Consider the following 57671-nt stretch of genomic DNA (forward strand, 5'->3'; position numbering starts at 1 on the left):
TTGATTGTGGCTCTGTTTTTATTGGCGTAAAAACTTTATACCACATCTAACAAGAGGGTTTTCCTGTTTAAATGCTATTTGGGACAAGAGTGAATCAATTTATAACTATGAAAATAGTTTTCATTTTTCAGATAATTCCGTCAACAAAATCAACGAGGTGATAATATAGGAAGAGAAACATATGAAGAATCACAAAAAAATCTCATATTACTAACAAGTAATTTAATTGACTTTATTAAACCCGAAACTCTCATTATTAGTATTTTTTTATTTTTAAAAAAGGATACCTTCTCAAAACTACTTCAATGAAATCGGAGTGTGCTATGACCGAAACTGATAATATGCAAATCACTATTCCAAGAGTTCCTTTCCCATGGGCAGTTACTCTCGTGGTAATCCTTTCGCTACCACTAACCTTTTATCTTGGTAGATTTAATTTTCCTGTTTGGGTTTGTTTTATTGTTTGGGCTGAATATTTTACATTAGGCGGAACACCGAAAACCGCTAGATTAATTTTACCTTCATTACCGTTTGGAGCAATTTTCGGAGTATTATGGGTTGCAACAGCAATTTTTTATACTAACATTACAGATCACCCGCAAAATTTATTTGTTGGATTGATTTTTGGTTCCTTATGGATAACGTTATTAGTTTATTTAATACCGAAGTCATCAATTTTTTCTGAGGGTATGTTGGCTGTTTTTAATGGGTTGACTATTTTTCTTGCTGTTTACTTCACAAAAAGCATACCTGATATAGGACCAATGGAAAACCCATATTGGTCTATTACTAATGCATTTATATGGTCTATGGCAATGTCTTATGTCGGTTGGTTTTTTGGTTTATTAAATATATTTTTCACCTTTCCCAGAAAAGCTGAACAGTAATCTATACCTGTAAATTTAAGTACTATTTATTAATCCGGCGGGCATTTATGATTAAACTTTTCGAGATTCTTAACTACGCATCGAAACGAATGGCAAAATAACAACAAGATAGTCAAAAAATGAGTCTGAAGGCCATATCCAGGTTAAATGTATTTGCCTGCCGGATTAATAATGCGTTCATGAAAAAACATGACGATAGAAGCCTCCCGAGAGATATTCAACAATACAACAGGGATCTTGCACTCCGCCTTTTACAGTCTTTATGGAAGGCAACTTAACTCAGGCACCCGATTCCTTCTGTCAAAAGATATTCACAGCCGCTTTTCATTTTTTTTTCACACCGGCCCGTTGAGTATAAGCGAAAAAGCGGACCCCTCGCCGTCAACACTCTCAACCTCTACCCTTGCATCATGTGCCTGCACGATATGCTTTACAATGGCCAGGCCAAGACCGGTACCACCCAGATTGCGGCTTCTGGCCTTATCACAACGATAAAACCTCTCGAACAGCCGCGGCAGGTGCTCTTTTGCAATTCCGCAGCCGGTATCTCGTACGGTTACCTTGACGCTGCTTTCTCCTTGCCCTTCAGCATCCTTCAGGACCTCTGCTTCCACATTGACAGTCCCACCTTTTTCACTGTGGGTTATGGCGTTGACAATAAGATTGACCAGAGCCTGTTCCATCAGGGGACCGTTCATTTTCACGTGGATGTTATCCGCACAACGATATTGCAAAAAAACCCCGGAATCCGCAGCATTCACCCGGCAGGTCTGAACGGCCGCTTCCACGACCGGAAGCAACCGCTGTCTGGTAAATTCAATTTCACTGTCGCTCGCTTCCTGTTCGATCTTGGATAGATGGAGCAGTTCGTCGATTATACTGGTGAGCCTCCGGGACTGTTTCAGGACTATACCCAGGAATTTCTCCGCATCTTCCCGGTTGTCAAGAGCACCGTCCAAGAGGGTCTCCACATACCCGCGAATCGAGGTGATAGGGGTGCGCAGTTCATGGGATACGTTTGCCACAAAATCGGTCCTTATCCCCTCAAGCTTACGGATTTGGGTCACATCGTTGAGCACCGCCAGAGCGCCTACATGTTTTCCCTGACCGCTGCTAAGCGCCACCACCCTGGTCTTGATAAACCGTTCCTGACCGGTATCCTGGAAAACGATTTCCTTTTCCACCCTTTCTCCTGTTTCCAGGGTCAGGCTTATCATCTCCTGCAGGGCGACATTTCTTCCCACCTGCTGGAGAAGCTTCCCCTCAGAACCGTTTCTGTCAACGTGGAACAACCTTGCCGCAGCGTCATTTATGCTGATTATCCGCTCCTTGAGATCAACGGCTATCATAGCCTCGACCATCGACGAAAAAACGGTTTCCAACTGATTCCTGTGGGTAACAATATCCTTGATTTTCTCATCGAGAAGCGCAGCCATGCGGTCCATGGAGGCTGCCAGCGTCACAACTTCTTTGGAAGCGGCTCTGGGAACCATGGGCAACATTTTTTCGCTGAAATCTCCTGTTGAAAACAGCCTGGCATTTCTGGTCATCCGCTCCAGGGGGTTGCTTATGCTTTTGCAGATAAAAAGAGTCGCCAGGCCGGCCAAGACGATTACGGCAATGGAACCGAAAAGAATACGCAGCCGTATATGGGCAAAGGTCCGGTCAAGGGAGGCGACCGAAACCGAAGTTCTCACGACATACCCGTTCCCGGCCTCCTTATTCTCTCCCGCGCCAATCCTTATCGTACTGTGAAGCGGAAGCGCCACATAAATGAGATTTTCCCCCAGGGTCCGACTATACCTTCTCGACTTGCCGACACTCCCGGCAAAAGCCTTTTCTATCTCCTGGCGGTGGCGGTGATTATCCATTTTTCCAGGGTCTTCATTGGAATCGGCAAGCACCTTCCCCGTGGAATCGATAACGGTGATGCGTGTGCCGGTGTCCCTTCCCAGAGCAATACAATAGTCCCGCAATCCGCCGGACCGTTCACTATTTACCAGTTCATATATTTGCTGGCTTATCAGCCGTCCCCTCGCCTCAAGATCAGATTCGGTCTGCTGGAGATAGAATTCATAGAGGATGGTCGACCCGTACCAGCCGACCGCGGCAATTCCCAGGAGAATGATCAGCACGCTTGTCGGAAATATCTGCCAGATGAGTTTTACCGGTTTCATGAAGACACCTGCTGCTTACCGGAAGTTGTGTCATAACGGTAGCCGATACCTCTTACCGTCTCGATCAGTTTGCCATACTTGCCCATCTTCTTGCGTAACCCGAAAATCTGTACATCAATTGCCCGGGGGGTAATGAGGAAATCGTATCCCCGGACGGCATCGATAATCTGCTGACGGGAAAAGACCCATCCAGGCTTTTCCGCGAGCAGGGTGAGAATCGAAAATTCGGTGGCGGTCAGCTGCAAATGGTTGTCGTTGAGTTTTACTTCATGGCGCCGTTTGTCTATCTGCAGCGCATCGATCTTGATCAGCGACCTCGAGCTTTTGTCCTCATCATCCCTGGCTGCGGCGTATCTTTTGAGCACCGCCTTTATCCGGGCAATGAGAATCTTTGGACTAAACGGCTTGGTAATATAGTCATCGGCACCGTATTCAAACCCGGCAACCACGTCCTGCTCTTCCCCTTTCGCCGTCAACATGATAACAGGAATAACCTTTTTCCTGACCGCTTCCGCTTCCCTGATTGCTCCACACACTTCAAGTCCGCTCATCTTAGGCAACATTAAATCGAGCAGAATACAGTCGACCTCTTCTTTATCCAGCAGCTTTAGCGCCTCTTCTCCATTGTCGGCACAACAGACATGAAAGCCGGCCCGGATGAGATTATAACTGACCAGCTGCTGAATATCCGCGTCATCTTCTACGACAAGCACATTAACTTTTGCCATATTCTTTAACCAAAAAACTGAGTTCAACAACCCTTACCTGCCAATCTGCCACGCCGCTGTCTTTCCCGGCTTGTTCCTGAAAGCCAACGGCATGGATCTGTTCTGCGCCATATCCTGTTCCATTTTTAATCCGGACGCAACCCCTCTAAAGTTGTTCTAACCATATCTTAATATTCATCTAATCAAGTAATAACAAACGACCTCTATTGTTGCCATGCTCCATTAACGGAAGATCTGAAACTTATAAAACAGATGCACGCCAGACGGGCAGAGGTTCAACACAGATGAAACATCATTTTACTTTTCATAACGAGCTGGAAAAACTGAACAAAAAAATACTCAGGCTCAGCACCATGGTCGAGGAACGGGTACGGTCCGCAGCCATGGTCATCGATACCCGGGACCAGGACATGGTGCACAAGATAATTGTCACCGACTATGAAATAGACGAGATGGAAATCGAGATCGAAGAGGACTGTCTGAAGATACTCGCCCTCCATCAACCGGTAGCAACCGACCTGCGCTTTCTGGTTGCAGTCATCAAAATAAACAACGAAATGGAGAGGATAGCCGACATGGCGGTGAGCATAGCCATGCGGGTCGACAACATCTCCAAATTCAATCACCAGCAGGCGGTTTCATACAACTTCGCGCCAATGATCGAAAAGGTTCTGAAGATGTTGAAAAATTCGATCGACGCCCTGGTCAATCACGACGCCACCCTGGCCAAATCGATCTTTATCGACGACGACTTCGTCGATCATGAGCGCAACAAGTGCTATGAGGAAACTAAAAAGCGAATCATGTCCGACTGTAATCATCCCGGCTTCCACATCAATACCTATCTGCTGGCAAGACACCTGGAACGCATTGCCGACCGGGCCGTCAACATAGCGGAAGAAGTCATCTATTTCGTTGAGGGAAACATCACCCGCTTCCATTAATCTCTGCCAGGTACAGTCAATCCATGTCCATTTATTCCTTTACACTTCCCGTCATAGTGTTCCTGGCTCTGGCGGCGTACTTTGCCGGCTACCGCAAGGCTCTGGCGGTTGCCGGTCAAAGCGGCGGGATAAGGTCCCTGCACTCACTGCCCATGCACTACGGGTTGGTTGCGGCGATGGCCAGCGCACTGCCGGCAATCACCCTGTTAGCCGGCTGGCACCTGGCCGAGGACAAAGTGATCACGGCGATCATTACCGGAGAGTTGCCGAAGCAACTGGCGCAGCTCCCTGCCAGCGAATTATCCCTGGTCCTGAACGAGATAAAGAATATAGCTTTTGGAGGATTCTCCGCAGCAACCTCGTCCCCGGCCATCCAGGATGCTGCCGTTCGATATGTGGAGCTGGAGCGGACCTTCAGGACCATCATCACGGTGGGGATAGTTGCGGCAGCGTCGGTGCCGCCTGTTTTTATCCTGAAAAAGATATCACCTACCCTGAGGGCAAGAAACCTGATGGAAAAAGCTTTAATGGTTTTTCTTGTGGGCTGCTCCACGGTGGCGATACTGACGACCCTTGGCATCGTTCTTTCAGTGCTTTTTGAGGCGTTGCGTTTTTTTCAGGCCATTCCTCTCGTCGATTTCATCTTCGGACTGCAATGGAGCCCCCAGACAGCGATCAGAGCTGACCAGGCAGGTTCTTCCGGGGCGTTTGGCGCGGTTCCGGTTTTTGCCGGGACAATCCTTATCGCAACTATTGCGATGTCAGTGGCGATCCCGGTCGGACTGCTCGCAGCGATCTACCTCTCGGAGTACGCGAGTCCAAGATTTCGCACCTGGACCAAACCCGTTCTCGAGATTCTTGCCGGAATCCCAACCGTTGTATACGGCTTTTTCGCCGCCCTCACCGTGGCACCGCTTATTCGCGATGCAGGCAGCGTCGTTGGATTGGCAGTCTCCTCTGAAAGTGCCCTGGCTGCAGGTCTGGTTATGGGAATCATGATAATTCCCTTTGTTTCATCGCTTTCCGACGACGTCATCCATGCGGTGCCTCAGACCATGAGAGACGGTTCGCTGGGGCTTGGGGCGACTCGGTTCGAGACCATCCGTTACGTGATCCTGCCGGCGGCCCTGCCCGGAATCGTCGGCTCCATCCTGCTCGCCGTCTCAAGAGCTATCGGTGAGACCATGATCGTGGTTATGGCGGCCGGCTTATCTGCAAATCTTTCGTTCAACCCCCTCACCGCGGTAACCACCGTGACGGTACAGATCGTAACGCTGCTGGTGGGAGATCAGGAGTTCGACAGTCCAAAAACGCTCGCCGCCTTCGCCCTCGGCCTGCTGCTGTTTGTATTTACCCTGGTTTTAAACTTCATAGCCCTGCGCGTTGTACGAAAGTACCGGGAACAATATGAATAGACAAAACAAGAAACTCCATTTTTACCTGTATATACACGAGATCTCATGAACAACACCGCGACTACCAACAATGACCTCCTGGCCCCTTCCAAAAGGCTTGTAAAAAGATACCGGGCCGAGAAACGGTTTCGAAGGTGCGGCATTGCGGCGATCACCCTCTCGCTCGCCTTTGTCTTTTTCCTTTTCTTTACCATTTTCTCAGACGGCATCTCCGCCTTCAAACAGACCTGGATCGAGCTCAAAGTAGAATTTTCAAACGATCTTTTCGCCAACGAAAACCTCGCCGCCGCAGATTACCCCGGCCTTGTGAAAAGATCGCTGCGGACCATGTTCGCCGAAGTCAAAAGCCGAAAAGATAAAAAACTGCTCTACGGTCTCGTCAGCCCCGCCGCGGCATACAAACTCCAGGATATGGTTGAAGCTGACCCGAAAATTATCGGCACCGTGCAAGAAGTGTGGGTACTGGCGGATGACGACGTCGATATGCTGATGAAAAAAAAGATCGACAGAACAGTTCCGGAATCGAACAGGCGCATCCGTGACATCCAGCTTGAATGGATCGACAAGCTGGTGGCCCAAGGCAGGCTCACAACAAATTTCAACCGGACCTTCTTTACTTCCGGGGATTCCAGGGAACCGGAACTGGCCGGTATCCGGGGAGCGATAAAAGGGTCTTTTTTCACCTTGCTGATCACCCTCGCCCTTTCGTTTCCTATCGGTGTTGCGGCAGCGGTTTATCTTGAGGAATTTGCCCCAAGCAATCACTGGACCGACCTGATTGAGATCAACATCAACAATCTGGCGGCGGTGCCGTCGATAATTTTCGGTCTTCTGGGCCTTGCGATTTTTATCAACTTCTGGGGGCTGCCCCGCTCGACTCCCATTGTCGGCGGTCTGGTGCTGACCCTTATGACCCTGCCGACCATTATCATTGCCGGCAGGGCCTCGCTGAAATCGGTGCCCCCGTCGATCAGGGAAGCGGCGCTCGGGGTAGGCGCCTCAAAGGTGCAGACGGTGCTCCACCATGTCCTGCCCCTTGCCATGCCGGGAATGCTCACAGGCACCATTATCGGCATGGCCCAGGCCCTGGGGGAGACCGCTCCGCTGCTGATGATAGGCATGGTCGCCTTTATCGTAGATATACCGGGAACCTTCAGCGACCCGGCAGCGGTGTTGCCGGTGCAGATCTACCTCTGGGCGGACAACCCTGAACGGGCGTTTACCGAAAAGACTTCCGCCGCCATCATGGTCCTTCTTGCGTTTCTCATTGTCATGAATGGTCTTGCGGTCCTGCTTCGTAAGAAATTTGAAATCAAATGGTAACCCAATCCTAATATTAACCTGTTCTAATTGACTCGTTTACATTTTCACAAAGTATAACCACACAACAACCAGGAGATCTAAATGAAAGTAAAAGCACTACTTGCAGCAAGCGCATTGAGCCTTGCAATGACCACCCAGGCGATGGCCGCCCGTGACTACATTTCCATTGTCGGCTCATCCACAGTCTACCCTTTTGCAACCGTAGTCGCCGAGCAGTACGGCAGGACCAGCGGCGCCAAAACCCCGAAAATCGAGTCGACCGGATCGGGCGGCGGGTTCAAGCTGTTCTGCGGCGGTGTTGGCGTCGATCATCCGGATATCACCAACGCCTCCCGAGCGATCAAGAGCAGTGAGATCGCAACATGTGCCGAAAACGGAGTAAAGGATATCGTCGAGGTTAAAATCGGCTATGACGGGATCGTTCTTGCCACCTCCAAAAAAACCGCGCCGCTCAAGCTGACTAGAAAAGACATCTTCCTGGCACTGGCCAAAGAGGTGCCGGACCCGGACCACAGCAACAAACTGATACCCAACCCCTACAAGACCTGGAAGGATGTCAACCCGGCACTCCCCGACAACAGGATTGAGGTGCTCGGACCTCCTCCCACTTCCGGTACCCGCGATGCATTTGTCGAGCTTGCCATGGAAGGAGGCGCCAAGACCTTCGACTTCATCAAGGACATGAAAAAGACCGACAAGAAGATGTACAAGAAGATCTGCCACACCATTCGTGAAGACGGTGCCTATGTTGAGGCGGGGGAAAATGACAACCTTATCGTCCAGAAGCTGCAGGCGAACCCGGTTGCCGCAGGTATCTTCGGCTATTCCTTTCTCGACCAGAACAGCGACGTCATCCAGGGCTCCTACATCGAAGGAAACGAGCCGACGTTCGAGGCCATCGCCGACGGCTCCTACCCTGTTTCGCGTCCGCTCTTTTTCTACGTCAAAAAAGCGCACGTTGACGTGATTCCAGGGATGAAGGGCTATCTTGCCGAATTTACCAGCAACAAGGCATGGGGGGATGACGGCTATCTCGCCGACAAGGGACTTATTCCCATGCCTGTTAAAGAACGAGACGAGTACGCAGCCAGGGTTGCCGAACTCCAGACAATCGACATGGAATAAGCACCATACGAGAAGAACCTAACCTGATCGGTGCGGACAGGGCTGGGGGGATTTTCCCCGCAGCCCTGTCCCGCCTTGCAACAAGCAGAATAAGTCAAAGGAAGAACATGGAAACCGCAACCAGTGCCCTCACGCCCTCCTTTCCCGTCATGATCGGCAATCAAGCCGAATCGGTTATGGAAGACAGTGACGCAAAGGAGACCGCCCGAAATACCGTCGGCACCCCTTTTGTCGACGCCCCGCGAATGACCTGCAGAAACGTCGATGTTTTCTACGACGAAAAACAGGCCATCCGCAATGTCAGCATCGACGTAGACCAGAATGAAGTTCTGGCAATGATCGGTCCGTCGGGATGCGGCAAGTCAACTTTTCTCAGATGCCTCAACAGGATGAACGACACCGTGTCCAGCTGTCGGGTTACCGGCAGTATTCTTCTTGACGGCACCGATATCTATCATCCGTCCGTCGACGTGGTGCCCCTGCGGGCAAAAGTCGGTATGGTCTTCCAGAAGCCCAATCCTTTTCCCAAATCGATCTATGACAACATCGCCTACGGTCCGCGAATTCACGGCTTGACGCAAAACAGGTCCGAACTTGATGAAATTGTCGAGACCTCACTGAAAAAAGCGGGGCTATGGAAAGAAGTAAGGGACAGGCTGAACGACCCGGGTACCAGTCTTTCCGGGGGACAGCAGCAGCGTCTTTGTATTGCAAGGGCCATTGCCATCAGTCCGGAGGTGATTCTCATGGACGAACCGTGTTCGGCGCTTGACCCGATCGCCACGGCAATCGTTGAAGAATTAATTGCCGAGCTTCGCACCCAGTTTTCCATCGTTGTGGTAACCCACGCCATGCAGCAGGCGGCGCGGATCAGTCAGCGCACCGCCTATTTTCACCTGGGCAATCTCATTGAGGTCGGTGCCACCGAGAAAATCTTCACCAACCCCCTGCACCAGCTGACCGAAGATTACATCACCGGCCGCTTCGGCTGAGTGTATGCAATTTACGGCCGGCACCGCAGAACGACAATACAAGGACGTTTCACCCGGCGGGTGAAACGTCCTCGCGATGTTCATTACGCCCACCCTGCGTCAGCTTCTGTCAGTCCAGCGCCTTTTTGCCGAATCAGAGCGGCTCATCGTGACAAAGGTCGCAGCTCTGGGAAATCGTCTTGCCGAACTCGGTCTGGTGTTCCTCGTCATGGCAGCGGAAACAGCCGTACCCTTCGTCTTCATATTGATGGCCGAGATGTTGCTTGTACGTTCCCCAGGTAACCTTCATTTGCGGCCACACATTTGCCAGGTAGGCGTCGAGCAGGTATTTGCCCGACGATATGAGCGACTCTTCATGCTCTGCCACAAAATCCGCATCGTGCCGTTTTGCCATGAGCGCAAGCAGTGTTTCGACAATCTGTTCTCTCGCCTCATCACGGCTGGTAAATTCTTTTTCAAGAACCGTTATGCTGTCCTCGCGAATGCCGGGTATGGTACCATCAATTTTTTTGCTGTAAAGACCGAAATCGACCTTTTGCTCCAGGGTGTCATAGACATGGGTCGGCCTATTGTGGCAGTCGATGCAGTCCATGGTCCGCCATTTTCCGCCCTGCCCGTCATCGGCACCATCTATTGTGTATTCTTCGGTGACCCCGGAAGGTTTGCTCACCTTTATGCGGCCGATCGAGGTTCGCTTGTCATCAAGCGATTGATACTGGACCTTGACGTTATTGGAGACGTGCCAGTGAATACCTTCAAAGGTATCGGTGACGGGGTTTCTGCCGCCAATGTGCAGGGCAATTTCCTGGATATAGGGTTGTTCCTGGTCGTCGTTGGAATAGCTGATGAATTTCTTGATTTTCTTGCCGTGAAATTTTTCCGGCCAGTGGCACTCCTCACAGGTGTCCTGAGCCGGTCTCAGGTGCTCGACAGGCGCGGGAATAGGGGTTGAATAACTGCCATCAAGAACAGCTTTTACTTGCCGCAGCCCGGAGAGTTTTGCTTTTACGTACCACTCTGCTCCGGAGCCGATATGACAACTGACACAGCCCACCTTTGCGTGGGGCGATCGCTGGTAGGCGGTATACTCGGGATCCATCACCGTGTGGCATATCGCCCCGCAAAAGAAATCGGATTCGGTGAAATGGTACGCCTCGTAGATGACGAGGCTGAATACCGACAGGTTTACCACCGTAAGCACCAGGACCAGCAGCACCGTCTTCCGGTGATTTTTTTTCCCGAAATCAATGACCACATTGCCCTTGTTGAGGTTGTCCCGGAACCATTTCTTGTGCCTGAGGTATCCGGACACGGGGATCAGGAAGAGACCGAAAACGGCCCCGGCGGGAAACACCAGAAAAGTTACGATTGCGGCATACGGATTACTGATCAGTCCGGTTATATGTCCCAGCAGACCAAGAACCGTAAGCGTTATACAGACGGTGGTCGAACCGATGCCAAAAAGGCCAATCGGCGTTTTCATCGACAGCCCTACCTTCTGCTGCCAGGTGAACTGTTCGTATTCATTGCCACTGCTGTTATCCGGCGGAACCTCCATTTTTTTTTCCTGCATCTCCCCTCCTAATTTAATTTCTGCCAGGTCTTGGCCATCTCAGACCCCGATGTTATTATTCTCTGCAGCATCTCCTTTCTGTCTTCAGAATCAGTGACTTCATCTACCGAGTCGTACAGTAACTGCGCGTAGTTAATTATCCCGTTAAGACCGTTGGTGGTCTCATTCACAGCCTCCTGCAACCTGAGGCTGACCTGTTGTTGTTCATGTTCATCGCTCTTCTCTTGTATTATTGTCGTCCGGTTCTTTGTTGCAAGTTGCTCTATCGCCTCGATGAGTTCTCTTACCTCGTCGACCACCAGCTGACGTGACCCCACCGACAGTTCGGTGAATTCATCTTTTTCAGCCAGCTCGTCGGCAAGCCTGATCAGGGGAGAAACGGTATTTTTGTAGAGCAGGATAAGAGATATGGACGCAAGACTTATAATCAGGCCCAGCGCGCCTATGACCACTGTCTGAAAACTGACGATGGTACCACGGGCCTGGCTCACGATAATCCGGTCATACTGGATCAGATAATCCGAGATCGTACGCAGCAGCTGCTGCAGCTGCTTTTTTTTTGCGACATCTTCGGGATCCGCCATCACCTGTTTCACCAGAATCGTCAACCCGGCAATATCTATCTTTTCCACCAGGGCAAGTTTGAGTTCGCTGGCAACCAGCCTGTTGTCCTTTAATCGCCGCAACTCAGCGTTGAGCTTTTCAAGATCGTCGACAATGGTCTCATTGGCAGACCAGCCTCCGTTTACCAGACGGTCGGTCAAGCTCTCCCTGATGGTCATATACTGGAAGAGAACCCGTTCATTCTGGTCGATGATGGCGCCATATCCTCTTGTCAGGTGATACTGGTATCCCCCCATCAGGACTATGAGCCCCAGGAGCACGGCTACAACGACAAAAGCCGCCCAGAGAAATCGTTTGAGTGAGTTCATGGCTGATGTCAATTCGCCTTGTATTCCAGGCAATGTCCACGCGCCGGGCAGACACTGCACTCCGATTCTTTTTCAATGGTACCCGCTTCTTCGGCCTTCTTGGTATTGGCACACTGGTAGATGATATCAAACTCTTCGGCGTCGATGGTCTCAACCTGGAGCAGGATATCTGAAAGCGATTTTAAAAAAAATCTCTCTTTGGAAAGAATATCGAGAGCATTTTTGTAACATCTTGAGAGAAGAATCTTTATCTCTCTGTCTATCAGCCTCGCAGTATCGGCCGACATCGGATACATGCGGGTCCCTTCATCGCCGAGGAAACTCTCGCTGCTTATGGCGTAAGCCTGGGTTCCGAGAGCGTCGCTCATCCCCCACCGGCACACCATGTTGGTGGCAATCTCGGTAGCCTGGAGAAAATCGTTTTCGGCCTGAGTGGTCCTGCTGTCGAATATGAGCTGTTCCGCCGCACGGCCGCCAAGAAGAGTGGTTATCCGATCAACAAGGTAAGGTCTGGAATAGGCGGTCCGGTCGCCGAGGGGAAGCTGCTGCGTCTGGCCAAGCGCCCTGCCTCGAGGGATAATGGTAATTTTATGAACAGGATCTGCATCGGGGAGCAGCTTCGCTATTATTGCATGGCCGGCTTCGTGGTAGGCGAGGATCAATTTATCTTTTTCCTTGAGAACGACCCCTTTTCGTTCCACCCCGAGCATAATGCGGTCCCTGGCCTGATCGAAATGTTCTTTGGCGATCGCGTCGCAGTGGTCCCTGCCGGCAAGAATCGCCGCCTCATTGACCAGATTTGCCAGTTCGGCTCCCGTGAACCCTGAAGTCATCTGGGCAATTTCCTCGAGGTTTACATCCGGGCCAAGCACGCTTTTTTTACTGTGAACCTTGAGGATTTTCCCCCGCCCCCGGACATCGGGGGGCAACAGGGTGATCCGCCGGTCGAACCGGCCGGGCCGACTCAGCGCCGGGTCGAGGATATCAGGCCTGTTGGTGGCGGCAAGGACAATGACATTGTCGGTTGAACCGAACCCGTCCATCTCCACCAGCAGGGCGTTGAGCGTCTGCCCCCTTTCGTCCTGTCCGTCGGAAGGCGCGGTGACCCTGCTGCTGCCGACGGCATCGATTTCATCAATAAAGACGATACAGGGGGTTTTTTTCTTGGCCTCCCTAAAGAGATCCCTGACCCTGGATGCACCGACTCCGACAAACATTTCGACAAAATCGGAACCGCTGAAACTGAAAAATGGTACTTTCGCTTCTCCGGCGATCGCTCTTGCCAGAAGCGTTTTACCGGTCCCGGGCGGCCCCTGCAGTAGAATGCCTTTTGGCATAAAAGCGCCGAGCCTGTTAAACTGCGACGGGTCCTTGAGGAAGGAGACAACCTCCTGCAATTCTTCTTTTGCCTCGGGGGCCCCTGCGACATCATCAAAGGTAACCCACTCCTTGGTGGCCTCGGGGGAGACAAGCTTGGTGGATGCAAATCTGTCCTTGGAGTCGCCATTCCTGCGGGGAGTGAGCGACACCCATACTACAAAAAGAAAAGAAAGCCCGACCACAAACAGAGCTGCCTGGAAATAAAACGGCGTATAATCGCTGGAAAATCCTATCTTGACCGGAGTCTGCTGCAACTGCTCAACCAGCCGGCCCGGTTCCGGCACCTGCGCACAGTAGCTGTATCCGGAGACAGTCACCACGTCGGCCCTGTTGCCGGTGAATTGTATTTCACTGACACCGTCAGCCGACAGATCAAGCAGAAATTCGCTATAAGATTTTTCCGGCAGCTTTTTCTCGATGAAGAAAAACATGCCGGCCAACAGGCAGGACCCGACAACCAGAAAATAGATAAAGAGATTGCGAACCAGAATTGCCATTAAAGCTCCATTTGCGAAATAAGAAACAGCGTTCGTTTCTGCAGCTGTGGTAAACTTAACAATACCAGAAGGGTGCCGTGGCTCGCAAATCTCTTATTCCATTACACTTCTTTTTTTCCCGGGCGAGATAACAAACAGAGGTACGCTGCAGCCAATTACGGCAGCTTACTGCGGCTGCTGCCGCACAACTACCGCCGGGGGGTAATACCGAAGACTCCCAGCGGCTTTTCCCCGCTACATCCCGGTGACGGCCCTAAACCAGTTTGCGACAAACTGCAGGGGACCTCCGCTTGCCGCCAGCCCGCCAACGATACATGCCAGACTCCACAATCCTACCGCAACCCCGAGAATAGCAACAAATGTAATGCTGACCTTTGAAACTTCAGTAGCAACGTTTCCTTTTTCGGATACCCCTGCGGCCGCTTTTCGTTCTAACTTTGTTCCGTTTGCCATTTGTCTTCTCCTTACGTTCAGAATGAGTCTTGCTCGATATTTTCTATCCCAGCACAGCTTTGAACCAATACTTGACAAACGCTATCGGTCCACCGCTTGCAATCATCCCGCTTACCAGACTTGCCACCGACCAGAGTCCTATCAGACATGACCCCAGAGCTATGGTTACCGCACTGACCTTCATTACCTGCTCGTCAGCCCTGGTTTCGGTCGCGCTACCGGTTACGTTTTTTACAATCGACGCTCTCGTCTTCATAGTTATCTCCTTATACCTGAATATACGAAGTTAAACTGTTTCGTACTGTTCCTTCGCTACACCTCCATTGATGCACCATCTATGCCACAATGTAATACAAAAATTATATTCCTTTTTATTTCAACGATATAACAAAAAATTGTTCTTCACTTTCAAGGGAGGAACTGTGGTCGTTGTTTTTTCAAATCTTGTTCAAACTTAAAAATAATATTGTTATTTCGTACAATTAAAAGAAGATAAACCAAGGAGAGCAGATAAAGGGGCCATGACTAAAAAGTGTTGCACCACTGTTGCAGGACGAGAAAGTTGCATCAAATGCAACAGATATGCAACATATTCGCAACAGTTTTACCACACTATGGCTATTGTGACTGGGTAAGACAGATGGTCAAGTGGACAGGTGTCAAAAGGGGAGCTGGTACCGCTTCATCTTCCGGTACAGGGTGGATCGATCCATACCGAGAAGTTTTGCCGCCTTTGACTTGTTGCCGCCTGTCGCCTGCAGAGCTTCACGGATCGTCGCTTCCTCGCTGACAAACGACCTGGCGGGCTGTACGGGTGGTTCTTTCATTTTTTTTGAATCGATCGCGCCGATTTCCGGGTAATCCCTTGAACCTTCGCCTGCGGTGACAATCTCCACCGGAAAGTGTTCCGTCAAAAGCGAGCTTGAGTCGGCAAAAACGCAGGCCCGCTCGATAACATGCCGCAGCTCTCTTACATTTCCGGGCCACCGGTAGTTCATCAAAAATTTCATCGCCTGGTCGGATACATTCACTATATTTTTGCCGATCTGTTCACGAAAGAGGGTGAGGAAGTGATGCACGAGCTGGGGAATATCGAGCCGCCTCTGCCTCAGCGGCGGCAATTCAATCTCAACCACCTTGAGCCGATAGTAGAGATCTTCCCGAAAATTACCCGCCTCGACCTTCTTCTTCAGGTCGACGTTGGTAGCTGCAATGATCCGTACATCTACCCGCCTCGGAGTATCCCGCCCCACCGGTGTGAAAGTCTTCTCCTGGAGAAACCTCAATAGCCGCAGCTGCATTCGCGGTGAGATATCACCTATCTCGTCAAGAAACAGGGTGGACCTGTCCGCCTGCATCAGCCGGCCGGCCCGGTCCCGGTCGGCACCGGTAAAAGAGCCTTTTGCGTGTCCGAAGAGTTCGCTCTCAAGAATATCCTCAGCCATAGCCGCACAGTCGACCTTTACCAGGGACCGCTCTCTCCTGTCGCTTTCAGCATGCAAGGCGGCAGCGGCAAGCTCCTTACCGGTTCCCGACTCTCCGGTGACCAGTACGGCGGTGTCCACCCGTCCGACATTTTCGATGAGATCGTAGACCTTCTGCATCAGGTCGCTGGAACCGGTAAACCCATGAAAACTGACTCTTTTTTTTCTTGATTCCGGGGGCCCGTAGGTAATGTCTCTGGCGACGATGACAGCACCGGCAAACTCTTCAATACTGTCCTGAAGCGGCGCCGCATGCAGGCTGATAATCCTTGGCGAGCCGTCTTCCTTATAACACTCGACAAGATGTTCCTTGACCATTTCAGACTTTTCCACCGCCCTGGCGGCATCCTGGAAGCATGCCTTACCAAGTTCCCCGGGAAGGTCATCAAGATGAAGCACCCTGTCGCCGCCCCCCTTGCCGATCCATTTCCGGGCGGTACTGTTGAGCTGAATAATCTCCATTTTACGGTTTACGGTGATAATGGCATCGCTCACCGAACCGAAAATCACCTCGAGATATCTCCTAAACTTTTCGTTTTCCCGCTGGAGCTTGGTTTTTTCCCTCTCAAGACACCAGTGCTTCATCGCCTGGCGGACAAAACGTAAAAGCGTCTCCTTATTCACCGGCTTGGAAATATAATCGAAAGCGCCGAGCCTTACAGCCTCTGCTGCGGAATCCAGATTGGGGAAACCGGTAACCATAACCACCGGACACTTCACTCCGGTCTGCTTTATATATTTCAACAGCTCCGTTCCGGTCGCCCCTTCAAGTACAATATCGGAAATGATAAGGTCGAACTGCGTTTCGTTGATCAGCGCCAGCGCCTCCTCCAGCGATGCGGCGGTATAGATGTTTCCGTACCCCTCCCTTTTCAGAAACATCTCGAAGGTAATGCGTATACTCTCCTCATCGTCAACGATCAGGATATGCATGTCCCCTTTCCGGATCTCCATTATTTCTCCGCAGCAGGAATTTCAATTATCATTTCGGTATAATTGTTGAGGATAGAGTCGACCCGCAGCACCCCTCCGTGGTTTTTAATAATGCCGTAACTGATGGAAAGCCCGAGTCCGGACCCCTGGCCGGGCGGTTTGGAAGTAAAAAAAGGATCAAACATTTTATCAAGAACTCCCTGGGGCACTCCGGTTCCATTGTCGCGAATCACCAGACGATACAGCTTTTGGCCTTCAGATTCATCGAGTTGCGAGCAAAAGGATATCTTCATTTCACTCTGATCTTCACGGTACCTCTCTTTTAGCGCGAAGCGGCTGTTGCTGATTATATTGAGGATAACCTGCATCAGCTGCAGATGGTTGCCGTAGATGAGGCTGCCGGCCTTATAGAGATTTTTTTCCACCGTTATATTATCGTTTTTCAGTTGATGCTCAACCAGGGACAGAGATTCCGTCACCACTTCATTGAGGTCGAAAAAGTTGTGCTCGTTCACGTTTTCCCTGGCAAAGGAGAGCAGGTTATAGGTAATGGTGGCAATCCTCTCTCCTTCCATCACGATTCTTTCCAGGATCCTCGACTGCTCTTCGTCCTCGCAGTCATCGAGCAGCAACTGAGCAAAATTGATAATTCCGTTTATCGGATTGTTGACTTCATGGGCCACTCCGGCGGCAAGTTCGCCCAGCGCCGCAAGCTGGGAGGTCCTGATCGAGTCAACCTTCCGCACCTCCTCCTGGGTGAGCTTCCTGGCCATCAGCAGGATGAGTTCCTCCTCCTCCCCCCGCCCGGAAACAGGTATCACCGACATATTGTATTCGCCGCCGAGTCCAGGCAGCCGGGTGTCTTCAACCCTGAAGGAGCGGGTCAGAAGAAACTCCTCAAGAGGGCACTTTATATGGGGCCACCGGCCGCCGTGGATGATTTTACAGATCCCGTTGCCGATGACCGCTTCCCTTGGCTTTTTGACAGCCTGCAACAGCGCATCGTTGACTGCCACAATTTTCCCTAGGGGAGTCACCACCAGGAGCGGGTCCTGGATACTGTGGAACAATTCCTCCCCCACTCCCACCGGCAGCCCGCCATCGTGACTGGCGGGCGGGGATAAGCTTTTGCCTGTCATAAAAACTCTCCGCAAAATTAGATGTCCACATGCCGTGCTGCCGATCAGCCTCCCATCGCTCGGGGGCTCGCTCCGATCCGGATGCCGACTCCCTATATCTTCACGTTTTTTACTGTAAAAATCAACAGCTGACAACAACAGCCCGGCCACCGCGAACCGGCCATCACCCTCCGCGACACCACCTCAACACAGCGTGGTACTTGCCGAACGTCTCGGTCTGGCATATAATAACACCTTCAGATCACACCAAATAATATTATTTTGAGGGAGAAGTAGTGTTATACCGGAACTGCCTGGATTCTGAAGATTTTGCCATAGGATACCTGACCGTTGACGAACAGTGGAGAGTGACGTCGTGCAACCGGAAAGGTTCCTATATTCTGGGGGTACACGCGTCTGCGATAATAGGCGAGGATTGCCGCAAAATTTTCGCCGAGGACACCCGGTTTCAGGAAATCTGCCCCAAATTCTTCGACCTCAACCAGCAAAAGAGTTCAAGCAACTTTATCGAGTTCGTCTCGGCTCCCCGTATCAACGACAAGGTCCACCCGATAAAAGTCCGTATCATTACAATTCCCGGAAAATCCGGCACCATTGTCGGGGCGTTAATCGGTTTTGTCGACCTCAGCGAACCGCTGGCGGCAAGCAGGATGATCCTGAACTCCATTGCCGAAGGGGTCTTTACCGTCGACCAGAACTGGCGGATAACCAGCTTCAACCGCGCGGCCGAAGACATAACCGGCTACCTGGAAGAGGAAGTCCTCGGCCGCAGCTGTAAAGAGATATTCAAGGCGAATATCTGTAAAACCAGCTGCGCAATTTCCGACTGCATCCACGAAAAAAGAACCATATCGGACAGGACCGCTTTTATCGAAGATAAAGAAGGCCAGATTCTGGCCGTTAAAATAAGCGCCTCCCCCCTTGTTGACATGCTCGGTAATGTCATCGGCGGGGTCGAGACGTTTACCGACATAACCCAGACCCTCCAGTACGAACTGATCCTTGACGCGGTTGCCGACGGGGTTCTGACGGTTTGTCCCAACGGGAGAATAACCTCTTTTAACAAAGCGGCTGAAGAAATTACCGGCTATTCGGAACGGGAAGTGATCGGCAAGATCTGCTCGGAAGTTCTGCTGGCAAGTCCAAAACCTGCGAGTTGTCCGCTGATAATATGCATGGAGGAAAAAAAATCCATCGTCGACAAGGAACTGTTCTTCATCGGCAAGGGCGGTTTCTCGATTCCCGTCAGTGTAAGCATTGCCCCCTTTATCGGCCCAGACGGAAGCGTTCTGGGCGGCGTACAGTCATTTAGAAACAACACCAACCAGCTCCAGAAAGCACTCATCCTCGACTCGGTGGCCGACGGGGTCTTCACCGTCGATCGCGACTGGCGGATCACCTCTTTCAACCTCTCGGCGGAGCTGATCACCGGGTGGAACCGGGAGGCGGCTATCGGCCAGTACTGCAGTGATGTTTTCTGTTCCTCGATATGCGGCAAAAACTGCGCCATAGCCGAAAGTCTTTATACCGGCACCCCTGTTTCCAATCGTTCGATTACGATCAAGGACCGCAAAGGCAAGGCAAAATCGATATCCATCAGCGCAGCGCCTTTGGTGGACCAGGACGGCAACGTGCTTGGCGGAGTGGAGACCTTCAGAGACCTCAGTGTTGAAATGTACCTGAGGCAGCAACTCAAACAGAAATACACTTTCGACCAGATCATCAGCAAGAGTCCGTCGATGCAGCGAATCTTCCAGATCTTGCCGGAGATAGCCAGAAGCGAGAGCAATGTCCTTATTCTCGGGGAGAGCGGAACCGGGAAGGAACTGGTTGCCAATGCAATTTACAATGCCTCGATGCGCAACGACCGCCCGTTTGTCGTTGTCAATTGCGGCGCCCTGCCCGACACTCTGCTTGAATCGGAACTTTTCGGCTACAAGGCCGGCGCTTTTACCGATGCAAGAAAAGACAGGCTCGGCCGATTCGCCGCGGCGGAGGGAGGCACTATCTTCCTTGACGAAATCGGCGACATTCCCCACTCGCTTCAGGTCAAACTGCTGCGGGTTATCCAGCAGAAAGTCTACGAACCGCTTGGATCCAACGTCTCCGTCCAGGCAGATGTCCGCATCATCGCCGCAACCAATAAGGATCTCAGGGAGCTGGTGAAAAAAGGGCTGTTCCGGGATGATCTCTACTACAGGCTCAACGTGGTGAACATAGCGTTGCCGCCGCTGCGTGAACGCGCCGAGGACATCCCGCTGCTGATAGACCATTTCGTCGATAAATTCAGGATTGAAAAGCAAAAAGACATCGCCGGAATTGACGAACAAGTCATAACTCTCCTCATGAAATACAGTTTCCCCGGCAATATCAGGGAACTGGAAAATATTATAGAGTACGGTTTCATTCTCTGCCCGGGGGGGTATATCAAGCCGGAACATCTGCCGGACACGTTTGATGACGACGAACAGAACGGCAACGGAGCCCTGCTCTCATCCCACCGGAACCTGTCGCTTGAAGAACTGGAGAAAAAAGCCATCGAACTCTGTCTACACCGAAACAAGTGGAAAAAAATGGCAACCTGCAGAGACCTGGGCATCTCTAAAGACACTCTTCGCCGAAAAATACAAAAATATCAAATAGTCAACCCGGTAGAATCATCGTGAGCGTTGCTTCCGCCCCGTTTTTGCCAACGACAACAATTGCGGTGACACCCGGGGAACCCGGGAGTTGACAACCACCAACTGCAACATACATTTGTCAATGTAGGACCAGCACTTCTTTTGCCTGTTTGTGAAAACAAAACGGCTGTCACCCTCAACCGAAAAGGAACCGAGAAATGAAAAAAAATATCGCAATGCTGACGACACTGTTACTGTCGGCCATCCTGTTTTCCGGTTTTGCCCAGGCTCATTGCCAGATTCCCTGTGGAATCTACGACGACGAGACCCGCATGACGTTAATCTATGAACATATCGCCACCATTGAAAAATCGATGAACATGATAACGCAACTGGAGAACGAAAAAAACGCCAACCAGCTGGTACGATGGGTCATGAACAAGGACAAACATGCCGAGTTCATCCAGGAAATCGTCACCGAATATTTCATGGCCCAGAGGATCAAGTTTGATGCGCAAAACTATGACCAGAAACTAAAAGCCCTTCATGAGATGCTGTTTTACAGCATGAAATGCAAGCAGACGACCGATCTAGGCAATGTCGAAAAACTGAAAAAGAGCGCGCAGCGTTTTCACGACCTCTATTTCACTTCCTGAGCCGTCTGTCACACAATGGCAGACGAGTAACTCCAGGTGTTTTTCTCCCTGGTAACGGTCTGTTACAGCGGGAAGCTATCTCATGATATTTATGGTAATAACCGGTCGTCGGTTCGGGTTATGGTTGTGCAAAATTCCAAACGTACACATGCAGCTGCAATTTTTTTGGCATGCCTGACCTGCTGCGGCGGGAGCAAGGCGGTCACTGCGGAAACGGCAGCAGGAACAGGTGCAGTCTCTGTACCCGCAAAAGAATACGTCGTCATCGGCGAAGATCGCTACGATGTTCCTGCGCCGTGGGCAGGAAACCGCCTTGCAGTTGAGGTTCTTGTTTATGAAGATTTCCGCCCGGTGCCGCTGCAGTATACCAAGGACAACACCAGCATATATGTGCTGAAGGCAATCTACGATCCGCTCATCGAATTACTCGACGCAGCAGCGCGGCAGGGCGTGCAGCTGGAAATATCATCCGGGTATCGCAGTGCTGGTTACCAAAAAAAAATATTCCTGCGGATGTTTGCCAAGGGCCGCAGCTTTGAAGATGCAATCCGCTTTGTCGCCCCTCCCGGATATTCCGAACACATGCTCGGCACAGCCGTCGATTTTTCCCCGAGCAACTGGCGTTTTGCCAAAACCAGAGACTACCAGTGGCTCAAAGACCATGCCGCCGCCTTTGGCTTCCTGGAAAGTTATCCGCAGTACGGTGTGCCCGGTTTTCCCTGGGAAGCATGGCACTGGAGATATGACGCAACCGAGCAGACCGTGGACGACCAACTCACTTCTCCCGATCCCTGATTGCGGCCCGGATATGTTTTTTTGCCGTCCGCGGATCAAGTCCGGTTATTGCAGCAACTTTTTCAAAGGTGCCGTGTCTTTTATAAAGTTCCATACAGTAGCGGCTGACAAGTTCGCCGACGCTCACAGATTCGTTTTGCATCGCCCCGGACAGACTGTCCATCTCTTTGCCGCCATCCCCGGTACCGTGGTAGTGACGGGTTATGAGGATACTCCGCACCGCCTGCTCGAGTTCGCGGACGTTACCCGGCCACCGGTATCCCGGTCCCACGTCTTTTGTTATCACCTCCAGCACGGTTTGCAGGAGGTCGGGAGCAGGTCCGCCTACAATTTTACCAACGGTGTGGGCCAAAAGAGCGCTCAGGGTTTTTTCATCGCTGCTGATCTGCTCGCGCAACGTGGGCACGGGTACCACGTTTGAACAGAGACGGTAATAGAAATCCTCCCTGAACCTCCCCTCCTCCCGCAACTGCTCAAGGGATCTGTTGGTGGCGGTGACCACCCTGCCGTGAAAATAGAGCTTTGCGTGGTCACCGACCGGGGAGAACCTCCTTTCTTCCAGCACTTTCAACAGCTTGATCTGCACCGGTATCGATACGTCGCCGATTTCGTCAAGAAAGATGGAACCGTGGGGCGAGCACAGGGCAAAAACTCCCTGATGATTATCCACCGCCCCGGTAAAGGCGCCTTTCTTATGGCCGAACAGTTCGGATTCAATAAGGGATTCGGGAAACTGCGACAGGTTGATTTCGATAAAATTATGAGTAAAGCTTTCAGCAAAACACCCTTTATTTTCATCAAAGGGAATAAACCCCGAGCGACCGATTGCCGCCGCGGCGGTCCCTTTTCCTGTGCCCGTCTCTCCTATGAGGAAGGTGGAAAAATCCTCCATCCGGCTCCAGAGAGTTTTTTCATACCAATCGGGATACGACGTAAAAACGCTGGCCCACAATCGTGAGCGTAATTTTTCCATAGGTTTGCTCTGCCCTATCAGGCCTTGGTTAATAAAATACCAGGCGCGGCGAAGCTGATAGTAAAACCCGAAGTAAAGAAGAGAGTCTTCCGCGCTAAAACCGCTTTGGCGCAGCAATCGCAGAATATCACCGGCAAAAGGGACATGACACGGTGTGTGGTCGGTCTGTACCTGCAGACGGATCAGGTCATCGAATTTTACACAACAGTGGTGGTATATCTGGCGAAGCGTGGCAATCCGGACCAGGTCCCGATCTTCGCCGGCAAACCGATACCACTTGATCCTGCCGTCTTGGCTCACCCTGTCAAGGTATTTCGTAACCCTGGCAAATACTTTCCCTGCCAGGATATCACCTGCGGGATAACGGTCCCCGGCCAGCTTATACATCAGCTGTAAAGACCGGGCATCGAAGGGATTGGCAAAAGCCGATTCTGCCAGAACCCTGAATATTTTTCTCTCTTTTTGATCTAATCTGTATTGGTTCCTCATGCATTAAATGTAGCTTGCAACAGCATAAAATGTCAATTTTGGTGAAACCAAACCCAGCTCCGGTTGCGCCATACCCGGGTTCTATCTCCCTGCTTCCAAGCCGTCAGGTCGATTAATTATAAACGGCATCAATCTTGCTGTAACCTTACCAGAGGGTCTGATAATATAACCTTATCCGGCAACAGCAACCGGTCGATACCGGTAACCGGCAACACCGTTGGATCTGCTGGCACAACCTGGTTAAGCGGCACAGGAGGATGACCGATGAAGACCAATAAAACATTCATACTCGTGGTTGTTTTGATGTTACTGGCTCTATCGAGCTCTGCCGGGTTCTTCGGCTGGCTTTACCTGAAACGCCTGCTTCCGCAAATTGAGGGCTCAACCGCTGTTTTCGGCATAGCCGACACCGTGCAGATAATCCGCGACCGATGGGGCGTAACTCACATCAACGCCCAAAGCGGGTCCGACGCCTGTTACGCGCTGGGTTATGCGGTGGCCCAGGATCGGTTGTTCCAGATAGAGCTGCAGCGCAGACTTGCGAGGGGCGAACTTGCCGAAATTTTCGGACCGGATCTGATCACTGTAGACAGAATGGTCAGGACCCTGATGTTCAGACACCGGGGGCAAGCCTACCTCGACAACAAGAAGATTATCGAACCCGAAACCCTGCAGTTGCTCGACTCCTTTCTCAGGGGGATAAATAATTACATCGCCACAGGTCCGCTGCCGGTAGAGTATAAGCTTCTCCGATTCAGCCCGCGGCCGTTTACCAGGCTCGATGTCGTCGCTGTAATGGGCTACATGGCCTATTCATTTGCCGACGGCATCATAAGAGACTCTCTCTACTCGATCCTTGAACCTTTTGTTACCGTTGATGATCTTGAATTACTGTTTCCCCCTTACAGCCTCGACAACAGGACCACCATCATGGAGCCTGCCGGAGACTCCCCCTTAAATATCGAGCAAAAGTCTGGGTTTTCCCCAGAACAAGACCCGGTAAAGCGTGATTATGCGCGGTTTTACTCTTTTATACACCACTCTTTAACCAGGCTACAGCAACTTACCCCTGCCTTCACCGGCAGCAACTCCTGGGTGCTTGCCCCTTCAAGGAGCGTTAACGGCCACGCCCTGCTAGCCAACGATCCCCATATCGGAATCGCCCAGCCTGGAGTATGGTACGAAGCTCACATAAAGTATCCCGGCTATGAAAACTACGGCTACCACCTGCCGCTGATGCCGTTTCCGCTGTTGGCCCACAATGCAACCAAAGGCTGGGCCATAACCATGCTCACCAACGATGATCTTGATTTGTACCGCGAGACATTTCATCCGGACAATCCCCTTGAGGTCAAGTTCGCCGGCAAGTGGGTCGGGGTGAAAAGTATTGAAGAGACCATCAAGGTAAAGGGTGGTCCCGACGAATCACTGTCCATAAGGATCACTCCCCACGGCCCCATATTCAGCGATTTCATCACAGGATACCAGGGCCCCCCGGTATCGATATCCTGGGTCTATTACAAGCTGGACAACCCGATCCTGGATGTTGTCCACCAGATGGCCAAGGCCTCCAATATTGCCGAATTCGAAAAAGCCGTGTCGAGGCTGGCGGCTCCGGGGCTCAATATTTCCTACATCGACAGCAGCGGCAACATCGGCTGGTGGGCGGCGGGTAGGATACCTGTGCGTCCCCCCCATATGAGCGGTATGAAAATTCATGATGGAAGTTCCGGAAAAAATGAAATTTTGGGATATCTCCCCTTTGATCATAATCCTCACCTGATAAATCCTAAAAGCGGGCTGATTATCACCTCCAACAATTTACCCACCCATGCGCCTCTTGAATCCGGGGGAGTAATGACCGGATATTTCAAACCTTCGGACCGGGCCGCCAGGATTTACGAACTCCTGACGGCACAGGAGAAATGGAGCCTTGAGGGGCTCAAAAAGATTCAAACTGACACCAGGCTCAACGAGGGGATGAAATTCGCCCGAAAAATAGTGAAACTGCTGGACGGCGACATCGATAAATTTTCAGGACACGAGCAGAGAGCTTTCAACCATCTGTCGACCTGGGACGGGTATATGGGGGTCGATTCCATCGGTGCAACAATCTTCGAGCTTACAATTTACCATATCTTGAAGGAAGTACTCCTGGTTCACATCGGATCCGAGAACTTCAGAAGCTATATGAACCTGGTCGACTACTGGAATTTTTTAAAGCGATACCTGGATGAAGAATCCCTTGTCATAACAGGGACAAACCCGCACCATACAGCTGTTACGCGGGAAACTATTGTAAAAAGAGCCTTTGCAAGCGCCGTCACGGAACTTGTCGAAAAACAGGGGTCCAATGATAAACAATGGGCTTGGGGAAAACTGCACACCATCGAATATGTCCATCCGCTGGGGAGGACAAAGGGGCTTGATCTGCTGTTTAACATCGGACCTTTTCCATGTCCCGGCGAATTTCCATCGGTGAACAAATTCGCATCCAAGGCGGGCGACCATCAGTACAAGGTTTCTTCTCTCCCTTCCACAAGAAGACTGATTGACTGCAATAATCCCGGAGAATCGTGGTCGATTCTGCCAACGGGAAACTCCGGCAACTTCCTGAGCCCTTTTTATGACAACCAGGCAGGAATGTTCCTTGAAAACCAGTACCGTAAAACACTTTTTACAACCCCGCAGATAAGCCAAAAGGTCCACTACAGGTTTACACTGTTGCCGATGTCAAACTACCAGGAAGTGCCATTTCCTTTATACCAGACATCAACACTCAACAATATCGCCGCGCCTGTAACCGGAACAACAAGGTAGCAGAATCAACAAGGAAGGAGGGCGACATGCATACCGAAACACGTCCATCTCTTACCAGATGGTTCAAAACCATGGGATACCGTCAGATTTCCCCATGGTACCGGACATCGAAAGACACAGTTGACGACTTCAACACCATCGGCAAGAACCTGAAAATCTTGAAGGTTATCCCTAACCCCCTGCCGTTTTACGACCTTATAATGGGGTTTTACGAACGCCCGTCCAACCGGTGTGCGTTACGGGGACCGATCCTGTCAACTGCACAAAAAATTATCGAGGTGGGGGTCGGCACCGGATATCTGCTAGGGCGGCTGATTGCGGCAACCACTCCACAACAGGAGATAACCGCCGTGGATTTGTCACAGCAAATGCTCGACACCGCCCAAGCCTACCTGGCCAGGAAAAAACTGTTGAGCAGGAGGGTGTTGTTCAGGAATGGTGACTGTCAGGATCTGCCGTGGCCGGACAATACCTTTGACCTTTTTGTCTCAAGCTATCTGCTGGACCTGCTCCCGGAAAATGAAATAGACAGGGCAATCTACCAGTTGGAGAGGGTGCTTAAGCCTGAAGGGTGCGCAATTTTAATAACGATGACCACCGAACTCGACGGAGCCACAAGACTTGCAAAACCGTTGATGCGACTGATGAATGAATGTTACTGCCTGGGCTACGACAGGGGAAGGTGGAATCCGCTGTGGAAATTTCTGTTCGCCGGCTACGCCCCTCACTGCCGCCCGATTAGCCTGGGGAAATACCTGGCAAAATCGTCCCGGTTGGTTCTGACCTACACCAAGCTGAGCAGGGTATCATTTTTTCCGGTACGAATCTATTATGTTCGTAAAAAAAGCGGGTAACATTGCGCTCCTTTTAAAAATAGGTTCTGCAGCCCTGTCGAGCCGCTCAACCAGGAAATTTTATGATCGGATCGCCCCTGTCTACGACCGCATGTTCGTCTCCCACAAGATTCATTGTGACACTATCCTGAAAATCCTGGACCAGAGCTATGCAAAAAAAAACAGGAAAATCTCACTGCTTGATCTGGGTTGCGGAACAGGCCTGGTCAGTATCCTAGCCTCAGACAGAGGGTTTAAGGTGACGGGACTGGACATTTCTTTCTGCTCGCTTCGTCTTCTCAAAAAGAGCCGGCCGCAACTGGCAGCGATTCAGGCGGAGGCCGCCGTCATCCCGGCTGCAGACCACTCATTTGACGCCGTCGTCTGTCTGGGAGCCCTGCGGCACTTTCACTGTATCGAAGCGGTCATCGCCGAGACATCGAGGGTGCTTACCCGTGACGGAATTTTTATCGCGGGATATTTCCCGCCGGATGCAGCAGGACTTATCGCAATCAGGCAGAACATCCTCACCACCCCCCTGATCCGGGGGTATCATCGGCTCACCGGAACGCTCGGTTACCTTGACCGAATCGACCAATCGCTGGAGGTCGAAATCGAGCAGCAAACCGCAAGAAACTTCAAAACGGTGTACCGGGAGAACAGCGGTGCGACCAAACATCTGCTGGTCGCCCGCCACCCCCTGCCATAAAAGGCGAGGGGGAACTGCAGGTGTTGGTATTTTTCACCGGCAGTTCCCCCGTCCGTGGCTGTGATTAAAAAAAATTACCGAGCCTTTTTCTTTTTGTCCCGGCCTGCATCAACATCCTTGCTGGTACGGGCCGCCCTTACCGAGAGATCGCGCTCTTTGGCCTTTTTTTCCTGCTCAGGATCACCGGCTATACGTAAACTTCTGGGAACAGCACGATCCACCACCGCATCACACTTGCAATGAACACTCTCCGGACATTCGGCAATTTCGTAGCAAGTTGCATAACGCAGAAGTTTTTTAATACCGGGTATCGAGATACCATCCTCATGTATCATCCTGCGCAGACATCCGATCCAGGTGATATCGTTTGCGGAATATAACCGTCTGTTGCCCACCCGTTCCGGCCTGATCAATCCTTCTTCTTCATAGATACGCAGGGTACGGGGATGTACCTCAAGCAACTTCGCAGCCACTCCGATGGGATAGATGGGCAAATCTTTTTTGAGCGGCTCAACCGGCGGCTTTCTTCTTGCCATGTAATTTCTCCTCGAACATTGTCAGCACGCAACACACCCGATTTTTCTCCCTCAACTTAAGAGAAAACGGCTGGTAACACAACCATTCAATGTTTTTCCGAAAAATGGCCGCGAAAAAGCTTCTCGCCCATAAAAAACAGTAATCCGCAGAAGGCAATACCACCGACGACAACGAGACTTTCATGCACAGACGGTGTGTAGCTGAGCATCTCCGGATAATCGACGAGGCCCATGGAGTGGTACGCCGGGACCAACTGGCCGACAATCACCAGATCATAACGCATGAAAAATATCCCAACCATGCCTGCAGCTGCGGCGACAAATATTCCGTGCATGTTTCGCCCCTTAACTGCCAGGATCAAGGCAAAGGGAATAATCATACCGAGCAAGACCTCCCCACCCCAGAAATTAACCGCGTAGCGGCCGGTCAGAAGAGACTGCATCGCCTCGAATTTTCCCGGAGGCTGCCCGGTGATACCGGTGATCATCTTCCAGCAGGTGAAAAAAATGATCACCGCCATCATCAAAGCTCCCATCATTGCTACATTTTCAAGGGACTTTTTCAACCTGTCGCTCATTTTCCAGCCGTTAAAGGAATACGCAAGATAGGTGAAAAAAATGATCGCGACACAACCGGACATGGCGGCCGAGGTGATAAAATAGATCGGCATATATGGCCCGTGCCAGAACTCGCGTCCATTGAGAAGGCCGAAAACTGCGCCAAGGTTGGAGTGAGCGGCGACCCCTGTCAGCAAACCGGCAAGACCTACGGCGGAGGCGATTTTATGATTGTTTTTCTGGAGCATGACAAATTCAACGATCATAAAAAAGAGATAAGCGCCGTAGAGAGTGCCCATCCACCAGATATTAGAGGTCGGATTGGCGCCTATGACGTTACCAACAGGCATCCGCCATGAGTTTTCTATTTCAAAAGCAATAACCAGAAAGCCGGCAACAATTGTAATGATGGAAAGAAAAACGGCACGTTTGGCTATCGGGTTGAAATTTTCAAAACCAAACACGTGCCCCACCGACGAGACAATGCACAATCCAGTCGATGTTACGACGAAAAAGACATACGCGGCAATAAGCAGCCCCCACGGCACCTCCCTGGAGACGCCGAAGGTATGCTCATGTCCCACATAGAGCGAATGGATTCCGGCTGCGACACCTGCAACAGTCAACAATCCGAGAATAGCTATCATCAGGGTGTACCTCTTGGAAGCTGCTGCTTCCAGCCCCCCTTCTACCGGAAGAATACCCGCAAAAACATCGTTCATAAGTCACCTCTTTTTCTGTTTTACATTATAACGTCACTACCGGGAAAACGGCGCACTGCCGGACCCTTGCCTGTCGGCCCTGAAACGGGGCTTGATCTTGAGATCGTAAAAAGTGTGCAGCAACGCACTCCCTATCCAGAATACGAGAAAAATTACAGCCTCCATATCCTCTCCTTCTGCCGCTGGTTGATCTTTATTTACTACCTGCCGGGGTTTTTCCAAAACATGCAGGTTTACGTTATCGATAAACTTGCAAACTATAACTGTCAAGTTAATAGTAAACAAAAATTTAAGCTCAATATTACAATCAGACAGACATCTCACAAGAAGAACACATATATATCATTAATTTTACACATTTTTTAGACAACACACAGGAGAGAGAAATGCTTCGCAACCGTATCCCGCAAACTGGGCGCAGAATGCGCCGCAAATAAAAAGAGCGCAATATGCGCCCTTTTTAGATCAACCTGACCCACTGACAACAGACAGACTCGGAGGAGGCAGATCATGAGAGCCGGTGGTGTTTCCGGCTCATCTTCTTAAATTAATTTTGCCAAGCGTTCGCAGTTGGCAACACAGCGATCCACCAAAAAAAAATGGGGGGGGGGGACAATAAAAAACAGAGATAACAGCGTGGTTACACGCCTGTTACAAGAAGAAAGGGCTGTGCCCACAACACATACCAGAGAACAAGTGGCTGTGATCTGTGGGCAGGCTGAATCAGGCGGAAGAGTGTAGAGCGAAAGGGGAAAAGCAGAAAGATCGAGATTCCGGCGGAGGAAAAATTCCTCCGCCAGGATTCATGCCGCAATATCTTTTTTGGCAGGCTGAGGGGGTACCCTCGAGATTTTTTTAGGAACCAGGCTGTTTGAGAAAAACGCTGAACACCTTTTTCGCTTTTCAAACGGACAATCGATTATGTTCCAGCACGGGGTAAATTTAAGTAGTTTTTTCACAGCATTAAGACTTACTCCATGCACATGGACCATTTCCCGCAGACACTCTATCCACTGGATATCACGCAGGGTATAATATCTCCAGGTTCCTTTCCTCTTAGGACTTATAAGACCTGCATCTTCATAGTTCCTCAAGGTACGGGGATGAATTTCCAGCATCTCGGCAGCCATTCCGATGGTAAATAAAGCTTTATTTTCTTTCATTGCCAAGTCTCCTGTACATAAAGTGGAGCGAGGTTTTGCGATCAACCGTTAATGTAAGTTCGACTTGTCGGTAAAAGTGGCATCCAGAAACCTTTCACCGAGCACAAACCCCAGGGCAACCACACCTACCCCGGCAACAACGATCAGATATTCGGCTGCGGTGGGCATATACGAAAGGTAATCGGCCACACCGACAACCTCTTGGTTTTGAGGCACAATCTGTCCGGATACAACGAGATTGTATCTGGAAAAGAACTGTCCTACGAGAATCATCAAAGCTGCACTGGACATAGCCTGGAGCGAACGAAGCCGACTGGCGACGAGGATCACAAAAGGCAGAGCCAGACCGATACCTATTTCAAACAGCCAGAAGTTTGTTGCCAAAGGCCCTTTAACCAGAGCATCTGCCGCCATTATCATCTCCTGGGTGCCGCAGTATGCGTTGGCAAACTTCCAGGCCGTTGCCAGGGAAACCAGAAAGCTCATGAGAACCATTATCTTTGCTCCGGTCTGCAACCCGTTAAAAGTATTTTCACTCATCTTCCTCTGCCGCAGGATATGGCTGTAGTGGGTAAAAAGCACCACCGCAGCGCTACCGGAGAGCACCGCACAGGCGAGGAAAAACACCGGCAACTGGGAACCGTACCAGAACGGCCTGGCATTGAGCGAGGCAAAGACCGAGCCGAGATTGGAGTTGGCCAGCGCCTCCGCCACGGCCGCCAATACCCCCAGCAGGATTGCACCACCGTAGCGCCTTGTCACGATGAGGAACAACTCCAGCAGCATGACGCCGACGGCGAGCCCATAGAGTGTCCCCATCCACCAGATGTTGGACGTAAGGTTGGGATGAAAGACCACGCCAAGCGGCATCCTCCAAGGATTTTCGATTTCAAGACCGATAACAGTAAAAGCACCGAGAAGAGTTATAATCGAGAGCCATACCATGCGGTTGGCAAGAGGCGCCATCCGGTTTCCGCCGAAAGCATGACTGAATGCTGCAAGCAGGCAGAGTCCTGTGGATATTATTGCAAAATAGGCATACACTCCAATCAGCATCCCCCAGGGCATCTCGCGGGTATTGCCGAAGGCATGGTGATGCCCCACCAACTGTGCGTAGACTGCACCGCATACTCCAACCGCTATGCACCCAAGACTCAACCAAAGCAGTAAGTTCGCCGGTCGGCGAATCGCCGCCGGTGCACTGCTGATGCTTATATTTCCGTCCATTCTTTTACTCCTTAAATTTTTACTATTTTGTTTCAAACCACACGGTATGTCCCTGTCAATTGACCGACTGAGGTTCCGGTTGATCACCGGTTTCCCGTGAAATTCTGTAAAGCGCAACAATTGCAACCGGACCACTGAATGGGCCCAGTATCACAAAAAGACCAAGACAGAGAACAAACCAGAACAGCCCCATGATTTTTTCATTAAGGGTCGCAAGGTTGATTACACCTGAATCAAACGATCTATCCATCACCTCTTTATGTATTGTGGCAGCCATGACATCCTCCTTGTAAAATCAGCTTACCTTGAAAACCATTGCATCAATTCTGCCTTTTGTGTCGCAAGCCGCATGCCATTCTCTGAAATTATCGAAAAAGAACACAGGACAATAAGTTAACCCATTATATCTATGTTATTTTATGACAATTAAACCCATCGTTACTGCTGACATCAGCAACGGCAAACCTCCCCCGCATGGCGCACAATGCGCCCTGTCTCAGTGAGACTGACGGCGCATTATGCGCCCACTACACCAAGAGAGGCAACCGGCTGTTTTATCGGATTTTTCAGAGAAAAAGTACAGAACAACGAAGACTGAGTACCGTATGACGGGACGTATCTCACAGAGTTGCTGTTATTTTACATGTGCAAAATCAACAAGATAGCTTGACTATATCGCTTGATGGCGCAAAATGCGCCCAATTTACAAAAACAACAGTGGAAAAGGCGAGAGGGAGCGGAAAAAACGAGAAGGGAGAATAAAAAAAAGGGATCGGCCCGAGGAGCCGATCCCTTTTGCAGTTGAACTATTACCTGTAGTGACAAAAAGTTATCGTTGTTAGTTAATGTTTGTCACCTTCGTCACCATCTCCACCTATGAGACGCATATGTCCCCTCACCCCTATATGACAGGTGGTGCAACGGGTATTGGAAGCAAAGGCGCTGGAACCGTCATGACATGCGCCGCAGTATCCTCCCTCATAGAGAGTTGCCATGGTAAAATCTTCGTTTTCTTCGGCGGCCCCAGCTTCCATCGCAAACAGATCGTCATGACAGGACTCGCAATCGAGTTCGGCCCCCATGGTATGAACCTTATGTTCAAAAACAACAGATTCCACGGGCTTGACCCAAACGATGGGCTCCTCCGGACCGTAGATATCCTCGTCGTACTCTTCCTCCATCCCTTCATTGTCCGCCAAAAGCATGCCACTGGAAAGCAGGAACACACCAAAAACCAGCAGTAACAGAATCTTCTTCATTTTTATCTCCCACATTTCTCATGTCTCTTTCGGTACTGCCAAGAGAACCCTGACTTTCCAGATTACGAGTTTATATAAAACACATTGGGCACGGCTCCGGTTTCCGGGCGCAGTACCCAAACCATCGTCTCAGGAGCGTGAACCAGCTGGTAGACCCTACTCTTATTATCGGCCAGATCGCCGAACACCCTGACATCGGCAGGACACGCCTCCACACAGGCGGTGGTGCTTTCCCCCTTGGACAGGCGGGAATTGAAACAGAAATCGCACTTGTCTACGGCCCTGGTCTCTTCCTTGAAATAACGCGCATTATACGGACATGCCGTCATACAGGTTTTGCATCCGATGCAGCGCGGGGGATTCATCACCACGATCCCGGTTTTTTCATCTTTATAGGTTGCTGTTGTCGGACAGACCCTTACGCACGGCGGCCGGTTGCAGTGGTTACAAAGAACCGGCATAAAGATTGTCTCGTGCTTTCCGCCGCCAAGGGAGCGCCGCTTTTCCAGGATCGTCGTCCTGAACCCATAGGCAGGAACGTGGTTGGTTTTGACACAAGCATTTTTGCACCGCTCACAGTCGATACACAATCTTTCTCTGATGACCATGCTGTAATGGGGTGAGTAGGGATATTGTCCGTCTTCTGGCACAACCCCCGCCGCCCCGGCATTTTTTACAGACGTAAGAGACAGGACTGTACCGCCAAGGTACAGGCCGGTCACGGCCAGTCCCATTTTGAGAAATTTCCGCCGTTCATTTGACGTAAGACCCCTCAGGTCCTCGCTGTCCATCTGTTCCAAATCGTCAATTTTCATTACAGTTCCTCTACAATTTCTATAAATTCCGGCTCATTATCTTGAGCGGACTGCTGTTTTTCTTTTTTTGCCAGACCCACGTACCCGTCGCCTGTCAGTGATTTTCCGTCAGGTGCCCCCGAAACAGTTTCTCGCCCATGACAAAAAGAAGAGCGCAAAAGGCTATTCCTCCCACCACGACCAGGTTCTCGTGCAGAGAAGGCACATATGTGAGCAGCTCCGGATAATCGACAAGCCCCATTCCGTGGTAGGCCGGGACCAGCTGCCCTACGATGACGAGGTCGTAACGCATGAAGAATATCCCGATCATTCCTGCCAGCGAAGCTATAAACAGGACATGCATGTTCCGGCCCCTGACAGCAAGTATCAACAGCAGGGGAAAGATCATGCCGAGGACAACTTCTCCGCCCCAGAAATTCATGGAATAGGTTCCGGTAAGCAGGGTCTGCATTGCCTCATATTTTCCAGGAGGTTGACCGGTCACCCCGGTGATCATTTTCCAGCAGGTGAAAAAGATGATGATCGCCATCATCAGCGCCCCCATCTTGGCGACGCTTTCCATGGCTTTTTTCATGTCGTCATTCATCTTCCAGCCATTGAATTTGTAGGCTATATAGGTAAAGAAGATGATGGCGACACAGCCGGACATGGCTGCCGAGGTGATAAAATAAATAGGCATATACGGTCCGTGCCAGAATTCGCGTCCGTTGAGCAGGCCGAACACCGCCCCGAGATTGGAGTGGGCGGCGACACCGGTTAAAAGACCCGCCAGGCCGAACGCCGTTGCCGTCTTGTGCAGATTCTTCTGCAGCATGACAAACTCGATCAGCATAAAGAAGAGATAAGCTCCGTAAAGCGTCCCCATCCACCAGATATTCGAGGTCGGATTGGCGCCGATGACATTGCCGACGGGCATGCGCCAGGAATTCTCTATCTCAAAGGCAATAACCAGAAACCCCGCGACAATGGTGGCAATAGAGAGAAATACCGCACGCTTGGCAATCGGGTTAAAGTTCTTTATGCCAAACACATGCCCCACCGAGGATACGATACACAGTCCGGTTGAGGTCACAACAAAAAAGACATAGGCAGCGATCAGCATGCCCCAGGGGACACCACGGCTGACGCCGAAGGTGTGCTCATGCCCTACCCACAGGGAATGGACCCCTGCTCCGACGCCAACCAGGGTCAACATCCCCAGTATGGCCATTACCACATTATATTTCCCCGTTCCGGCAGCTTCCAATCCTCCTTCTGCCGGCAGAATGTTTGTCAGAAAATTATTATTCATCAGCATGTACTCCTTTACTCATTCAATGTAGCGCGCAATGCAAACGCATAAAATGTTAACAACAAAGACATCTCATATACCCGTCTATGTGTCAAAACCCTGTAGACCGACCGCTTACATGCAGTGCCCGTTATGCAGAAGCCCCTGGCAACCGGCACTTTTGCCGGACCTTGGCCCAACTGCATACTGCATTGTCAGAATCAGAATTTCCCCACCCCGTAGACCAACCTTGAAATATGGGACAATCATTCATAAAACTCAACCAAAAAATTATTTCACACCGGTCCGCGGCGTCAAAAAAAAGTTGTAATTGCGGCTAAGTACCACGAACGGCCATTTGTTTGCATATGTGTATAAGTGTTTAATTTATTACTTTACATTCGATATATAACGTATAGTCCACTGTCTGTCAACACACTATAGTTGAACTCCCGCCCCTCCCTTTTTCACCTGAAAAATCTTCGCAACCATATAGCATTGAATCGACAATAAAGGTAATCTTCAGGAACAACATTTGAGTTTTCGTGGCTCCACAGGTCATTGACTCGAACCACGCAAAAGCCGAATACCATGATCTGTTGCAGAAAGTGTCGGAACAACCACCGGCATACCGCTCAAGAATACCTTTATGTGACAGGCAAGGTGTAAACGCGTCTGAAATTATAACCGGTCATTGGTACATGAGTATCCAGGAAAAAGAACAGCAGGTTACACAAAAGTCACTATTATACTGGGCCTTTCGCGGAAACCTCAAGCTACAGCTCATCCTTGTTGTCGTTATCTTCCTCATTGTCTTTGCCCGGGTTCTGCCGCTTGAGATGCAAAAACGCATTATCAACGACTCCATCGCCCTGAAAAATCTTCGCGGTCTCGTCATCTACTGTATTATTTATCTCGTCGCCATCACCGCCTCAGGGGGGTTGAAACTGGCCATCAACTATCTCCAGGCGGTCATTGGCGAACGGGCGATGAACCAGATGCGTAAAGACTTGTACGCTCATATCATCACTCTTCCGCTCTCCTTTTTCCGGACCACCCAGCCGGGAATGGTAGTCTCATCGCTTATGACAGAATTGAGCACCGCCGGAACCTTTGCCGGCATGGCTTTTGCCGTCCCCATAACCAACATTCTCACCCTGCTCGCTTTTGCGTTTTACCTGATATGGCTCAACGCCCAATTGGGGGTTGTCACCCTCCTGATCTACCCGATCATCGTTTTCGTCATTCCGGTCCTGCAGAAAAAAGCAAACAGGGCCAACCAGAAGCGTGTCGACCTGTCACGGTCAACCTCGAGCCAGATTGCCGAATCGATATCGGGGATACACGAAATCCAGGTGCACGGTGCCCAGAAACAGGAAAACGACAAATTCCGGCTGCTGGCGGATCAGCTTAAATCAACGCGCATCCGCTGGTCTCTTCTCAAGTTCGGCATCAAGACCGCCAACAACTATTTCGTAAGTCTCGGACCTTTCATTATTTTCATATTCGGCGGCTATCTTGTAATGAAGGGGCAGCTCGAACTGGGCGCCATGGTTGCCTTTTTATCCGCCCAGGAAAAACTCTTCGACCCGTGGAAGGAGCTGATCGATTTCTACCAAACCTACCAGGACGCCATGATCCGCTACAGACGTACCATGGAACACTTTGATGCCGCACCCGAGTTTATCACTGAACTTCCGCCATCCCCCCCGCGCCCAATGCAGGGCAGGCTGCAGATCAAGAATCTGATTTATGAAACGGAAGACGGCAGCAGGCTGCTCAACGGCATCTCGTTTTCCCTTGAAGCAGGGGAACATCTGGCGGTCGTCGGCTACTCCGGAAGCGGCAAAAGCACCCTGATACAATGCATAGGAAAGATGTTTCCCTACACTGCGGGATCAATAACAATTGACGACCGGGAGCTCGCCGACATAAGCAAGAAAGAGATTATCAATAATATCGGCTATGTGTCGCAGAACCCTTTTATCTTCACCGGGACCATCAGGGAGAATCTCCTCTACGCCTATCAGGCGACAAAGGAAAATAAAGAGAATCCGCACTCCGACCCCAATGAAAAAACGCGGCTGGACAGGCTGATCCTGGTACTGCAGCAAGTTGGCCTTTTTGTCGATGTAATCCGGTTCGGGCTGGAATCGTACATCGATCAGTCCCAAAAGGTAACCGCAGATAAAATTGTGCAGATGCGCACCAGATTCCAGAACAGTTTTGCCGACAAGCTATCCGATTCAATAGAATTCTATCACCGTAACACCTATCACATGAATTCCACGGTGGCGGAAAATATCATTTTCGGCACCAGCTCCCACCCAAAATTCAGCTACCGGCAGCTCCCGTTCAGAAAAGACTTCCGAGATTACCTCAATGAAACCGGTTTACATCACCCGCTTATTGAACTGGGAACCGACCTTGCCGCTCAGGCAGTCGATATTCTTCATGGACTCCACAACTCAGACCTGTTTTTCGAAAAGAGTCCCGTCGCCGCAGACCAGATAGAAAAATGTCAGGAGGTACTTGCCCGGATAAAAGAGCAGACAGAGGCTGAAATTGATATCAGTGACCAGATATTTCTGCTTTCGCTGGCCCTGAATTTCATACCGAGCGTGCATACCATGACCCGGCTTGATCCGGAACTTAAGACTGACATTCTTGTTGCCCGCATCAAGTTTCCACTCTGGTGCGAAACAAAGGCTCCGGGAATCTTCCAGTTCTATAACGAGTCGGACTACCTCGCGAACCAGTCAATTCTCAACAATATAGTCTTTGGCAAAATCAGGCCCGGAATACCAAGAACCCAGGAGATCGTCAACCAATCGATAATACAGCTTTTGATCGAAGAAGACTACCTCGAGCAGATCGCGGCCACTGGTCTGGACTATCAGGTAGGGACCATGGGAGACAGGCTGTCTGGAGGACAACGACAGAAACTTTCGATTGGTCGGGTGCTTTTAAAAAATCCAAAGCTTATTCTTTTAGATGAGGCGACATCCGCGCTTGACAACAAGTCGCAGACCCGTATCCAGCGATTGATGAATATGCGCTGGAAAAAGCGGATAACCGTTGTTGCCGTGGTTCACCGCCTCGACACCATAAAAGATTTTGACAAGGTTGCCGTCACCAAAAGTGGCAAGCTGGTGGAATTCGGCAGCTACCAGGAATTGATTAACAACAAAGGAATGCTTTATGAGCTCATCTACGGAAAAAAAGACCCAGGTCCCGGAAATGCAGCAAAACCTTGAACTTCTCAAGGAGCTTGCGCTGTTCTCTGTTTTTCCTGCGCAGGCACTGAAACTTCTCGCGCTCTATGCTGAACAGGCCTGTTTCCCTCAAAACGATATCCTGTTCGAAAAAGGGGACGACGAGGGCCGCGCCTACCTGATCCTCAGCGGCGAGCTTGAGCTGACAAGGGACAAGGATGGCGAGACACAGGTTATCACGCACTTTCACAACGGCGACTTTGTCGGCTCTTTTTCTCTTTTTGGATCAATGCCGTCGATGTTTTGTCTAAAGGCCGTCACCAGAACCCAAGTTTTGACTGTCAGCCGAATGCATTTTGGTAAAATTATGGAAAAATTCCCTGAAATTTCGGCAATTATAATTAAATATATGATAAAAGAAATACATCGCTGGGAAAGACATCATCTCCACGAAAATGAAAGCTGCTGTCTTAAGAAGTCAGGGGTCACTGTCTTGTAGAGTATATGAAACGATCAATTACACTAAAAAACAATACAGCTCAGCTGAAAGTGCTCGCCGGCTTCATCGAAGAGATGAAAAATGACTGGAACCTGTCGCCTAAAACGGCCATTGCCATCAATCTCATTCTCGATGAACTGGTAACCAACGCGATCGAACACGGGATCACCGAACCGGAGATCGATATCCATATATCTTTTGAGCTGGCAGACGATGTGATAACCATTCTGATGAAATACAGCGGCAAGCCATTTGATCCGACTGTTTGCAAAAAACCTGATACCACCGGTCCCCTGTTAAAAAGGAAATGCGGAGGACTTGGGGTTCACATCGTGCGGACCCTTAGTAACTACTGCTGCTACCAGAGAAACGGCAACGAAAATATTCTCACTATCAGGAAAAACCTCAACAAGGAGTGCGGGTAATACCGATCTTACCTGCAGCTATCGCCCATGCAAGTGACTGTATCCCAGGAAAACAATGCAACTATCCTCACCCTGTCAGGGCGGCTCGATTCCAGTTCGGCCCCTCAGTTCGAAGAGCAGCTGACCGGTTACCTCGCATCCCCAACATCTCACCTTATTTTTGATTTCAACGACCTGGACTATATTTCCAGTGCCGGTCTGCGCCTCATCCTCAATACAGCCAAGGCATATCGCCAGGGGCCTTTTGTCTTCATGACCTGTTCCATGCAGGACCACGTTCTGGAAGTATTTGAAATCGCCGGGTTTGACACCATCATAACCATCCACAACACCATGGCCGAAACCCTCAGCGCCCTTGACCGGACCTAGAACTCACTGCACCGTGATACCAACTTCGCCATCTACTATCCCACCAATTTTAACCGCATCCCCAATACCCTCTTTGCGAAGTTGCTCCAGCAAAGCGGAACACTGATCGCCAGGGAGCGCCAGCAGCAATCCTCCCGAAGTCTGCGGATCGTAGAGCAGCTGTTGCTGACTCTTGTCTAGAGCTCTGTCAAATGCAAGCGGATAACGTTCGACCAGCGCCTTATTGGCCCGGTTGCTGCCGGTGGTCTGCCCTTTGCGATACATTTCGCAGGCACCGGTGTAAAAAGGCAGGGAATCGTAATCGACCACCGCGTGATGACCGCAGCCGCAGGCCATCTCAAGCAGATGCCCCAGGATCCCGAACCCCGTCACGTCGGTGCAGCTGTGAAGCTCATAATTGAGGGCTATTTCCATGGCAACACCGTTCAGGGAGGCAACGGTAGGCAGGACATCTTTTTCAAGATCCGCCATGGGGAATTTACCTGCCCGCACTGCATTGAAGAGCACGCCTGAGCCCAGGGGCTTGGTCAGAACGAGCACGTCTCCTGTCTTGGCGCCGCTATTGGTGACCACCCGGTCAGGGTGGACGATACCATTGACGCACAGCCCGTATTTGGGTTCGTTGTCGTCAACGGTATGGCCGCCGGCAAGACAGGCTCCGGCCTCCATGACCTTATCGTTTCCGCCGCGAAGTATTTCCCTGAGCACCCCCATATCAAGATGACCGGAAGGAAACATCACCACATTAAGGGCAGTGAGCGGTTTTCCGCCCATGGAATACACATCAGAGATGGAGTTGGCGGCAGAAATCTGGCCGAACCAGTACGGATCGTCCACCGGAGGTGTGATAAAATCGACGGTGCTGATTATTGCCATATCAGGCGAAACCTTATAGACCGCTGCATCGTCGGAGGTCTCGATTCCTACCAGCAGATTTTCATCGCCGGAGTTGGTTGCCAGTCCGGAAAGTGCGTCCGACAGATCCGCCGGACCAATTTTCGCCGCTCAACCGCATGTCCTGGCAAGCCCGGTAAGGGATTTTTTCTTGAAAAAATTCATATCTGTCTGTAGTTCTGATTTTTTTCTAAACACCACTTATGTTCTGTTTCTGTGGTCTTGATAGTGGTGTAATTTCAATATATTCTCAACAGCATGGGCCACCGTTTTCATTTGAGTGTGGTATTATAAACAGAAATGCCGGTTAAACAAGTAGCCACTGTTCTGTTTAACTGCGGCCACCTGTCAACCGGCATCCTGGCGGCCGCCTTTTTTTACGCCCAATGCATGAAAAGGGACATATAAGGGGCAGCCTGGTCTTCAGCCGTTACGATCACCACCGCTCGGTGCCGACAAATTCATTGACATTTCGGCAGGTTCTTTTTTCCGGCTCATTGAGTTTTTCAAACTTTTTTTCTTTGCTGTGTTTTTTCGACACGGTACAGACATATTCCTTCCCGGATTTATCGTTCACCCAGATCATCGATCCATAATCGCCTTTCATAACATTTACCTCATACTCTATCTTGTTTCTGCAATAAGAACGTGTAATTTATCATTGCAAGAAAAAGCGCGTCTTGCTTTTAGGAAGCCCTAACTTCCTTTCCAACAACGGTAATTACGAGTCACAAAAACACAAGCGGAAAGACTAACTTCTTTCACCAAACAAAAAAGCCGCGACGCCGGTTATTGACAAATCTTTCGTGCTCCATTACATCTCATCTCTGTTTGCAATAACTTACCAAGGTCATCTGTCGCGGACCTCTTCTCACCTTCAGCCATCTCATAAAACAGCTATGAATTTTCTTATCTACGGAGCAGGAGCGCTGGGACAGGCGCTGGGATGCATGCTTGCTTGCCAGGGTCACACAGTCGATCTCATATTACGCCCCCGTTTCAAGGACACCCTGGAAAAATCGGGCCTGACAGTCACCGGCTATTTCGGCGAATTTGCTACCAAGGGTTCTCAACTGGGGTTGTACACAAGCCTTGACGAGACCGCCAACAGCTACAATTACGCCCTTATTACGACCAAGGCGTATGATACCGCGTCCGCCGCGGCATCCATTGCAGCGCTTGAACAAAGGGTTGAATACGTCGTCTCGATGCAAAACGGCTGCGGCAACATCGAGCTTGTCGAACAGTTCTTCGGCACCGAAAAAACCCTTGGGGCACGGGTCATAACCGGATTTGAAATTACCGGTCCCGGCAAAGTTACCATAACGGTGTCGGCAGACGACATTCATGTCGGGGCTCCGCTTGCCGACGCCATTTCGCCGGCGGCCGCATCCCTTGCAAAAACCATTACCGAAGCCGGACACCCGTGCAGGGCAGTGGAAGACATCAACCGGTCGCTTTTCGCCAAGCTTCTCTACAACTGCACACTCAACCCGTTGGGAGCTCTTCTGGGGGTCCACTACGGCCTGCTCGGAAAAAACCGGGAAACGGTTGCGGTAATGAACCGGATCATCGACGAAACTTTTGCGGTCATAACCGGTCTCGGCGGCAGTACCGACTGGGCCGACAGCGACCAGTACAAAGAGGTCTTCTATTCCGAGCTGCTGCCGGTAACCGCAAGCCATCGACCGTCAATGCTCCAGGATATGGAGAACCATAAGCCGACCGAGGTCGATGCCCTGATCGGTTACGTCAGCAGGCAGGGACAGCTGCTTGACATTGCCACCCCGACCTGCGATACTCTCGCGGCAATGGTGAAATTCAAACAGGCGCAGTACCTCCAGTAGCAAGGCGACGGTAGCAAGGCGACGGTAGCAAGGGTAAAAAAGCGAGCAACCTTACTGCTCAGCCGCTTGCTTGAGCTCTTTACTGTGCTGCTCGGAAAGTTTTTTTGCCAGCTTCGCCTTCTCGATCGGGCTCTTAATACTTTCAGCAGCCTGTTCTCCGATCATAGCCGCTTTTTCCTGAATCGGCGGCTCGTCTTCGGGGTTTGAACAGGCCGATACCCCAAGCTGGACAGACAAGACGATCAGCAACATTTTAATGAAGTCCATCGAATTTATGTTTTCCCCCCATCTCATATTCTCCCCTTTTTTTTCCTGTGTTATTTTTTGCAGTAAAACAGTCGTCAAGATGTTAGGATAATCCTGGTGTCGGTAAGTTCACCTGCGATTATTTGAATTGTATATTATATAATACCTGTGGCTTATTGATATTTTTATAGTCTCATCATAACGCTGCAAATTCAACCATGGAGGAAACAATGAGAAAAAGAAGGGTTGTACTTGTCCTGTCTTTGTTGGTTTTTCTGGTTATTTCCGGTTCAGCTGTTGCCGAGAACCTGAAGTTCAGCACCTGGCACCCCGCTGTCGGGCGGGAGGTGCAGACGGTCTGGATTCCCATGATGGACGCCATAAAAGAGGAAAGCGGCGGCAAACTCAGTTACACAATGTATGCCGGCGGTGCGCTGGGTAAAGGTCCGGCCCACTACGATATTATCAAAAACGGGTTGAGCGATCTCGGATATTTCACCGCCACCTGGACTCCTGGTAAATTTCCTCTTTCCGAAGCACTTTCGATGGCGATGTGGATAGACGGCAAGGAAAAAGCGGCGGCAATCGGCAACGAATTGTATGAAGCCGAACTGAAAGAAGAGTTTGCAGACGTCCACCTGCTGGAACTCAACGGTTGTATCCAGGCGTTTTTGTGGACCAGGGAACCGGTACAGTCGCTTGAGGATGTCAAGGGGCTCAAAATCAGGACTCCTGGTGGCCTGCAGACCCAGTACATAAAAAATCTCGGCGCCGAACCGGTATTCATGCCGTTGGGGGACGTGTACACCTCCCTTGACACCGGAGCCATCGACGGCGTCGTTACCTGCCCGCCTCTTGTGCTCGCGTTCAAACTCCATGAAGTGGTCAAGTACGGCGTCGTTGCGACCTTTGGCTGTGTAACCGAAGGGTTGGCCATGAATAAGAAAAAATGGAACAAGCTCGACGAAGAATCAAAACAGACCATCACCAAAATCACCACCAACCCATTCGCCCACACCGGCGGACTTGACAACAGCTCCTACCAGGAGATGATCGAAGAGCTGAAAGCCAAGGGGGTGACTCTTCACAACCTTGACCAGGCCACCCAGGATAAATGGTTTGCAGCCTACCAGCAGGTGACCAGGGACTGGGTCGCATCCCAGAAAGATCCGGAAAAAGCTGAAAGAGTTGTCCGAAAACTCGCCGAAATCGTCGCCAAACACGGAAGCGAAGCGGTTGCGGTTCCCGCCGAGTGGAAATAGCGAACCGGCTGGAGGCGCCAAATCCATTTCTGTTGCCTCCAGCTGTTTAAAGGAATATCGATATGGTGCACTTTCAATCGATGGTACGGCGTATTACCAGGTGGACTTCTTTTGGCGCCATGTTTTTACTGCTGCCGATGATGCTTCTTTCCGCAACAGACGTCACCCTCCGTAGGTTTTTTACCACCACTATACCTGGAACGATGGAGCTGTCGTCATACATGCTGGCCCTGTTCATCCTGCTCGGATTATCCTACACCCACCAGTGCAAGGCCCATGTCAAGGTCTCTTTTCTCCTCGACCTGCTGCCCCTGAAGGTGCGGACGGTGGTCGACATCGTGCTGTCTTTTCTCTGCCTGATGATGCTTCTGGTACTTTCGTGGCAGGGGTTTATCATCGCCATCGAGGAAACCACCGTCTCCGATATGCTCAGAATCCCGGAAAATCCTTTTCGCATGGCCCTGGTGGTTGGCTGCCTGTCCTTTTCACTCGAGGTAATCGTCGATATCATTAGCCAAATACAAGCCTTAAGGGGGAATTGATGGAGCCGGTTACGGTAGGCGTCATAGGCATACTGGCGGTTTTTCTGCTTCTGGCACTTGGGATGCCGATCGCGTTTGCGCTGATGCTGGCAGGTTTTAGCGGGATAGCTCTTCTCTCAGGTGTGGATGCGGCACTGCCCGTCTCCGCAAGAACCGTTTATGACGAGGCGGCGACCTATCCCTACATGGTCATCCCTCTGTTCATCGTCATGGGATCTTTTGCCGGAGCCTCAGGGATGACAAAAGATATTTACGGCTGTCTCGACAAATGGCTGCGCATTCTGCCGGGCGGGCTCGCCGTTGCCTCAATCGCCGCCTGTGCCGCTTTTGCCGCGGTATCCGGTTCCGCCGTCGCCACCGCCGCAACCCTTGGCAACATCGCCCTGCCGGAGATGAAAAAATACAACTACCGGGATAATCTCGCCACAGGTGCGGTAGCCGCCGGCGGAACCCTCGGTTTTTTGATTCCGCCCAGTCTCGGGTTTGTGGTCTATGGTATGCTCACGGAACAGAGCATCGGCAAGCTGCTGATCGCAGGCATGATCCCCGGTATCATCCTCGCGATATCCTTTTGCGCCACGGTCATCATCTGGGTACGAATAAAACCGGAAACGGCCCCGATCCAGGCAACCACAGTGTCATGGAAACAAAGGTTCGTTTCACTGCGCGGCGTGCTGGAACCTCTTGGCCTTTTCCTGCTGGTCATGGTCGGTATATACGGCGGTTTTTTCACCCCTACCGAGGCGGGCGCGGTCGGCGCCACCCTGCTCTTTTTCTCGGTTATCATCAAGAAAAAACTCACCTGGAAAAAGTTGATAGCCGCCCTGCAGGAAGCGCTTCGAACCTCTGTCATGGTTCTTTTTCTGGTGGCAGGGGCCAGTATATTCACCTACTTTCTCGCGCTGTCGACCATTCCGATGAGAGCCGCCAGCTGGGTTACCGCCCTTGACGTATCGCCGTCGATCATCCTGCTTGCGATCATTGGGGTCTACCTGTTTCTTGGTTGTTTTCTCGATGCCATATCGATGATGGTGCTCACCATGCCGGTGGTCTATCCGGTCATGACGGCCCTGCATTACGACCCGGTATGGTTCGGCGTGGTCGCCGTGCTGATGATGCAGGCAGGTTTAATCACCCCGCCTCTGGGACTCAATATTTTCACAATTGCCGGTGTGGCTGAAGATGTAAAGGTGGAGATTATTTTTCGCGGGGTGCTACCATTTCTCGGTGCGGTATTTTTCGTGGTAACTCTGCTAATCTTCTTTCCGGAGATCGCGACCTACCTGCCATCGAAGATGAGCGGCTGAATGGCCTCTCTCGGCAGCACGACCGCCTTTTACAGGGAAAGTACATAATTACCCGGCACAGACGGTAACCATTTCACTTTTGTTACCAGCTCGGCGGAGTGAGTACCCAGATGAGATGGACAGGTTCGTTTGTCAGGTTTTTCCAGCTGTGCGGTCGTAAAGATGAGAAGTAGCACGCCGTATTTTCATGTAACGTGTAGACATCGCTTCCCAAGTAGAGGGTCAGTTGCCCTTTGACAACAATACCGAATTCCTCTCCGGCGTGGGCATATTCACTCTCACTCCCTCCCCCAGGGGGAACGATGGTGTAAAACGGCTGCATCTTTTTATTTTCCACCGAATGAACCAGCTGATGCACGTCGGCGTCCCAGCGGGGCAATATTATCTGGGTCCATTTATCTTTGGGCAGGATGATCGGATCCTTGATTATGTCGTCGGCGAAAAACTCTACGATATGAACATCGAGTGCGTTGGCAATACGGCGCAGTGTGGCTATGGAAGGAGAAGCCTTGTCGTGTTCGAGTTGGGAAACGTATGGCGCGGAAAGACCTGCCTCTTCGGCAAGCTGGTGTACGGTAAGTGATTTTTCCTGCCTAAAACGGCGTATCAGGTGACCCAGTTTGTTGTTATCTTCCATTGTTCAGTATGCTATGCGTTGTTATTTCCCCGTGCAAGGGCAACAGATACAATCTGTGGCCCGCTCTGTCAATCACTTACCCCGAATAATAAAAAAGGGGGAAAGCAAACGGTGCTGCTTTCCCCCTCTATCAACAGTTGGCTGACCAGAATTACCCCAAAGCTTACCTGATCAGCTTTTGATCGGCTCTTTTCACCACCGCGTCCATTTCCTTGATTATTTCAGACGGCAGTTCAACAGGACCTGCGTCCTTCATAATCTCTTTCATGTTTTCCGTGGCTCGTTCAATCAGCGTCCCCCGTTTTTTTCGCTCCCACGTATCACGGGAATCGGGACAGAAGTTGATCGGCTGAATGCCGTCGCGACAGTGTCTGAGGGTGTGAGGATCAGTGAGGAACTGACCGCCAGGAGCGGTTTTCTCAAGGACATCCATAGCCAGCGCGTCATCGTCAAAAGACATTTCTTTAAGTATTTCTTTGGTCAGCCGGAAGGTCTCGTTATCGATGGTCAACTGTACCGGGCTTACCGAGCATGCTGTTTCAAACTGGCCGGCTCCGCCGAGGACGGCGCTGCCGCTTGAAGCAATCATCATGGTCCTGAGCGCTCTCTCTATCATTGACTGTTCATCGATATCGGCCGAATCTGTTCCCGAACCGTAGGTGTGGGCCTGCAGACCGAACCCTCTGTGCATCAACTGGGTAAAAAGAGCCGATTGCCGTATGGCAAGAGGTGTACTTTGCAGGCTTCGGCCGGTCTTCATGTCAGCGGAAAACTGCAGCGAAGTGGTAATAATCGGAATGCCTGGCTGTACCGTCTGGGCCAGCGACAGCATCATCAAGGTTTCCGCAGCTGAAAGAAGAACAACTCCCGGTGCCGTCACCGGGCCCGTGGTGCCGCTTCCCGGCAGACTGCAGGGCTGCATGGGAATTCCCCTTTTGGCGCACTGGAGGATAATCTCAACATCCATATCCTTCATGCCAAAGGGAGTAAGGGCACAGGTTATGAAGTTGAGATGGGGATGTTCCCGCAGCTTGTCTTCTCCACCAGCCGCGGCGATGCCGAGTTCAACCAGGTATTCAACTGTCTCAAAAGTATAGGGCTGTACCCAGATCATCTTGTCAACGTTTTCCAGCGCAGTCCTGATGGTGTGGACATCGGCGGTCGCGTGTGGCACATCGTCGGGAACGATGGATGCATAAAAGTCGATATGATCGAGACGATCGGCCAGCCTGCCCCAATACTTGAGATCTTCAGAGGTTACCCTCCTGAACTCCTTTGTTTCCGGATCCAGCCAGGCTTGTCCGCCGGTGTTGGTGCGGGTATAAAACAGTTTGTCCGGATGGGGGAATTTCAGAGGAAACTTGCCGCCGCGACCGGCAACGGTGAATTCTTTTGGCGCCTTGTCAATCTGTTCCTGGACAAACTGGCGAGGAAACTTAACCATTCTCCTGTCCGCATCGACAACACATCCAGCCTTATCGAGGATTTTAATCATCTGCGGATGATCAATTTTAAACTCGTGATTCTCCAGTAAATCAAACGTCTTTTCTTTTAAGACCTCAAGCTGGTCCTCGTTAAAGTAAGTTAAGCGGTTGCTCAGTGTCATTTTTCAGTCTCCTTAACTTTTAATTGCCCTTTTTTGCTGCTTACCGGAACAGCACAACAACCTTTTACTATGCCCTGTCTGTTCCCGGTCTTGTCTTTATTCATTCTCAGCGGAGAAATGCGATTTCACATCTTCACCCGCGCCCGGATATATCTACAGGCTGCTCAACCCTCGTCTCTCATCTTTTGTATATTGACTTTTGTATACAAAAAATAAGAAACAGAAAATATCTATCTTTACTTAGCACATGGTTAATAGTGTATATCTAAAAAAATAGATATCATCTACACAAATATGTGTCAATAGAAATCTCTGCCACCTGCAAACAAAGCTTCATCTTTTACTGGTGGCAAAATATGACAGAATCGCCTCAAGCACCGCTCCGCCTATAGCGCGTGATTTCTCAGACACTGTACGGCAATACTCAACTTTTCCCCGAGGGTCGATGTCACCGATTTTCAGACCACTCTTTACAGCGGTTCCACTGCGGATCAGCCCTCTTAGCACACCGTCAATTGGCGCGACAACGATCGTCCCATCCACTTCGCCGATCCCCTCGCCTCTTTTAACCTGATCGCCAATGGTGCAAAGACTGGAAAATTTTCCGTCCGCCGGGGCCCTCAGCACCCGCTCAACCGTATATCCGCCAATGTTGCCGGGTATCCCGGTATTCGGTTCAGCAGACCCTTTCGCGATGATACGGCCAAGATCATGTCCTCTGTTGGTCTCGATGACCCTGTGAACGTCAATTGGCGCGGTAAAACCAGGGCCAAGCCCTACAACAAGAGGAGCCTCATCGACTGTCGTACCAAGATTCTTTTTGGCGAGGGTAGCGTCGATCACCACGTCGGGGCCGACTTTACCAAGAAGTTCCCAGCCGGGATCGACGACCACCGCAACCTGACCATTTCCCCATGCTTTTTCCATGGACTCAGGGCTGTCTGCAACCACACCGGCAATATCCTCGACCATGCAGCTGCCGTCATATACCGCCTCGCAAAACGAGACATGACGGCGAACGGCAACAGGCGCATCCAGTTCGAGCATCACGATTCGACGAAAACCCGCGCGCTGAAGACGCACCGCAACACCGCTTGCCATCTCTCCCGCGCCTTTAAACGCTATGGTAAAACCGGACAGATCAATAGAATTCACAGCTCCCCCCGCAACCTCATGTATCTTCTTCATCCCTGATATTGATGTAACTCACCTACCCGTCTGGAAAAATCATGGGTGAGAGCCATATGTTGTCCGACACAAAGAATGGCTCCCCGGACAAGACCGCGCTCAACCAGCAGGTCCGCTCTTTCAAGTCCGTTGGCAAGTGCCTTCTGCATGTTTTTTTCCGTCACTCCATCGATACCGACCGTTACCCCCATATCACCCAGATCGGTATGTGGATCGATACTATTTGCCGGGACCTGCCTGATATTGCAATCGTCGACAAAACAGCTGTTGGCGACAGCGGTTGCACCACCATCGGCAACTGAGGAGTTGTCCGCAAAAACCGATACCGCGGAAGCTATCCCACGGGTCAGGCTACGACCACCCATCCCGCTGGTGTTCACCCCCCAGCTTTTCGGTCCTTTAGCCAGATGTACAACATGACTGATTTCGGCACTGTCGATACGGGGCCTGAACCCCACCGTCGCTCTTTCCCCTTTTGCCAGCCTGACGGCGATATCGCCGCCATTATCAACAATCACCTTGGTTATCCGGAACCTGAAGAGATGGTCGGCTACAAAATCAGCTATAGTTCCCGCAACGGCGGCCATGGGGGTAAGGTCGGCATCACCGATAAGCCTGACGCTCTCAACCATGGTACGGGCGAGTTCATCATCAGGCAGTTCCTTGATTGTCCCGTGACGCAGCTTGAGCAGGTCCAGGTTTTCCGCCACCCTTTTCAGACAGTCAAAACAGAATTCAGCCTCAGCTGCAACCAGTTCGGTTGCAGCTTCATCGCCGTGGTACGCCTGGATAACGAGTCGTAAAGGTCCGTTTTCCACAAGAACCGCAGGTTTTCCTGCGAAAATTTCAACCCTGCGGTCATCCACAGATCACTCCTTTTACTCTGAATCGCCTGGCACCTTAAAAGGTTTCATCGCCCCGACATGACCACCCATTCGCTCATACTCGTCTTTCTCCATGGTGTACTCCACCGGGCAGATTGTTGCGGGGGTCGGAGTCCAGTAAAAAGATCCGGGCTTTACCCGCTGCACATCGACCATGAACGAGATTCCACCACCGGGCATTACGAATGTTGGCGAGCCTGCCACCGTGAGATTCGCTTTTCTCTGGTGGACGGCTTGGGTCAGCTTGATCGGAAATTTTGTCACCCCGGCCCTTGCACTGCCGCCGCTGCCAGCGGTATAGATGGCGGAAACCATGGACGGTTCGCAGGATGACTCTATGGTATTCAACACTTCCTTCGCCTTTTCTGTCAAGGCTACAGGCAGTAGATTCCCCTTTTCATCAACCTCGTAGAGCGCCCCGTTCTGACCGGTGGTTTCAGTGACGAGAATAGTCATTTTCTCCCAGCCGATGGTCATATCGACCGATTTTATGATGTCAGCCGGGTCGGTGATTGAGGTGCCGCCCCATCCTTCGCCGTGATCGCCGAAATATCGTCCGGGAGTCGAACGCAGAAATTTAAGTTGTACTCCGGTCGGTTTCACCCCTGCATAAGTCCCCGCCACATGCTCGCTCATCAGACCGGTGACATGGCTGTCGAGAATTATGGCCTCGTCGGCGACTTCTTTGAGCAGCGGAGCAAAGATACCGAGGGTGGCGCTGCCGCAGCCCACTCTCATCTTCGCCACTTCCTTGCCATCTATGACAGGCGGCTTGCCGACCTGTACCGTTAGTCTGGAACCGTTTTCGATTTTCAGCTTCACCGGTTTCCTGTTGGCGATATCGGTCACCGCCCTGGCCACGGCAAAACCGTTGCTGCCGGTTAACCTGTTCACCCCGCCGATATGGAGCATTTTGGAACCGTACTGCTCTGTTTCCACCATCCCGACCTGGCGTTTACCGATAAGAATGGGCGCACCTTCCTCACCGATTGTAAGGTCGGTATCGACCTTGACAATGACCGACGAGTAGCTGAGCGGGACCTCGGTCACCACGGTGACCACATCGACATCCCCCTTCCGACCGCTGACAATCTGCGGCGCCGGCTTACAGCAGGGATAGGTTGTACCGGAACCGATTCCGGTAATCAGGGGCTGCCTGATCTCCTCTTTCGGTTCCATGCCTACGGTTTCACAGACATCCTCAAAGGTGTGCAGCATCGTAGTACGGGAAATTTTACCGTCTTGATGCACATACCTCCGGCATGCACCTATTGCGCCGGGCAAGATCCAGCACTTGATGGGACAGGCGTCGCATTCAAGCGCTTCTTCAGGTCGTGTCCGGGCAGCGACCATCGCGTTTTCCGGGCAGGCCCTGAGGCATGCGTTGCAGTTGGTACATTTTACACTCTCTATTACAGCCTTCTTCTTTTTCAGGCTCACCGCTCCCGTGGGACAATCCAGCACACAGAATCCACAGCCCACACAAACCTCGGTGTTTACTTTCATTTACCTACGTCTCCCTATGGTTCAAGGACAATCAATAGACACCGTCCATCACTGCAGGACGACTGGTTTCGTTGCTACCGGAGGGGTGTTCCTGCTCTTAGCGACCACCATCTCACCATCGACAAAGATCATGGAAACGCCGGGAAGGTCACCGATTTCGATTGCCGAGAGAGCATCACTGCCAACGGATCCCATCGGGGTATCTATAAGCACCAGGTCGGCGGCAAGCCCCGGTTCGATTCTGCCAGTATCAAGTTTGTGCACCTTTGCGGTATTCCCCGAAGCCATGGCTATTGCCTGGGCTGCGGTGACATTGGTCAAACTTGCAAGATGGCAGATCACCCGCAGAATGCCGAGCGGAACGACGCCAGTTCCTGAAGGAGCATCATTGCCGATGATTATCCGGTGCAGGACGTTTTCCTCCACGCAGAGATCGACGGTCCGGCAGCTCATAAGCGGATTGCCGCAGTGCACGATCTCCAGCGCGACATCGCTCTCCTTCACCAGTTTTTCCATCTCACCATAACTTACCGAGGTGGGGCCGCCGTTTACATGGGAGGCGATATCCGGATCGGTCTCCTTTACCATTTCAGCTGTAATCGTGGAACTCCCGGGTATCGAGGTACCGCCGGTGTGCATCATGACCGTCATGCCGAACTCCTTGGCCCACTGTACCATCACTTTGGCCTCGGCAGGCTCCTTGACCGACCCCAGACCGATCTCACCCACCGCACGAACGCCTTCCCGGGCCATCTCGGCAAAATCGTCTTTTGTCAGACCTTTTTCAAGAATCACCGACCCCCCCTGTACTTTAGCTCCGCCCGGACGAAAATTCTGGAAAGACTTCGCTGCCAGTATTGCCAGAGCTTTTGTTCCTGCCGGATCCTTCGGTCGTCCCTTCAGATGGACCTCGCCTGCCGAGATAATCGTGGTAACCCCGCCATGCAGTTCACTCTCAAGAAAGCCGGCCTGATTCTGCCGCGAGGTGTAGTCTCCGAGAATTGTGTGACAGTGAGAATCAATAAGGCCTGGGATAAGGGTGATACCGTTGCAGTCGACAACACTATCGCACGAGAGTTCTCCGAAATCCGCCAGCTTGCCGACTTTTGCTATTTTGCCATCCTCCACGTAGACGGCATCACCTTCCAGGATCGGATTCTCAATATTACCGCTGACAATTGTACCAATATTTTTTAATAACAGTTTTGACATAGCTTACTCCTGCACTCTGAAATGACCTGCTTGAATACTTGCCTCAATCACTCTTTCGAGGTTGGCGGGCAAATCGTAAATCCTCTTGTTCAAAGCCGAGCTTATACCGTTAATGATGGCAGGGGCGGTTGGGATCAGTGCCGGTTCTCCCACGCCCTTGGCACCGAAAGGTCCTGACGGCTCTGGAGATTCTATTATGATCGGCACGACCTCGGGAACATCGGATACGGTGGGCACATGATAATCCTTCATTGACTCGGTCTTGCCCGGCTCGAACTCTTCCATCAAGGCAAACCCGACTCCCATGGCAACCCCTCCGCAGATCTGCCCAACCACATTCCCGGGATGAAGCGCATGGCCGACATCATGGGCCGCAACAATCCGCTTCACATCAACCTCTCCGGTAAGCACATCAACCTCGACCTGGGCCATATGGCATGCGTAGGCATAGGTGGCATACGGTACACCCTCCCCTGTTTCGGGGTCCAGTGGCACCGTTTCCGGATCAAAAAAGCCCTGCCAGGAGAGGGTTCCTCCCTTGTCATGGATCCTTTTGGCGAGTTTGGCAACACTTACGCGTATTTCGGGGGCAATCGATACAGCCACGTGACCGTCGACAAAATGCAATGAATTCTTCGGCGCGCGAAGACGATCCACCGCTTCGGTCAGCAGCACGTTGGCCAGTTTTTCGGCACCATCCTTAACCGCGTTGCCGGAAATATACGTCTGCCTGCTCGCCGAAGTGGCCCCTGCGTTGGTTGTGCAGCCGGTGTCCCCGACAACCATTGTAATATCATCATGGCCAAGCCCGAGCACCTCCGCCGTAATCTGGGCCAGAATCGTGGTCGACCCCTGCCCGATATCGGCACACCCGGTAAACACGGTCACCTTTCCCTCAGGCGACATCTCTACCCGGGCTGTGGATGGATTCTGCACCCCAGTGTTGCCTATGCCGTACCACATGCCCCCAATGCCTATACCCCTTCGTTTGAAAGGGTCGGTGGGTGCAGACAACCAGTTTTCTTTTGCATCCTCATAATAGGGCGCAACCGCATCGAGACAATCCTGAAACCCAACACTCGCGGTGAGCAGTTGACCGGTAGCACTGGTCTGGCCGGCGCGCAATCCGTTTATTCGCCTGATGGCGAGGGGATCGAGTCCTAGGGCCTGGGCATGAAGATCCATCTGGCTCTCATGGGCCAGCGCCATCTGGGGAGCGCCGAACCCGCGCATTGCCCCGCAAAAAGTCTGGTTGGTATAGACGCATTTCACATCCACATCGACATTTTCAATGGCATAAGGACCGGTCGCATGGACAGCTGAGCGGGAGGCAACCGCCATTCCGTAAGATCCATAGGCGCCGGTGTTGCACACCGCTCTCATCTGCAAGGCAATGAATCTGCCGTCCTTGTCGGTTGCGGTTTTGACACGGATGACAAACGGATGACGCTTGGCGGTGGCCAGGTAGGCCTCCTCCCTCGAATAGACATAGCGTACCGGACACTTCAGGTGATAAAGAGCCAGGCCGATGAATCCCTGGACGTTGAGATCAAGCTTTGAACCGAACCCGCCGCCGGTTGTTGCCTGGATGATACGCACTTCATCGTCTGCGACACCAAGCAATCCCACAACCTCCTTATGATCGTAGTGGGGATTCTGCGTGGATGCGTAAATAACCAGGCAACCGTTTTCATCCACATACCCGGCCCCGGCATCGGGTTCGATATAGTTGTGCTCTATCGAACTGGTGGTATACTCCTTTTCGATTACCGAATAGGCCGAGGTAAAGGCGGCTTCCACGTCCCCTTTGACCACTTTCCGGCACGACAACAGATTTCCTTTTTCATGTACCTGCACAGCACCTTCTTTCAGTGCCTCGACGGGATCGAAAACAGCCTCGAGCTCCTGGTATTCCACCTCCACCGCAGCGGCACCTCTTTCAGCGGCCTCCTCGGTATCCGCGACAACCAGCGCCACGGCATCGGCAAGGGACCGTACCCGATCTTCAGCCAGCAGCGGTTGATCCTTATTGATGATACCGAGCAGATTTTTGCCGGGAATATCCCGCGCGGTAAAAACGGAACGCACACCCTCAACAGCAAGAGCCTTCTCTACATTGATTGAACGGATCAGCGCGTGGGGCTGATCGCTCCGCTTTGTTTTCAATACCAGCGAATTGTCCAGCTTTATATCCGCTGCAAATTTTATTTCCCCGGTCACCTTCGCCTTGCTGCAGCTGCGGGGAACACTGTTACCGACTACTCTGAATTGCTGTTCCATTTCAATTCACCACCGGATGTAACATACGCACAAAGAGCCCCTGAACCGCCGGCTCCTTATATATGATTGACGGACGTCTGCCCGTTATTTCTATCATCGATTCCGCAAGCAGCCTGCCACCTTCAAAAAGCAGCTTCTCGGTCGGCTTTTTCCCCACCATGAACTCCTCTACCGGGATCATTCGATGCGGGGTTGGAGTACATGCTCCAAGGGAGAAACGCATGAACGAGATAGTTCCGTCGTCACTTTTGTCTATCATGACGGCCATACTCAGGCGTGAGATAGCCAGGTCCTTTCGCCTGCCTATCTTCTTAAAATCGGCAAACGCAGCCTTTCTCGGTTTCAGGACAAAGGCGGTGATCAGTTCATGCGGTTCGAGAAATGATCTGTAGGGTCCGGTTGCCACTTGCTCTATCGGAATTCTTTTCTGGCCGTCTTTTCCGGAAAGCAATACCTCCGCCTCATGGATGACCAGCGGGGGAATGGTATCACCGCAGGGAGAACAATGGGCGACATTGCCGCCTATAGTAGCTATATTCCGAATCTGGGCAGAGGCGAAGTTGTAGGCACTTTTTTTCAGAGCCGGTGCATACTCTGCCAGCAGATCGGAGTTGTAGATCTCAGAGAGAGTGACCCCCGCTCCGATCACCAGCTCGTCGTTTTCCATCCGGATCCCCTTGAGTTCCTCAAGCCGGCTTATATCCACCAGATATTCCGGGGTTATTTCCCCGGACCTGAGATCCACCATGACATCGGTGCCGCCGGCGATAATGGCTGCGCTGCTGCCTTTATCGGCCAGAATCTCGATAGCGTCACCAACCGAATCAGGCTTAATGTAAGCTATTTTTGACATCACCTGTTCTCCCCGTCAAGACGTTCGGACACTGCTGTTTCAATTGACGTAATAACCTGTTGGTAGCCGGTGCAACGGCAGATATTTCCGGCAATCGCTTTTTCTATCTCCGCCCTGGTGGGATTTTCCTTTTCCTCAAGGAGGGCGTGGCTGGACATCAACAGGCCGGGGGTACAAAACCCGCACTGCACCGCATGGCCTTCCATGAATTTTTCCTGAAGTGGATGAAGCCCGCTTTCTGTTGCCAGCCCTTCGACAGTGGTTACCATCCTTCCATCAAGTTGTGCGCCGAGCATGAGGCATGAGTTTACCGCCTTCCCGTCCACCACGATTGTACATGCACCGCATTCACCTATTCCGCACCCCTCTTTGGTACCGGTGAGAGACAGCATCTCACGAAGCACATGCAGGGCGGTCGCATCTGCCGGAATATCCAGTGCTACCTCTTTATTGTTGACCGTAAATTCGATCCGAACGGACTCCTTATCCATTTTCCCTCCTTGACTTTTAATGCCACAGACTCCGTTTCAGCGGGTCCGGCGCCCAAAAGCCCTGTTACCGTAAACCATCTTCTCCCTTGATCTCATCAATCGTCAACCCGCCGACTCGAGGAAAAGGCCTGCCAGAATCGGTTACACCGACAATAAGTACAAGTTCGTCATCCTTGGGAGCGTCGGGTATCCTCACTTCCATGGCGTCGAAATGGCTTCTTACGTAAGCAGCATCCTTGTGTCCCAGTGGCAAATCGATTGCACATCCCGGTCCACCCAGTTTTTTGGCTGAAGGCAGCAGGGCCTTGCCACCTCCGACGTTGTCGCGGATAGGTTTGCCAAGAGCCGGGTGCATAAGCGCCGCGCAATGCTCTCTTTCCCCCTGGAGCCCGGCAATGGCTGCTTTGCCGTAACTTTGCACCTCATCCGGGGTGATACCAAGAGCGGCGACCGCTTTTTGGGTAAGCATTTCACCAAGCTCCTTGCTGAATTCATAGAGCAGGCTCAAATCCTCAACATACTGCCCCGCATAAGGATTCTTGAAAACTGCGGCACATGCCGCCTTGCGGGTCGGCTTTTCAAGGGCTCTTACCCCGTCAACGTGGGTTTCTTCCAAAATAGTGTATACAGATCGTACTTCAGGTTTCATTGTACATATCCTCCGGTTGTAAACTACTAATTTTATTTGTCATTTTTCCGTAACACCAAGAGAGCACCGTCGGCAATCCCCCAGTCCGTCAGCCGGCCATTTCCTTAACCAGGCTTTCCATGGCGGAGACCACGTGATGTTCTGTCAGATCCATAGCCTCCGCACGATTCTTTTTCGTTATCGCATCAAGTATTTGCCGGTGCAGGACAAGGGATGCCTTTAAATGCTCCTTTCTCTGAAAAGATCTGTAACTGATGATGCTGAGCTGATAGCGGAGCTGTTTCTCAAGCATCTTCATTCTCTCATTACCGGCAATATCCATGATGATCTC

Annotated in this window: 53 protein-coding genes (1 of these 53 running past the window's edge); 20 read left to right on the top strand and 33 right to left on the bottom strand. The window is 51.3% G+C overall.

All coding sequences use genetic code 11. The features are described from left to right. Positions 1–323 precede the first annotated feature (323 nt). Complete coding sequence (locus BLQ17_RS06060; protein WP_176761107.1) at positions 324–887, top strand: DUF1097 domain-containing protein; 564 nt, start codon at positions 324–326, stop codon at positions 885–887. A gap of 335 nt (positions 888–1222) precedes the next feature. On the opposite strand, the gene BLQ17_RS06065 is transcribed toward BLQ17_RS06060, so the two are convergent. Further along, positions 1223–3064 carry a sensor histidine kinase gene (locus BLQ17_RS06065; protein WP_092220829.1) on the bottom strand — a complete coding sequence of 614 codons (1842 nt, stop codon included), beginning with the start codon at positions 3062–3064 and terminating at the stop codon, positions 1223–1225. Beyond that, on the bottom strand, positions 3061–3792 hold the full coding sequence (locus BLQ17_RS06070) for a response regulator transcription factor (protein WP_092220831.1): 732 nt from the start codon (positions 3790–3792) through the stop codon (positions 3061–3063). The genes BLQ17_RS06065 and BLQ17_RS06070 overlap by 4 nt, the downstream gene beginning before the upstream one ends. A gap of 284 nt (positions 3793–4076) precedes the next feature. Between BLQ17_RS06070 and phoU the strand changes: the two genes are divergently transcribed. From phoU to pstB, 5 genes are all read left to right on the top strand, one after another. Then, a complete protein-coding gene (gene phoU / locus BLQ17_RS06075; RefSeq protein WP_092220833.1) occupies positions 4077–4736 on the top strand; it encodes a phosphate signaling complex protein PhoU in 660 nt (219 codons plus the stop codon). Positions 4737–4759: 23 nt separating this feature from the next. Further along, complete coding sequence (gene pstC, locus BLQ17_RS06080; protein WP_092220835.1) at positions 4760–6151, top strand: phosphate ABC transporter permease subunit PstC; 1392 nt, start codon at positions 4760–4762, stop codon at positions 6149–6151. Between the two features lie 45 nt (positions 6152–6196). Beyond that, positions 6197–7474 (top strand): phosphate ABC transporter permease PstA, encoded by a 1278-nt coding sequence (gene pstA / locus BLQ17_RS06085; RefSeq protein ID WP_092220837.1) that lies wholly within the window; start codon positions 6197–6199, stop codon positions 7472–7474. An 81-nt stretch (positions 7475–7555) separates the two neighbouring features. Then, on the top strand, positions 7556–8599 hold the full coding sequence (locus BLQ17_RS06090) for a PstS family phosphate ABC transporter substrate-binding protein (RefSeq protein WP_092220838.1): 1044 nt from the start codon (positions 7556–7558) through the stop codon (positions 8597–8599). A gap of 176 nt (positions 8600–8775) precedes the next feature. Beyond that, a complete protein-coding gene (gene pstB, locus BLQ17_RS06095; RefSeq protein WP_245695017.1) occupies positions 8776–9591 on the top strand; it encodes a phosphate ABC transporter ATP-binding protein PstB in 816 nt (271 codons plus the stop codon). A gap of 133 nt (positions 9592–9724) precedes the next feature. Here the strand turns inward: pstB and BLQ17_RS06100 are convergent, their stop codons facing one another. From BLQ17_RS06100 to BLQ17_RS06130, 7 genes are all read right to left on the bottom strand, one after another. After that, complete coding sequence (locus BLQ17_RS06100; protein ID WP_092220840.1) at positions 9725–11164, bottom strand: cytochrome c3 family protein; 1440 nt, start codon at positions 11162–11164, stop codon at positions 9725–9727. Between the two features lie 8 nt (positions 11165–11172). Beyond that, on the bottom strand, positions 11173–12096 hold the full coding sequence (locus BLQ17_RS06105) for a hypothetical protein (protein WP_092220842.1): 924 nt from the start codon (positions 12094–12096) through the stop codon (positions 11173–11175). An 8-nt stretch (positions 12097–12104) separates the two neighbouring features. Continuing rightward, on the bottom strand, positions 12105–13973 hold the full coding sequence (gene ftsH / locus BLQ17_RS06110; RefSeq protein WP_245695007.1) for an ATP-dependent zinc metalloprotease FtsH: 1869 nt from the start codon (positions 13971–13973) through the stop codon (positions 12105–12107). A 234-nt stretch (positions 13974–14207) separates the two neighbouring features. Further along, positions 14208–14426 carry a hypothetical protein gene (locus BLQ17_RS06115; protein ID WP_092220844.1) on the bottom strand — a complete coding sequence of 73 codons (219 nt, stop codon included), beginning with the start codon at positions 14424–14426 and terminating at the stop codon, positions 14208–14210. A gap of 43 nt (positions 14427–14469) precedes the next feature. Then, positions 14470–14682 carry a hypothetical protein gene (locus tag BLQ17_RS06120; RefSeq protein ID WP_092220845.1) on the bottom strand — a complete coding sequence of 71 codons (213 nt, stop codon included), beginning with the start codon at positions 14680–14682 and terminating at the stop codon, positions 14470–14472. Positions 14683–15085: 403 nt separating this feature from the next. Next, positions 15086–16864, bottom strand: coding sequence for an ATP-binding response regulator (locus BLQ17_RS06125; RefSeq protein WP_092220847.1), 1779 nt, complete (start codon positions 16862–16864; stop codon positions 15086–15088). Then, complete coding sequence (locus BLQ17_RS06130; RefSeq protein WP_092220849.1) at positions 16864–17982, bottom strand: PAS domain-containing sensor histidine kinase; 1119 nt, start codon at positions 17980–17982, stop codon at positions 16864–16866. Before BLQ17_RS06130 ends, BLQ17_RS06125 begins: the two co-directional genes overlap by 1 nt. A gap of 275 nt (positions 17983–18257) precedes the next feature. Here BLQ17_RS06130 and BLQ17_RS23370 point away from each other — a divergent pair, with 275 nt between their 5' ends. The 3 genes from BLQ17_RS23370 (at position 18258) to BLQ17_RS06145 (ending at position 22054) form a co-directional block, all read left to right on the top strand. Continuing rightward, positions 18258–20648 carry a sigma 54-interacting transcriptional regulator gene (locus tag BLQ17_RS23370; RefSeq protein ID WP_092220851.1) on the top strand — a complete coding sequence of 797 codons (2391 nt, stop codon included), beginning with the start codon at positions 18258–18260 and terminating at the stop codon, positions 20646–20648. A 173-nt stretch (positions 20649–20821) separates the two neighbouring features. Further along, positions 20822–21259 carry a superoxide dismutase [Ni] gene (locus BLQ17_RS06140; RefSeq protein ID WP_092220853.1) on the top strand — a complete coding sequence of 146 codons (438 nt, stop codon included), beginning with the start codon at positions 20822–20824 and terminating at the stop codon, positions 21257–21259. Positions 21260–21424: 165 nt separating this feature from the next. Further along, positions 21425–22054, top strand: a complete 630-nt coding sequence (locus BLQ17_RS06145) for a M15 family metallopeptidase (protein WP_176761109.1) — start codon at positions 21425–21427, stop codon at positions 22052–22054. On the opposite strand, the gene BLQ17_RS06150 is transcribed toward BLQ17_RS06145, so the two are convergent. Then, positions 22035–23516 carry a sigma-54-dependent transcriptional regulator gene (locus BLQ17_RS06150; protein WP_092220857.1) on the bottom strand — a complete coding sequence of 494 codons (1482 nt, stop codon included), beginning with the start codon at positions 23514–23516 and terminating at the stop codon, positions 22035–22037. The genes BLQ17_RS06145 and BLQ17_RS06150 overlap by 20 nt on opposite strands. A gap of 264 nt (positions 23517–23780) precedes the next feature. Between BLQ17_RS06150 and BLQ17_RS06155 the strand changes: the two genes are divergently transcribed. Genes BLQ17_RS06155 through BLQ17_RS06165 form a run of 3 tightly spaced genes read left to right on the top strand, consistent with a single transcriptional unit; the run spans position 23781 to position 27878 of the window. Beyond that, positions 23781–26336, top strand: coding sequence for a penicillin acylase family protein (locus BLQ17_RS06155; RefSeq protein WP_092220859.1), 2556 nt, complete (start codon positions 23781–23783; stop codon positions 26334–26336). A 26-nt stretch (positions 26337–26362) separates the two neighbouring features. Continuing rightward, positions 26363–27190: a class I SAM-dependent methyltransferase gene (locus tag BLQ17_RS06160; protein WP_092220861.1), complete on the top strand. Its 828-nt coding sequence runs from the start codon at positions 26363–26365 to the stop codon at positions 27188–27190. Beyond that, complete coding sequence (locus BLQ17_RS06165) at positions 27168–27878, top strand: class I SAM-dependent methyltransferase (protein WP_092220862.1); 711 nt, start codon at positions 27168–27170, stop codon at positions 27876–27878. Before BLQ17_RS06160 ends, BLQ17_RS06165 begins: the two co-directional genes overlap by 23 nt. Before the next feature lie 74 nt (positions 27879–27952). Here the strand turns inward: BLQ17_RS06165 and BLQ17_RS06170 are convergent, their stop codons facing one another. The 9 genes from BLQ17_RS06170 to nrfD (BLQ17_RS06205) all read right to left on the bottom strand — a co-directional run bounded on the left by BLQ17_RS06170 (position 27953) and on the right by nrfD (BLQ17_RS06205) (position 35449). Beyond that, positions 27953–28414, bottom strand: coding sequence for a MerR family transcriptional regulator (locus tag BLQ17_RS06170; protein WP_092220864.1), 462 nt, complete (start codon positions 28412–28414; stop codon positions 27953–27955). A gap of 86 nt (positions 28415–28500) precedes the next feature. Then, entirely contained in the window at positions 28501–29694 is a 1194-nt protein-coding gene (gene nrfD / locus BLQ17_RS06175) for an NrfD/PsrC family molybdoenzyme membrane anchor subunit (RefSeq protein WP_092220866.1), read from the bottom strand. 36 nt (positions 29695–29730) lie between these two features. Beyond that, positions 29731–29859, bottom strand: coding sequence for a hypothetical protein (locus BLQ17_RS23375; RefSeq protein ID WP_281180505.1), 129 nt, complete (start codon positions 29857–29859; stop codon positions 29731–29733). 638 nt (positions 29860–30497) lie between these two features. Further along, the gene (locus BLQ17_RS06180; RefSeq protein WP_092220868.1) at positions 30498–30857 is read right to left on the bottom strand and encodes a MerR family transcriptional regulator; all 360 of its coding nucleotides are present in this window, start codon (positions 30855–30857) and stop codon (positions 30498–30500) included. Between the two features lie 48 nt (positions 30858–30905). Then, positions 30906–32084 (bottom strand): NrfD/PsrC family molybdoenzyme membrane anchor subunit, encoded by a 1179-nt coding sequence (gene nrfD / locus BLQ17_RS06185; RefSeq protein WP_092220870.1) that lies wholly within the window; start codon positions 32082–32084, stop codon positions 30906–30908. Between the two features lie 55 nt (positions 32085–32139). Further along, positions 32140–32361 carry a hypothetical protein gene (locus tag BLQ17_RS06190; RefSeq protein ID WP_092220872.1) on the bottom strand — a complete coding sequence of 74 codons (222 nt, stop codon included), beginning with the start codon at positions 32359–32361 and terminating at the stop codon, positions 32140–32142. A gap of 565 nt (positions 32362–32926) precedes the next feature. Further along, positions 32927–33343, bottom strand: coding sequence for a cytochrome c3 family protein (locus tag BLQ17_RS06195; protein ID WP_176761110.1), 417 nt, complete (start codon positions 33341–33343; stop codon positions 32927–32929). Positions 33344–33405: 62 nt separating this feature from the next. Beyond that, positions 33406–34158, bottom strand: a complete 753-nt coding sequence (locus tag BLQ17_RS06200) for a 4Fe-4S dicluster domain-containing protein (protein ID WP_092220875.1) — start codon at positions 34156–34158, stop codon at positions 33406–33408. A 94-nt stretch (positions 34159–34252) separates the two neighbouring features. Then, positions 34253–35449 carry an NrfD/PsrC family molybdoenzyme membrane anchor subunit gene (gene nrfD / locus BLQ17_RS06205; protein ID WP_092221186.1) on the bottom strand — a complete coding sequence of 399 codons (1197 nt, stop codon included), beginning with the start codon at positions 35447–35449 and terminating at the stop codon, positions 34253–34255. Positions 35450–36129: 680 nt separating this feature from the next. Between nrfD (BLQ17_RS06205) and BLQ17_RS06210 the strand changes: the two genes are divergently transcribed. From BLQ17_RS06210 to BLQ17_RS06225, 4 genes are read left to right on the top strand one after another with little or no spacing between them, the layout of a single operon-like run. Continuing rightward, positions 36130–38685 carry an ABC transporter ATP-binding protein/permease gene (locus BLQ17_RS06210; protein ID WP_143005447.1) on the top strand — a complete coding sequence of 852 codons (2556 nt, stop codon included), beginning with the start codon at positions 36130–36132 and terminating at the stop codon, positions 38683–38685. Next, entirely contained in the window at positions 38630–39142 is a 513-nt protein-coding gene (locus BLQ17_RS06215) for a cyclic nucleotide-binding domain-containing protein (RefSeq protein WP_092220879.1), read from the top strand. The genes BLQ17_RS06210 and BLQ17_RS06215 overlap by 56 nt, the downstream gene beginning before the upstream one ends. Positions 39143–39147: 5 nt before the next feature. Continuing rightward, positions 39148–39567 (top strand): ATP-binding protein, encoded by a 420-nt coding sequence (locus BLQ17_RS06220; protein WP_092220881.1) that lies wholly within the window; start codon positions 39148–39150, stop codon positions 39565–39567. 27 nt (positions 39568–39594) lie between these two features. After that, on the top strand, positions 39595–39936 hold the full coding sequence (locus BLQ17_RS06225; protein WP_092220883.1) for an STAS domain-containing protein: 342 nt from the start codon (positions 39595–39597) through the stop codon (positions 39934–39936). A 3-nt stretch (positions 39937–39939) separates the two neighbouring features. Here BLQ17_RS06225 and selD read toward each other — a convergent pair whose 3' ends face one another. Beyond that, positions 39940–40932 carry a selenide, water dikinase SelD gene (selD, locus tag BLQ17_RS06230; protein ID WP_092220884.1) on the bottom strand — a complete coding sequence of 331 codons (993 nt, stop codon included), beginning with the start codon at positions 40930–40932 and terminating at the stop codon, positions 39940–39942. Between the two features lie 334 nt (positions 40933–41266). After that, positions 41267–41437, bottom strand: coding sequence for a hypothetical protein (locus tag BLQ17_RS22515; protein ID WP_176761111.1), 171 nt, complete (start codon positions 41435–41437; stop codon positions 41267–41269). A 292-nt stretch (positions 41438–41729) separates the two neighbouring features. Here BLQ17_RS22515 and BLQ17_RS06235 point away from each other — a divergent pair, with 292 nt between their 5' ends. After that, positions 41730–42677 carry a ketopantoate reductase family protein gene (locus BLQ17_RS06235; RefSeq protein WP_092220886.1) on the top strand — a complete coding sequence of 316 codons (948 nt, stop codon included), beginning with the start codon at positions 41730–41732 and terminating at the stop codon, positions 42675–42677. Positions 42678–42728: 51 nt separating this feature from the next. On the opposite strand, the gene BLQ17_RS06240 is transcribed toward BLQ17_RS06235, so the two are convergent. Then, positions 42729–42944, bottom strand: coding sequence for a hypothetical protein (locus BLQ17_RS06240; protein WP_143005448.1), 216 nt, complete (start codon positions 42942–42944; stop codon positions 42729–42731). Positions 42945–43153: 209 nt separating this feature from the next. Here BLQ17_RS06240 and BLQ17_RS06245 point away from each other — a divergent pair, with 209 nt between their 5' ends. The 3 genes from BLQ17_RS06245 to BLQ17_RS06255 all read left to right on the top strand — a co-directional run bounded on the left by BLQ17_RS06245 (position 43154) and on the right by BLQ17_RS06255 (position 46034). Further along, positions 43154–44185, top strand: a complete 1032-nt coding sequence (locus BLQ17_RS06245) for a TRAP transporter substrate-binding protein (protein WP_218121725.1) — start codon at positions 43154–43156, stop codon at positions 44183–44185. A 62-nt stretch (positions 44186–44247) separates the two neighbouring features. Beyond that, positions 44248–44727 carry a TRAP transporter small permease subunit gene (locus BLQ17_RS06250; RefSeq protein WP_092220891.1) on the top strand — a complete coding sequence of 160 codons (480 nt, stop codon included), beginning with the start codon at positions 44248–44250 and terminating at the stop codon, positions 44725–44727. Beyond that, complete coding sequence (locus BLQ17_RS06255; RefSeq protein ID WP_092220892.1) at positions 44727–46034, top strand: TRAP transporter large permease; 1308 nt, start codon at positions 44727–44729, stop codon at positions 46032–46034. Before BLQ17_RS06250 ends, BLQ17_RS06255 begins: the two co-directional genes overlap by 1 nt. An 82-nt stretch (positions 46035–46116) precedes the next feature. On the opposite strand, the gene BLQ17_RS06260 is transcribed toward BLQ17_RS06255, so the two are convergent. The 11 genes from BLQ17_RS06260 to BLQ17_RS06310 form a co-directional block, all read right to left on the bottom strand. Next, positions 46117–46671: a helix-turn-helix domain-containing protein gene (locus BLQ17_RS06260; protein ID WP_092220894.1), complete on the bottom strand. Its 555-nt coding sequence runs from the start codon at positions 46669–46671 to the stop codon at positions 46117–46119. Positions 46672–46834: 163 nt separating this feature from the next. Beyond that, the gene (locus BLQ17_RS06265; RefSeq protein ID WP_092220896.1) at positions 46835–48277 is read right to left on the bottom strand and encodes a trimethylamine methyltransferase family protein; all 1443 of its coding nucleotides are present in this window, start codon (positions 48275–48277) and stop codon (positions 46835–46837) included. A gap of 333 nt (positions 48278–48610) precedes the next feature. Continuing rightward, complete coding sequence (gene yqeB / locus BLQ17_RS06270) at positions 48611–49432, bottom strand: selenium-dependent molybdenum cofactor biosynthesis protein YqeB (RefSeq protein WP_245695008.1); 822 nt, start codon at positions 49430–49432, stop codon at positions 48611–48613. Positions 49433–49461: 29 nt separating this feature from the next. Continuing rightward, positions 49462–50331 carry a hypothetical protein gene (locus BLQ17_RS06275; protein ID WP_092220900.1) on the bottom strand — a complete coding sequence of 290 codons (870 nt, stop codon included), beginning with the start codon at positions 50329–50331 and terminating at the stop codon, positions 49462–49464. 12 nt (positions 50332–50343) lie between these two features. Continuing rightward, entirely contained in the window at positions 50344–51855 is a 1512-nt protein-coding gene (locus tag BLQ17_RS06280) for a DUF362 domain-containing protein (protein ID WP_092220901.1), read from the bottom strand. 48 nt (positions 51856–51903) lie between these two features. After that, entirely contained in the window at positions 51904–53067 is a 1164-nt protein-coding gene (locus BLQ17_RS06285) for an amidohydrolase family protein (protein WP_092220903.1), read from the bottom strand. Positions 53068–53070: 3 nt separating this feature from the next. Next, on the bottom strand, positions 53071–55347 hold the full coding sequence (locus tag BLQ17_RS06290) for a xanthine dehydrogenase family protein molybdopterin-binding subunit (RefSeq protein ID WP_092220905.1): 2277 nt from the start codon (positions 55345–55347) through the stop codon (positions 53071–53073). 1 nt (position 55348) lies between these two features. Further along, a complete protein-coding gene (locus tag BLQ17_RS06295; RefSeq protein ID WP_092220907.1) occupies positions 55349–56200 on the bottom strand; it encodes an FAD binding domain-containing protein in 852 nt (283 codons plus the stop codon). Beyond that, positions 56200–56691, bottom strand: a complete 492-nt coding sequence (locus BLQ17_RS06300; RefSeq protein ID WP_092220910.1) for a (2Fe-2S)-binding protein — start codon at positions 56689–56691, stop codon at positions 56200–56202. Before BLQ17_RS06300 ends, BLQ17_RS06295 begins: the two co-directional genes overlap by 1 nt. 64 nt (positions 56692–56755) lie before the next feature. Beyond that, positions 56756–57340, bottom strand: coding sequence for an amino acid synthesis family protein (locus BLQ17_RS06305; protein WP_092220913.1), 585 nt, complete (start codon positions 57338–57340; stop codon positions 56756–56758). Between the two features lie 88 nt (positions 57341–57428). After that, positions 57429–57671, bottom strand: the 3' portion of a protein-coding gene (locus BLQ17_RS06310; RefSeq protein ID WP_176761112.1) for a GntR family transcriptional regulator. It continues 444 nt past the right edge of the window; the window shows 243 of its 687 coding nt (coding positions 445–687); its start codon lies off the right edge, out of view — the gene reads right to left on this strand; its stop codon occupies positions 57429–57431.

Origin of the sequence: Desulforhopalus singaporensis (genome assembly GCF_900104445.1) — a bacterium.
Classification (GTDB): Bacteria; Desulfobacterota; Desulfobulbia; order Desulfobulbales; family Desulfocapsaceae; genus Desulforhopalus_A; species Desulforhopalus_A singaporensis.

Excerpts from the sequence above, each read along its gene's own strand:
- BLQ17_RS23375 (WP_281180505.1), bottom strand. The coding sequence starts at position 29,859 with ATGGAGGCTGTAATTTTTCTCGTATTCTGGATAGGGAGTGCGTTGCTG.
- BLQ17_RS06090 (WP_092220838.1), top strand. The coding sequence starts at position 7,556 with ATGAAAGTAAAAGCACTACTTGCAGCAAGCGCATTGAGCCTTGCAATG.
- BLQ17_RS06250 (WP_092220891.1), top strand. The coding sequence starts at position 44,248 with ATGGTGCACTTTCAATCGATGGTACGGCGTATTACCAGGTGGACTTCT.
- BLQ17_RS06210 (WP_143005447.1), top strand. The coding sequence starts at position 36,130 with ATGAGTATCCAGGAAAAAGAACAGCAGGTTACACAAAAGTCACTATTA.
- BLQ17_RS06240 (WP_143005448.1), bottom strand. The coding sequence starts at position 42,944 with ATGGACTTCATTAAAATGTTGCTGATCGTCTTGTCTGTCCAGCTTGGG.
- BLQ17_RS06115 (WP_092220844.1), bottom strand. The coding sequence starts at position 14,426 with ATGGCAAACGGAACAAAGTTAGAACGAAAAGCGGCCGCAGGGGTATCC.
- pstC (WP_092220835.1), top strand. The coding sequence starts at position 4,760 with ATGTCCATTTATTCCTTTACACTTCCCGTCATAGTGTTCCTGGCTCTG.
- BLQ17_RS06105 (WP_092220842.1), bottom strand. The coding sequence starts at position 12,096 with ATGAACTCACTCAAACGATTTCTCTGGGCGGCTTTTGTCGTTGTAGCC.
- BLQ17_RS06255 (WP_092220892.1), top strand. The coding sequence starts at position 44,727 with ATGGAGCCGGTTACGGTAGGCGTCATAGGCATACTGGCGGTTTTTCTG.
- BLQ17_RS06295 (WP_092220907.1), bottom strand. The coding sequence starts at position 56,200 with ATGTCAAAAATAGCTTACATTAAGCCTGATTCGGTTGGTGACGCTATC.
- nrfD (WP_092221186.1), bottom strand. The coding sequence starts at position 35,449 with ATGAATAATAATTTTCTGACAAACATTCTGCCGGCAGAAGGAGGATTG.
- BLQ17_RS06125 (WP_092220847.1), bottom strand. The coding sequence starts at position 16,864 with ATGGAGATCCGGAAAGGGGACATGCATATCCTGATCGTTGACGATGAG.
- BLQ17_RS06195 (WP_176761110.1), bottom strand. The coding sequence starts at position 33,343 with ATGAAGAAGATTCTGTTACTGCTGGTTTTTGGTGTGTTCCTGCTTTCC.
- BLQ17_RS06290 (WP_092220905.1), bottom strand. The coding sequence starts at position 55,347 with ATGGAACAGCAATTCAGAGTAGTCGGTAACAGTGTTCCCCGCAGCTGC.
- nrfD (WP_092220870.1), bottom strand. The coding sequence starts at position 32,084 with ATGGACGGAAATATAAGCATCAGCAGTGCACCGGCGGCGATTCGCCGA.
- BLQ17_RS06155 (WP_092220859.1), top strand. The coding sequence starts at position 23,781 with ATGAAGACCAATAAAACATTCATACTCGTGGTTGTTTTGATGTTACTG.
- pstB (WP_245695017.1), top strand. The coding sequence starts at position 8,776 with ATGGAAGACAGTGACGCAAAGGAGACCGCCCGAAATACCGTCGGCACC.
- BLQ17_RS22515 (WP_176761111.1), bottom strand. The coding sequence starts at position 41,437 with ATGAAAGGCGATTATGGATCGATGATCTGGGTGAACGATAAATCCGGG.
- BLQ17_RS06190 (WP_092220872.1), bottom strand. The coding sequence starts at position 32,361 with ATGGCTGCCACAATACATAAAGAGGTGATGGATAGATCGTTTGATTCA.
- BLQ17_RS06245 (WP_218121725.1), top strand. The coding sequence starts at position 43,154 with ATGAGAAAAAGAAGGGTTGTACTTGTCCTGTCTTTGTTGGTTTTTCTG.
- BLQ17_RS06120 (WP_092220845.1), bottom strand. The coding sequence starts at position 14,682 with ATGAAGACGAGAGCGTCGATTGTAAAAAACGTAACCGGTAGCGCGACC.
- BLQ17_RS06170 (WP_092220864.1), bottom strand. The coding sequence starts at position 28,414 with ATGGCAAGAAGAAAGCCGCCGGTTGAGCCGCTCAAAAAAGATTTGCCC.
- BLQ17_RS06215 (WP_092220879.1), top strand. The coding sequence starts at position 38,630 with ATGAGCTCATCTACGGAAAAAAAGACCCAGGTCCCGGAAATGCAGCAA.
- BLQ17_RS06260 (WP_092220894.1), bottom strand. The coding sequence starts at position 46,671 with ATGGAAGATAACAACAAACTGGGTCACCTGATACGCCGTTTTAGGCAG.
- pstA (WP_092220837.1), top strand. The coding sequence starts at position 6,197 with ATGAACAACACCGCGACTACCAACAATGACCTCCTGGCCCCTTCCAAA.
- BLQ17_RS06060 (WP_176761107.1), top strand. The coding sequence starts at position 324 with ATGACCGAAACTGATAATATGCAAATCACTATTCCAAGAGTTCCTTTC.
- BLQ17_RS06300 (WP_092220910.1), bottom strand. The coding sequence starts at position 56,691 with ATGGATAAGGAGTCCGTTCGGATCGAATTTACGGTCAACAATAAAGAG.
- phoU (WP_092220833.1), top strand. The coding sequence starts at position 4,077 with ATGAAACATCATTTTACTTTTCATAACGAGCTGGAAAAACTGAACAAA.
- nrfD (WP_092220866.1), bottom strand. The coding sequence starts at position 29,694 with ATGAACGATGTTTTTGCGGGTATTCTTCCGGTAGAAGGGGGGCTGGAA.
- BLQ17_RS06165 (WP_092220862.1), top strand. The coding sequence starts at position 27,168 with ATGTTCGTAAAAAAAGCGGGTAACATTGCGCTCCTTTTAAAAATAGGT.
- BLQ17_RS06265 (WP_092220896.1), bottom strand. The coding sequence starts at position 48,277 with ATGACACTGAGCAACCGCTTAACTTACTTTAACGAGGACCAGCTTGAG.
- BLQ17_RS06225 (WP_092220883.1), top strand. The coding sequence starts at position 39,595 with ATGCAAGTGACTGTATCCCAGGAAAACAATGCAACTATCCTCACCCTG.
- BLQ17_RS06160 (WP_092220861.1), top strand. The coding sequence starts at position 26,363 with ATGCATACCGAAACACGTCCATCTCTTACCAGATGGTTCAAAACCATG.
- BLQ17_RS06180 (WP_092220868.1), bottom strand. The coding sequence starts at position 30,857 with ATGAAAGAAAATAAAGCTTTATTTACCATCGGAATGGCTGCCGAGATG.
- BLQ17_RS06065 (WP_092220829.1), bottom strand. The coding sequence starts at position 3,064 with ATGAAACCGGTAAAACTCATCTGGCAGATATTTCCGACAAGCGTGCTG.
- BLQ17_RS06070 (WP_092220831.1), bottom strand. The coding sequence starts at position 3,792 with ATGGCAAAAGTTAATGTGCTTGTCGTAGAAGATGACGCGGATATTCAG.
- BLQ17_RS06100 (WP_092220840.1), bottom strand. The coding sequence starts at position 11,164 with ATGCAGGAAAAAAAAATGGAGGTTCCGCCGGATAACAGCAGTGGCAAT.
- BLQ17_RS06280 (WP_092220901.1), bottom strand. The coding sequence starts at position 51,855 with ATGAAAGTAAACACCGAGGTTTGTGTGGGCTGTGGATTCTGTGTGCTG.
- BLQ17_RS06130 (WP_092220849.1), bottom strand. The coding sequence starts at position 17,982 with ATGACAGGCAAAAGCTTATCCCCGCCCGCCAGTCACGATGGCGGGCTG.
- BLQ17_RS06285 (WP_092220903.1), bottom strand. The coding sequence starts at position 53,067 with ATGTCAAAACTGTTATTAAAAAATATTGGTACAATTGTCAGCGGTAAT.
- BLQ17_RS06305 (WP_092220913.1), bottom strand. The coding sequence starts at position 57,340 with ATGAAACCTGAAGTACGATCTGTATACACTATTTTGGAAGAAACCCAC.
- BLQ17_RS06220 (WP_092220881.1), top strand. The coding sequence starts at position 39,148 with ATGAAACGATCAATTACACTAAAAAACAATACAGCTCAGCTGAAAGTG.
- BLQ17_RS06200 (WP_092220875.1), bottom strand. The coding sequence starts at position 34,158 with ATGAAAATTGACGATTTGGAACAGATGGACAGCGAGGACCTGAGGGGT.
- BLQ17_RS06140 (WP_092220853.1), top strand. The coding sequence starts at position 20,822 with ATGAAAAAAAATATCGCAATGCTGACGACACTGTTACTGTCGGCCATC.
- ftsH (WP_245695007.1), bottom strand. The coding sequence starts at position 13,973 with ATGGCAATTCTGGTTCGCAATCTCTTTATCTATTTTCTGGTTGTCGGG.
- BLQ17_RS06150 (WP_092220857.1), bottom strand. The coding sequence starts at position 23,516 with ATGAGGAACCAATACAGATTAGATCAAAAAGAGAGAAAAATATTCAGG.
- BLQ17_RS06235 (WP_092220886.1), top strand. The coding sequence starts at position 41,730 with ATGAATTTTCTTATCTACGGAGCAGGAGCGCTGGGACAGGCGCTGGGA.